The sequence below is a fragment of the Saccharopolyspora karakumensis genome, from assembly GCF_004349225.1.
Taxonomy (GTDB): Bacteria; Actinomycetota; Actinomycetes; order Mycobacteriales; family Pseudonocardiaceae; genus Saccharopolyspora; species Saccharopolyspora endophytica.
In genome coordinates, this window is sequence record NZ_SMLA01000042.1 from 1 (window position 1) to 56793 (window position 56793).

General features: G+C 70.2%; 55 protein-coding genes. 38 read left to right on the forward strand and 17 right to left on the reverse strand.

Features of this window, described 5'->3' with window-relative positions; translation table 11 throughout:
- The first annotated feature begins 96 nt into the window (after window positions 1-96).
- The 12 genes from def to E1202_RS22675 all read left to right on the forward strand — a co-directional run bounded on the left by def (window position 97) and on the right by E1202_RS22675 (window position 10468).
- The gene (gene def, locus E1202_RS22620; protein WP_132622537.1) at window positions 97-642 is read left to right on the forward strand and encodes a peptide deformylase; all 546 of its coding nucleotides are present in this window, start codon (window positions 97-99) and stop codon (window positions 640-642) included.
- 2 nt (window positions 643-644) lie between these two features.
- Entirely contained in the window at window positions 645-1568 is a 924-nt protein-coding gene (gene fmt, locus E1202_RS22625) for a methionyl-tRNA formyltransferase (RefSeq protein WP_132685148.1), read from the forward strand.
- The gene (locus E1202_RS22630) at window positions 1565-2974 is read left to right on the forward strand and encodes an RsmB/NOP family class I SAM-dependent RNA methyltransferase (protein WP_132685149.1); all 1410 of its coding nucleotides are present in this window, start codon (window positions 1565-1567) and stop codon (window positions 2972-2974) included. The genes fmt and E1202_RS22630 overlap by 4 nt, the downstream gene beginning before the upstream one ends.
- A 139-nt stretch (window positions 2975-3113) precedes the next feature.
- Window positions 3114-3566 carry a nucleoside deaminase gene (locus tag E1202_RS22635; protein WP_132685150.1) on the forward strand — a complete coding sequence of 151 codons (453 nt, stop codon included), beginning with the start codon at window positions 3114-3116 and terminating at the stop codon, window positions 3564-3566.
- 105 nt (window positions 3567-3671) lie between these two features.
- Window positions 3672-4079 carry an OsmC family protein gene (locus E1202_RS22640; RefSeq protein ID WP_132679548.1) on the forward strand — a complete coding sequence of 136 codons (408 nt, stop codon included), beginning with the start codon at window positions 3672-3674 and terminating at the stop codon, window positions 4077-4079.
- Window positions 4080-4197: 118 nt separating this feature from the next.
- Complete coding sequence (locus E1202_RS22645; protein ID WP_132685151.1) at window positions 4198-5583, forward strand: amino acid permease; 1386 nt, start codon at window positions 4198-4200, stop codon at window positions 5581-5583.
- Between the two features lie 114 nt (window positions 5584-5697).
- Window positions 5698-6378 carry a ribulose-phosphate 3-epimerase gene (gene rpe, locus E1202_RS22650; protein WP_132685187.1) on the forward strand — a complete coding sequence of 227 codons (681 nt, stop codon included), beginning with the start codon at window positions 5698-5700 and terminating at the stop codon, window positions 6376-6378.
- Between the two features lie 34 nt (window positions 6379-6412).
- Window positions 6413-7432 (forward strand): bifunctional diaminohydroxyphosphoribosylaminopyrimidine deaminase/5-amino-6-(5-phosphoribosylamino)uracil reductase RibD, encoded by a 1020-nt coding sequence (gene ribD / locus E1202_RS22655; RefSeq protein WP_132685152.1) that lies wholly within the window; start codon window positions 6413-6415, stop codon window positions 7430-7432.
- Window positions 7433-7469: 37 nt separating this feature from the next.
- Complete coding sequence (locus E1202_RS22660; RefSeq protein ID WP_132685153.1) at window positions 7470-8129, forward strand: riboflavin synthase; 660 nt, start codon at window positions 7470-7472, stop codon at window positions 8127-8129.
- A complete protein-coding gene (locus tag E1202_RS22665; RefSeq protein ID WP_132685154.1) occupies window positions 8126-9424 on the forward strand; it encodes a bifunctional 3,4-dihydroxy-2-butanone-4-phosphate synthase/GTP cyclohydrolase II in 1299 nt (432 codons plus the stop codon). The genes E1202_RS22660 and E1202_RS22665 overlap by 4 nt, the downstream gene beginning before the upstream one ends.
- 109 nt (window positions 9425-9533) lie before the next feature.
- The gene (gene ribH / locus E1202_RS22670) at window positions 9534-10034 is read left to right on the forward strand and encodes a 6,7-dimethyl-8-ribityllumazine synthase (protein ID WP_132685155.1); all 501 of its coding nucleotides are present in this window, start codon (window positions 9534-9536) and stop codon (window positions 10032-10034) included.
- Complete coding sequence (locus E1202_RS22675; protein ID WP_132685156.1) at window positions 10031-10468, forward strand: PH domain-containing protein; 438 nt, start codon at window positions 10031-10033, stop codon at window positions 10466-10468. Before ribH ends, E1202_RS22675 begins: the two co-directional genes overlap by 4 nt.
- Before the next feature lie 297 nt (window positions 10469-10765).
- Here the strand turns inward: E1202_RS22675 and E1202_RS22680 are convergent, their stop codons facing one another.
- The 3 genes from E1202_RS22680 to E1202_RS22690 all read right to left on the reverse strand — a co-directional run bounded on the left by E1202_RS22680 (window position 10766) and on the right by E1202_RS22690 (window position 13196).
- The gene (locus tag E1202_RS22680) at window positions 10766-11140 is read right to left on the reverse strand and encodes an FKBP-type peptidyl-prolyl cis-trans isomerase (RefSeq protein WP_132679555.1); all 375 of its coding nucleotides are present in this window, start codon (window positions 11138-11140) and stop codon (window positions 10766-10768) included.
- 138 nt (window positions 11141-11278) lie between these two features.
- Window positions 11279-12448: an MFS transporter gene (locus E1202_RS22685; protein WP_132685157.1), complete on the reverse strand. Its 1170-nt coding sequence runs from the start codon at window positions 12446-12448 to the stop codon at window positions 11279-11281.
- Entirely contained in the window at window positions 12441-13196 is a 756-nt protein-coding gene (locus E1202_RS22690) for a DeoR/GlpR family DNA-binding transcription regulator (protein ID WP_132685158.1), read from the reverse strand. Before E1202_RS22690 ends, E1202_RS22685 begins: the two co-directional genes overlap by 8 nt.
- Window positions 13197-13373: 177 nt before the next feature.
- Here E1202_RS22690 and E1202_RS22695 point away from each other — a divergent pair, with 177 nt between their 5' ends.
- Together E1202_RS22695 and E1202_RS22700 are read left to right on the forward strand one after the other, a co-directional pair.
- Window positions 13374-14396 carry a beta/alpha barrel domain-containing protein gene (locus E1202_RS22695; RefSeq protein WP_235878885.1) on the forward strand — a complete coding sequence of 341 codons (1023 nt, stop codon included), beginning with the start codon at window positions 13374-13376 and terminating at the stop codon, window positions 14394-14396.
- Between the two features lie 76 nt (window positions 14397-14472).
- The gene (locus tag E1202_RS22700) at window positions 14473-15552 is read left to right on the forward strand and encodes a glycoside hydrolase family 172 protein (RefSeq protein ID WP_132685159.1); all 1080 of its coding nucleotides are present in this window, start codon (window positions 14473-14475) and stop codon (window positions 15550-15552) included.
- 109 nt (window positions 15553-15661) lie between these two features.
- Here E1202_RS22700 and E1202_RS22705 read toward each other — a convergent pair whose 3' ends face one another.
- Window positions 15662-16630: an MBL fold metallo-hydrolase gene (locus tag E1202_RS22705; protein ID WP_132685160.1), complete on the reverse strand. Its 969-nt coding sequence runs from the start codon at window positions 16628-16630 to the stop codon at window positions 15662-15664.
- A 118-nt stretch (window positions 16631-16748) separates the two neighbouring features.
- On the opposite strand from E1202_RS22705, the gene uvrC reads away from it, so the two are divergent.
- The 14 genes from uvrC to E1202_RS22775 all read left to right on the forward strand — a co-directional run bounded on the left by uvrC (window position 16749) and on the right by E1202_RS22775 (window position 31303).
- Entirely contained in the window at window positions 16749-18719 is a 1971-nt protein-coding gene (gene uvrC / locus E1202_RS22710; protein WP_132685161.1) for an excinuclease ABC subunit UvrC, read from the forward strand.
- Window positions 18712-19590, forward strand: a complete 879-nt coding sequence (gene rapZ, locus E1202_RS22715; RefSeq protein WP_132678106.1) for an RNase adapter RapZ — start codon at window positions 18712-18714, stop codon at window positions 19588-19590. The genes uvrC and rapZ overlap by 8 nt, the downstream gene beginning before the upstream one ends.
- Entirely contained in the window at window positions 19587-20564 is a 978-nt protein-coding gene (locus E1202_RS22720; protein WP_132685162.1) for a gluconeogenesis factor YvcK family protein, read from the forward strand. Before rapZ ends, E1202_RS22720 begins: the two co-directional genes overlap by 4 nt.
- Window positions 20555-21541, forward strand: coding sequence for a DNA-binding protein WhiA (whiA, locus tag E1202_RS22725; protein WP_132622499.1), 987 nt, complete (start codon window positions 20555-20557; stop codon window positions 21539-21541). Before E1202_RS22720 ends, whiA begins: the two co-directional genes overlap by 10 nt.
- Before the next feature lie 539 nt (window positions 21542-22080).
- Window positions 22081-23091 carry a type I glyceraldehyde-3-phosphate dehydrogenase gene (gene gap, locus E1202_RS22730; protein WP_132685163.1) on the forward strand — a complete coding sequence of 337 codons (1011 nt, stop codon included), beginning with the start codon at window positions 22081-22083 and terminating at the stop codon, window positions 23089-23091.
- A gap of 300 nt (window positions 23092-23391) precedes the next feature.
- On the forward strand, window positions 23392-24594 hold the full coding sequence (locus E1202_RS22735) for a phosphoglycerate kinase (RefSeq protein ID WP_132685164.1): 1203 nt from the start codon (window positions 23392-23394) through the stop codon (window positions 24592-24594).
- Window positions 24594-25379 carry a triose-phosphate isomerase gene (gene tpiA / locus E1202_RS22740; RefSeq protein ID WP_132685165.1) on the forward strand — a complete coding sequence of 262 codons (786 nt, stop codon included), beginning with the start codon at window positions 24594-24596 and terminating at the stop codon, window positions 25377-25379. The genes E1202_RS22735 and tpiA overlap by 1 nt, the downstream gene beginning before the upstream one ends.
- Before the next feature lie 212 nt (window positions 25380-25591).
- Window positions 25592-25825 (forward strand): preprotein translocase subunit SecG, encoded by a 234-nt coding sequence (gene secG, locus E1202_RS22745; RefSeq protein ID WP_010310736.1) that lies wholly within the window; start codon window positions 25592-25594, stop codon window positions 25823-25825.
- A 55-nt stretch (window positions 25826-25880) separates the two neighbouring features.
- Window positions 25881-26225: an RNA polymerase-binding protein RbpA gene (locus tag E1202_RS22750; RefSeq protein WP_132685166.1), complete on the forward strand. Its 345-nt coding sequence runs from the start codon at window positions 25881-25883 to the stop codon at window positions 26223-26225.
- A gap of 354 nt (window positions 26226-26579) precedes the next feature.
- Window positions 26580-27053, forward strand: coding sequence for a ribonuclease E activity regulator RraA (gene rraA, locus E1202_RS22755; RefSeq protein WP_132685167.1), 474 nt, complete (start codon window positions 26580-26582; stop codon window positions 27051-27053).
- A 35-nt stretch (window positions 27054-27088) separates the two neighbouring features.
- On the forward strand, window positions 27089-28441 hold the full coding sequence (locus tag E1202_RS22760; RefSeq protein WP_328591011.1) for a TrkH family potassium uptake protein: 1353 nt from the start codon (window positions 27089-27091) through the stop codon (window positions 28439-28441).
- Window positions 28434-29099: a potassium channel family protein gene (locus E1202_RS22765; RefSeq protein ID WP_235878890.1), complete on the forward strand. Its 666-nt coding sequence runs from the start codon at window positions 28434-28436 to the stop codon at window positions 29097-29099. Before E1202_RS22760 ends, E1202_RS22765 begins: the two co-directional genes overlap by 8 nt.
- An 81-nt stretch (window positions 29100-29180) precedes the next feature.
- Window positions 29181-30632 carry an FAD-dependent tricarballylate dehydrogenase TcuA gene (tcuA, locus tag E1202_RS22770; protein ID WP_132685168.1) on the forward strand — a complete coding sequence of 484 codons (1452 nt, stop codon included), beginning with the start codon at window positions 29181-29183 and terminating at the stop codon, window positions 30630-30632.
- 20 nt (window positions 30633-30652) lie between these two features.
- Window positions 30653-31303: a GntR family transcriptional regulator gene (locus tag E1202_RS22775; protein ID WP_207918877.1), complete on the forward strand. Its 651-nt coding sequence runs from the start codon at window positions 30653-30655 to the stop codon at window positions 31301-31303.
- Between the two features lie 111 nt (window positions 31304-31414).
- Here E1202_RS22775 and E1202_RS22780 read toward each other — a convergent pair whose 3' ends face one another.
- From E1202_RS22780 to tkt, 7 genes are all read right to left on the reverse strand, one after another.
- On the reverse strand, window positions 31415-32599 hold the full coding sequence (locus tag E1202_RS22780; protein WP_132685169.1) for a glycoside hydrolase family 10 protein: 1185 nt from the start codon (window positions 32597-32599) through the stop codon (window positions 31415-31417).
- Window positions 32600-32736: 137 nt separating this feature from the next.
- Window positions 32737-33486, reverse strand: coding sequence for a 6-phosphogluconolactonase (pgl, locus tag E1202_RS22785; RefSeq protein WP_132685170.1), 750 nt, complete (start codon window positions 33484-33486; stop codon window positions 32737-32739).
- Window positions 33483-34445: a glucose-6-phosphate dehydrogenase assembly protein OpcA gene (gene opcA / locus E1202_RS22790; RefSeq protein ID WP_132685171.1), complete on the reverse strand. Its 963-nt coding sequence runs from the start codon at window positions 34443-34445 to the stop codon at window positions 33483-33485. The genes pgl and opcA overlap by 4 nt, the downstream gene beginning before the upstream one ends.
- Window positions 34442-35974 carry a glucose-6-phosphate dehydrogenase gene (gene zwf / locus E1202_RS22795; RefSeq protein ID WP_132685172.1) on the reverse strand — a complete coding sequence of 511 codons (1533 nt, stop codon included), beginning with the start codon at window positions 35972-35974 and terminating at the stop codon, window positions 34442-34444. Before zwf ends, opcA begins: the two co-directional genes overlap by 4 nt.
- Window positions 35971-37602, reverse strand: coding sequence for a glucose-6-phosphate isomerase (locus E1202_RS22800; protein ID WP_132685173.1), 1632 nt, complete (start codon window positions 37600-37602; stop codon window positions 35971-35973). The genes zwf and E1202_RS22800 overlap by 4 nt, the downstream gene beginning before the upstream one ends.
- Before the next feature lie 114 nt (window positions 37603-37716).
- Window positions 37717-38823 carry a transaldolase gene (gene tal / locus E1202_RS22805; RefSeq protein ID WP_132685174.1) on the reverse strand — a complete coding sequence of 369 codons (1107 nt, stop codon included), beginning with the start codon at window positions 38821-38823 and terminating at the stop codon, window positions 37717-37719.
- Window positions 38824-38837: 14 nt separating this feature from the next.
- On the reverse strand, window positions 38838-40934 hold the full coding sequence (tkt, locus tag E1202_RS22810; protein WP_207918878.1) for a transketolase: 2097 nt from the start codon (window positions 40932-40934) through the stop codon (window positions 38838-38840).
- Window positions 40935-41387: 453 nt separating this feature from the next.
- Here tkt and E1202_RS22815 point away from each other — a divergent pair, with 453 nt between their 5' ends.
- Complete coding sequence (locus E1202_RS22815) at window positions 41388-42320, forward strand: heme o synthase (protein ID WP_132685176.1); 933 nt, start codon at window positions 41388-41390, stop codon at window positions 42318-42320.
- A gap of 94 nt (window positions 42321-42414) precedes the next feature.
- Here E1202_RS22815 and E1202_RS22820 read toward each other — a convergent pair whose 3' ends face one another.
- Window positions 42415-43383, reverse strand: coding sequence for a quinone oxidoreductase family protein (locus E1202_RS22820; protein ID WP_132685177.1), 969 nt, complete (start codon window positions 43381-43383; stop codon window positions 42415-42417).
- Between the two features lie 183 nt (window positions 43384-43566).
- Here E1202_RS22820 and E1202_RS22825 point away from each other — a divergent pair, with 183 nt between their 5' ends.
- Window positions 43567-43884: a hypothetical protein gene (locus E1202_RS22825; protein WP_132685178.1), complete on the forward strand. Its 318-nt coding sequence runs from the start codon at window positions 43567-43569 to the stop codon at window positions 43882-43884.
- 99 nt (window positions 43885-43983) lie between these two features.
- Window positions 43984-44487: a GbsR/MarR family transcriptional regulator gene (locus E1202_RS22830; protein ID WP_235878892.1), complete on the forward strand. Its 504-nt coding sequence runs from the start codon at window positions 43984-43986 to the stop codon at window positions 44485-44487.
- Between the two features lie 189 nt (window positions 44488-44676).
- On the opposite strand, the gene E1202_RS22835 is transcribed toward E1202_RS22830, so the two are convergent.
- From E1202_RS22835 to mptB, 5 genes are all read right to left on the reverse strand, one after another.
- A complete protein-coding gene (locus E1202_RS22835; RefSeq protein WP_207918879.1) occupies window positions 44677-45627 on the reverse strand; it encodes a COX15/CtaA family protein in 951 nt (316 codons plus the stop codon).
- Between the two features lie 62 nt (window positions 45628-45689).
- On the reverse strand, window positions 45690-46535 hold the full coding sequence (locus E1202_RS22840) for an SCO6745 family protein (protein ID WP_132685179.1): 846 nt from the start codon (window positions 46533-46535) through the stop codon (window positions 45690-45692).
- A gap of 111 nt (window positions 46536-46646) precedes the next feature.
- Window positions 46647-47363 (reverse strand): ABC transporter permease, encoded by a 717-nt coding sequence (locus E1202_RS22845; protein WP_132685193.1) that lies wholly within the window; start codon window positions 47361-47363, stop codon window positions 46647-46649.
- Window positions 47364-47437: 74 nt separating this feature from the next.
- Window positions 47438-48370: an ABC transporter ATP-binding protein gene (locus E1202_RS22850; protein WP_132685180.1), complete on the reverse strand. Its 933-nt coding sequence runs from the start codon at window positions 48368-48370 to the stop codon at window positions 47438-47440.
- 11 nt (window positions 48371-48381) lie between these two features.
- Window positions 48382-49959 (reverse strand): polyprenol phosphomannose-dependent alpha 1,6 mannosyltransferase MptB, encoded by a 1578-nt coding sequence (gene mptB / locus E1202_RS22855; RefSeq protein WP_132685181.1) that lies wholly within the window; start codon window positions 49957-49959, stop codon window positions 48382-48384.
- 85 nt (window positions 49960-50044) lie between these two features.
- Between mptB and E1202_RS22860 the strand changes: the two genes are divergently transcribed.
- Genes E1202_RS22860 through E1202_RS22890 form a run of 7 tightly spaced genes read left to right on the forward strand, consistent with a single transcriptional unit; the run spans window position 50045 to window position 56524 of the window.
- Window positions 50045-50863: a helix-turn-helix transcriptional regulator gene (locus tag E1202_RS22860; RefSeq protein ID WP_132685182.1), complete on the forward strand. Its 819-nt coding sequence runs from the start codon at window positions 50045-50047 to the stop codon at window positions 50861-50863.
- Window positions 50860-52317 carry a Fe-S cluster assembly protein SufB gene (gene sufB, locus E1202_RS22865; RefSeq protein ID WP_132678068.1) on the forward strand — a complete coding sequence of 486 codons (1458 nt, stop codon included), beginning with the start codon at window positions 50860-50862 and terminating at the stop codon, window positions 52315-52317. The genes E1202_RS22860 and sufB overlap by 4 nt, the downstream gene beginning before the upstream one ends.
- A gap of 1 nt (window position 52318) precedes the next feature.
- Window positions 52319-53503 carry a Fe-S cluster assembly protein SufD gene (gene sufD / locus E1202_RS22870; RefSeq protein ID WP_132685183.1) on the forward strand — a complete coding sequence of 395 codons (1185 nt, stop codon included), beginning with the start codon at window positions 52319-52321 and terminating at the stop codon, window positions 53501-53503.
- 54 nt (window positions 53504-53557) lie between these two features.
- The gene (gene sufC, locus E1202_RS22875; RefSeq protein ID WP_132685184.1) at window positions 53558-54331 is read left to right on the forward strand and encodes a Fe-S cluster assembly ATPase SufC; all 774 of its coding nucleotides are present in this window, start codon (window positions 53558-53560) and stop codon (window positions 54329-54331) included.
- On the forward strand, window positions 54328-55626 hold the full coding sequence (locus E1202_RS22880) for a cysteine desulfurase (protein ID WP_132685185.1): 1299 nt from the start codon (window positions 54328-54330) through the stop codon (window positions 55624-55626). The genes sufC and E1202_RS22880 overlap by 4 nt, the downstream gene beginning before the upstream one ends.
- A gap of 21 nt (window positions 55627-55647) precedes the next feature.
- Window positions 55648-56088 carry a Fe-S cluster assembly sulfur transfer protein SufU gene (gene sufU, locus E1202_RS22885; RefSeq protein WP_132678062.1) on the forward strand — a complete coding sequence of 147 codons (441 nt, stop codon included), beginning with the start codon at window positions 55648-55650 and terminating at the stop codon, window positions 56086-56088.
- A gap of 31 nt (window positions 56089-56119) precedes the next feature.
- Window positions 56120-56524, forward strand: a complete 405-nt coding sequence (locus E1202_RS22890) for a metal-sulfur cluster assembly factor (protein WP_132685186.1) — start codon at window positions 56120-56122, stop codon at window positions 56522-56524.
- Window positions 56525-56793 lie beyond the last annotated feature (269 nt).

The following is a 56793-nucleotide window of genomic DNA, read 5'->3' on the forward strand; positions in this document are numbered from 1 at the left end:
GTTCGGGCGGTGCGGGGGCGGGGTGCGGCGGTCGGTCGAGGCGCGCGTCCGGCGACTAGACTCGTCAGGTCGTAGTCGACGTTTCAGGGAGACCAGGTGACCGTCCAGCCGATCAGACTCTTCGGCGACCCCGTTCTGCGCACCAAGGCCGACGAGGTGGTCGACTTCGACAAGGAGCTGCGCACCCTCATCAAGGACCTCTGGGACACCATGGAGGACCAGGGCGGCGCCGGCCTGGCCGCTCCGCAGCTGGGCGTGAGCCTGCGCGTGTTCACCTACCACTGCGACGGCTTCGCCGGGCACCTCATCAACCCCACCTGGACCGCCGTCGGCGATGACGGCCAGCTCGGGCCCGAGGGCTGCCTGTCGATCCCCGGGATGTCCTGGGACTGCCTGCGCTCCCAGCACGTGGTCGCGCGCGGCTGGAACGCCCACGGCGAGCCGATCGAGGTCGAGGGCACCGACCTGCTGGCGCGCTGCATCCAGCACGAGACCGACCACCTCGACGGCGTGCTGTTCCTCGACCGCCTCGACGAGGAGACCCGCAAGGCGGCGATGCGCGAGATCCGCCAGGCGTCCTGGTTCGACGGCGACGTCCCGGTCATGAAGCAGAACCCGCACCCGCTGTTCGGAGGCCGCTGACGATGCGCGTCGTCTTCGCCGGAACCCCCGCGCCCGCCGTGCCCGCGCTGCAGGCGCTGATCGACTCCGACCGGCACGAGGTCGCCGCTGTCGTCACCCGCCCGGACGCTCCCGCCGGCCGCGGCCGCAAGCTGGTGCGCTCGCCCGTCGGGGCGCTCGCCGACGAGCACGGCATCGACGTGCTCACCCCGGCGAAGGCCTCCGAACCGGAGTTCCTGGCGCGACTGCGCGAGATCGGCCCGGACTGCTGCCCGGTCGTCGCCTACGGCGCGCTGCTGCGCGAGGAGGCGCTGTCGATCCCCGAGCACGGGTGGGTCAACCTGCACTTCTCGCTGCTGCCCGCGTGGCGCGGTGCCGCGCCGGTGCAGGCCGCGATCCGGCACGGCGACGAGATCACCGGCGCCAGCACCTTCCGCATCGTCCGCGAGCTCGACGCCGGACCCGTCTTCGGCGTGGTCACCGAGCAGATCCGCGGTACCGACACCTCCGGTGAACTGCTGGGACGGCTCTCGATCTCGGGCGCGGGCCTGCTGGCGGCCACCCTCGACGGCGTCGAGGACGGCAGCGTTCGCGCCGAGGACCAGCCCACCGACGGCGTCAGCTACGCGCCGAAGGTCACCGTCGACGACGCCAAGGTCGACTTCACCGCACCGGCCGCCGCCGTCGACCGGCTCGTCCGCGCCGTCACCCCCGATCCCGGGGCGTGGGCGCTGCTGGGGGAGGAGCGTTTCAAGCTCGGCCCCGTCACCGTCACCGACGAGCAGCTCCCGCCGAACGAGATCAGGGCCGAGAAGCGACGGGTGCTGGTCGGCACCGCAACCACCGCGGTCGCGCTCGGCGAGGTGCAGGCGGCGGGCAAGAAGCGCATGGCCGCCACCGACTGGGCCCGCGGAACACGCATCGAGCAAGGAGAAAAGCTCCAGTGACTGAACGCCGCCGACGGCCCTCCCGCCCGTCGAAGGCCCGCCCGCCGCAGCGCAAGCCCAACCCGCGACCGGTGGAGGTCGACCCGGTGCGGTTGGTGGCGGTGGAGACGCTGCGCGCGGTCCGCGAGCGCGACGCCTACGCGAACCTGGCGCTGCCGCCGCTGCTCAAGCAGCGCCGCATCTCCGGACGCGACGCGGCGCTGGCCACCGAGCTCACCTACGGCGCCTGCCGCGCGAAGGGCCTGCTGGACGCGGTGATCGCCGAGTGCAGCACCCGCCCGCTGTCCGAGATGGACCCGAAGCTGCTGGACGCGCTGCGCGTCGGGGTGTACCAGCTCCTGCGCACCCGGATCCCCGCGCACGCCGCTGTGGCGTCCACTGTGGACATCGTCCGGTTCGAGAACGGTTCCAAGGTGTCCGGTTTCGCCAACGCGGTGCTGCGGCGCGCGACCGAGCTGGACGAGCAGGGGTGGGTCGACAAGCTCGCCCCGAACCAGGACGAGGACCCCGTCGGCTACCTGGCGATGAAGCACGCGCACCCGAAGTGGATCGCGCGGGCCTTCGCCGACGCCCTCGGGCTCGACGAGCTCGAAGACGCCCTGGCCGCCGACGACGCCCGCCCGGCCGTGCACCTGACCGCGCGGCCGGGCGAGATCAGCGCCGACGAGCTCGCCGCCATCACCGGCGGCGACCCCGCGCCCTACTCGCCCTACGGCGTGCGGCTGGAGGCCGGTGCCGGCGACCCGGGCGACCTCGAACCGGTGCAGGAGGGCTTCGCCGCCGTCCAGGACGAGGGCAGCCAGCTCGCCAGCCTCGCCGTCACCCGCCCCGAGATCGAGGGCTCCGACCTGCGCTGGCTCGACCTGTGCGCCGGCCCCGGCGGCAAGGCCGCGCTGCTGGGCGCGCTGGTCACCCTCGACGGCGGCACCCTCGACGCGGTCGAGCAGGCGCCGCACCGCGCCGAGCTGGTGCGCAAGGCCACCGACGGCCTGTCGGTCACCGTGCACACCGGCGACGGGCGCGATCCCGGGCTGGAGCCCGGTTTCGACCGCGTGCTGGTCGACGCGCCCTGCACCGGGCTGGGCGCGCTGCGGCGACGCCCGGAGGCGCGCTGGCGGCGTCAGCCCGGCGACGTCGGCGAGCTGACCAAGCTGCAGCGCGAACTGCTGATCTCCGCGATCGGTCTCACCCGGCCCGGCGGCGTCGTCGGCTACGTCGTGTGCTCGCCGCACCTGCCCGAGACCGAAGGCGTGGTCGCCGACGTCGTGCGGCGCACGGGCGTCACCCAGCTCGACGCGCGCGAGCACTTCCCGGACGTGCCCGACCTCGGGGACGGGCCCGGCGTGCAGCTGTGGCCGCACAAGCACGGCACCGATGCCATGTTCTGCGCCCTGTTCCAGGTCTGAGACTGTGAGGTGACGAGGACGCCGCGACGCCGTGCTTGGCATACATCAGGAGTGGCGCCCGGAGTCCAGACGGCGTGCCAGGTTCCGCAACTCGCGCCGCTACGCACAACGAGTTCACCGAGCAGTTTCTGACGAAGGAGTGTCCGCAGTGGACTACCGGGAGTGGTTGCGGGTCGCCGTCGAGGAGGCCGAAGCGAGCCTGGCCTCCGGTGGGATCCCCATCGGAGCCGCGCTGATCGGCGCCGGCGGGGAGGTGCTCGGGCGCGGGCACAACCGGCGCGTGCAGGACGACGACCCGTCGGTGCACGGTGAGACGGCCGCCTTCCGCAACGCCGGTCGGCAGCGCTCCTACAGCGGCACCACGATGGTCACCACGCTCTCGCCCTGCTGGTACTGCAGCGGCCTGATCAGGCAGTTCGGCATCGGTCGCGTCGTCATCGGCGAGGCACGCAACTTCCACGGCGGCCACGACTGGCTCGCCGAGCACGGCGTGGACGTGGTGGTCCTCGACGACGACGCCTGCACCCGCATGATGGCCGACTTCATCGACGCCCACCCGCGGCTGTGGAACGAGGACATCGGCGAGGAGTGAGAGCGTCGTCTCAGGCGGAACATCGTCGGGCGTCGTCCGGTTGACCGGGGCAGGCGGGCTCGATGAAGGTTGGGCGGCCCCGCAATCCGACGACAGGTGGTTCGAATGTCCTCCACTCCGGTTGAAGTGACCCGCACCGGCGAGCACACGTTCACCGCGACCAACTCGCGCGGTGCTGAGGTCGCCGTGGGCCGCGACGGTGCGCCCGGCGCGTTCACCCCCGGTGAGCTGCTGCTCGCCGCCGTGGCCGCGTGCTCGGTGGTGACCAGCGAGAACCTGTTCGTGCGGCGGATCGGAGAGGACGCCCAGCTGGTCGCGCGGGCCGACCGGACCAAGAACCCCGAGGACGAGCACAAGTTCGCCGAGATCCAGGTCGCGCTGGAAGCCGAGCTCGACGGCGTCGAGAACCGCGACAAGCTCCTGGACGCCGTCCAGCGCGCCATCGAGAAGTACTGCACCGTCAGCCGCTCGGTGGAGGAGTCCACCCCGATCAACCTGACGCTCCCGCGCTGATGAGGGTTCCGGGGGAGTCGTAGGCAACGCTTCGGCAACCTCGGGGCCGGAGATCGGCAGCGCGTCGTAAGGTGCTCGGACGTCCGAACAGGTCGGCGACGAGCAGGAGGCAGTTCAGGTGGTAGACGACACCGCACCGGCCCAGGTGTCCGGGTTGCGCCGGGCCCTCTCCGGGCGCCAGGTCGGCATGATCGCCATCGGTGGCGCCATCGGGACTGGGCTGTTCCTCGGATCCGGCCTGGCGATCTCCATCGCCGGACCCGCGGTGATCATCGCCTACGCCGTGGCCGCCTTCGCCGCGCTCGCCCTGGCCTACGCGCTGGCCGAGATGATCGTGGTGCACCCCGAAGCCGGTGGTTTCGGCGCGGTCATCCGCGAGTACCTCGGTGGCCTGCCGGGCTTCATCTCGCGCTGGATCTACTGGGCCGCGCAGGTGGTCAACATCGGCAGCGAGGTCATCGCCGCCGGCCTCTACCTGCAGTTCTGGTACCCGCAAGTGCCGCTGTGGATCCCGGTCGTGGGCTTCTCCGTGGTGATGCTGGCGATCAACCTCGCCGCCGTGCGCTTCTTCGGCGAGTTCGAGTACTGGTTCGCCATGATCAAGGTCGTCACCATCGTCGTGTTCGTGGTGCTCGGCATCGTCTACATCGTCTTCGGCCTCCCCGGGCAGGCGCCCGCCGGAGTCGGGGCGCTGACCGAGCACGGCGGTTTCCTGCCCAACGGGCTCGGCGCGGTGTGGCTCGCGCTCACCGTGGTCACCTTCTCCTACCTGGGCACCGAGGCGGTGTCGATGACCGCCGCCGAGTCCCGCGACCCCGCCCGCGACGTCCCGCGCGCCGCGCGCAGCACCGTGCTGCGGCTCGCGCTGTTCTACGTGATGGGCATGCTCGTGGTCGTCTCGATCCTGCCCTGGGACCAGATCTCCTCGTCCGAGGACGTCACGCAGAGCCCGTTCGTGCGGCTGTTCAGCATGGTCGGCGTCCCCGCGGCGGCCGGGATCATGAACTTCGTGGTGCTCACCGCGGCGCTGTCGGCGATGAACACCAACCTGTACCTGACCGCCCGCATGACGCACTCGCTCGCGCTCGACGGCTACGCCCCCCGGTGGTTCGCCGGGGTCAGCGCCAACGGCGTCCCGCGCCGCGCGCTGGTGCTCTCGGCGGCGGGCCTGGCGCTGGCCGCCGCGCTGGCGGTGTTCACCGAGGAGAGCGCGTTCCCGCTGCTCATCGGCCTTGCGCTGTTCGCGGCGCTGGTGGTGTGGTTGATGATCTTCGCCGCGCACCTGGTGTTCCGCCGTCGTCGCGCCGCCCAGGGCCTGGACCCCTCGCCGGTCCGGCTGCCGGGCGCCCCGGTCACCACCGTGCTGGCGATGCTGTTCGTCGCGGCCGTGCTGCTCACGACCCCGTTCACCGAGCAGTTCAACACCGCGTGGAAGGCGGGTGTGCCGTTCGTGGTCGTCCTGTGCATCGCCTACTACGCGATCAACCGCAAGAAGGCTGCTTGACCGAGAAAGGTGGGTCCCGGCGACCACTCGTGACGGGAATGCCGCCATCGGAGGAGGGCGTGAGCTCGGCTCGGCCGCGTGGGAATTAAACTCGCGCATGTGTCGAACCAGCCGATGATCGCGCCTTCCATCCTCTCCGCAGACTTCGCCCGGCTCGCCGAAGAGATCTCCGCCGTGGGCGGAGAACCCGGCAAGCGGGCCGACTGGCTCCACGTCGACGTGATGGACGCGCACTTCGTCCCGAACCTCACGCTGGGCCTGCCCGTCGTGGAGTCGATCCTCAAGACCACCGACATCCCGATCGACTGCCACCTGATGATCGACGACCCGGACCGCTGGGCGCCGGGCTACGCCGAGGCCGGCGCGCACAACGTCACCGTGCACGTCGAGGCCGCCCACGACCCGATCAACCTCGCCAAGGACCTGCGCGCCGCGGGCGCCAAGGCCGGTCTGGCGATCAAGCCGGGCACGAACTTCGACGACTACGTCGAGGTCCTCAAGCACTACGACACCCTGCTGGTGATGTCGGTGGAGCCGGGCTTCGGCGGCCAGAAGTTCATGGCCGAGGTCCTGGACAAGGCCCGCAAGGCCCGCGAGCTGGTCGACACCGGGCACCTGAAGCTGCTCGTCGAGATCGACGGCGGCATCAACGCCGAGACCATCGAGCAGGCCGCCGAAGCCGGCGTCGACTGCTTCGTGGCGGGCTCCGCCGTCTACAACGCCGAAGACCCCGCCCAGGCCATCGAGGCGCTGCGCGCCACCGCCACCCCGGCGTTCACCCACGCCAGGGCCTGATCACCACCGCCGCGCATCGCCCGAGGAGCACGTCATGGCCGCTGAGGTCGAAGTCCGGGCGATGCGCGCCGCGATCGCGGCCAGCGAGCGGGTTCGCGGCACCACCAGCCCGAACCCGCCGGTCGGCTGCGTGATCCTCGACGCGCGCGGCGAGGTCGCCGGCGTCGGCGCGACCAGCCCGCCCGGCGGCCCGCACGCCGAGGTCAACGCCCTGCGCGAGGCCGGAAACCGCGCCGAGGGCGGCACCGCCGTGGTCACCCTCGAACCCTGCGCGCACACCGGCCGCACCCCGCCGTGCGCCGACGCGCTGCAGGCCGCCGGGGTGGTCCGCGTGGTGCACGCCGCCGCCGACCCGAACCCCTCGGCCTCCGGCGGAGCCGAGGTGCTGCGGGCCGCCGGGATCGACGTCCACAGTGGTCTGCTCGCCGACGAGGTCGCGAAAGGTCCGCTGCGGGCCTGGTTGCACTTCGTCCACACCGGACGGCCCCATGTAACCTGGAAGTACGCGGCCACATTGGACGGACGTTCGGCGGCCGCGGACGGCACCAGCAAGTGGATCAGCTCGGCCCAGTCCCGGGCCGAGGTGCACCGGGTGCGCGCGGCGATGGACGCCATCATCGCGGGCACCGGCACGATCCTCGCCGACGACGCGCAGCTCACCGCCCGCGATCCGGACGGGAACCTGCTGGACCGGCAACCGCTGCGGGTGGTCATCGGCGACCGCGAGATCCCACCAGGGGCGCGGGTCCTCGACGACGCCGCCGAGACCCTCCGGCTGCCCGGTGGCGATCCCGCCGCGGCGCTGGCCGAACTTGCCGGGCGCGGAGTGGTCGACGTGCTGCTGGAGGGCGGGCCGACCCTGGCGGGTGCCTTCTGGGAAGCCGGCCTGGTCGACCGCGTGCTGGCCTACGTCGCACCGGCCCTGCTGGGAGCCGGGCCCGCCGCGCTGGGAAGTGCGGGCGTGGGAAGCATCTCGCAGGCATGGCGGTTGCGGATCGAAGAGACGACGATGAGTGGCCCGGACGTCCGGATCAGCGCGGTCCCCCAGGACTGAGTCCGGTGCGAGCCGCAAGGGCAGGCAGGAGGCAGCAGTGTTCACCGGGATCGTCGAGGAACTCGGCACCATCGAGACCGTGGAGCCCCTTGAGGACGGCTCGCGGCTGACCATCAGTGGTCCGGTGGTCACCCAGGACGCCAAGCACGGCGATTCGATCGCGGTCAACGGCGTCTGTCTCACCGTGGTCACCACCGAGGGCGGCGCGTTCACCGTCGACGTGGTCTCCGAGACGCTGCGCCGCTCCTCGCTCAAGCACATCGCCGCAGGTGAGCGGGTCAACCTCGAACGCGCCATGGCGCTGGGGGAGCGCCTGGGCGGGCACATCGTGCAAGGTCACGTGGACGGCACCGCCGTGCTGCGCGACACCGACGAGGCCACCGGGCTGACCTCCTTCGACCTGCCCGGGCACCTCGCGCACTACCTGGTGGAGAAGGGGTCGATCACCGTCGACGGCGTGTCCCTGACCGTCACCGCGATCGCCGACGGCGAGCCCGCGCGGTTCTCCGTCGCGCTGATCCCCACCACCAAGGAGCTGACCACCCTCGGCCGACGCGCCGCAGGTGACGAAGTGAACATCGAGGTGGATGTGCTGGCCAAGCACCTGGAACGGCTCTCCGCAGCTCAGCTGGCCGGGCACGACCATGGTGCACCCGCGGTGACGGGGGACAATGGCGGCATCAGGGAGGCGCGATGAACCCCGAGGACGAGGTTTCGGAAACGGTGAGCACGAAGAAGTTCGACACCATCGAGCGGGCGTTGGCCGATATCGCGGCCGGCAAGCCGGTGATCGTCGTGGACGACGAGGACCGCGAGAACGAGGGCGACCTGATCTTCGCCGCCGAGAAGGCGACGCCGGAGCTGGTGGCCTTCATGGTCCGCTACACGTCGGGCTACATCTGCGTCGGCATGCCCGCCGAGGACTGCGACCGCCTCGACCTGCCGCCGATGTACCACTCCAACCAGGACCGCAAGGGCACCGCCTACGCGGTCACGGTGGACGCGGCCGAGGGCGTGACCACCGGCATCTCCGCGGCCGACCGCGCCAAGACGCTGCGCGTGCTCGCCGACGCCGAAGCCACCCCGAAGGACCTCACGCGCCCCGGTCACGTGGTGCCGCTGCGCGCCCTCGAGGGCGGCGTGCTGAGGCGTCCCGGGCACACCGAGGCGTCGGTGGACCTGTCGCGGCTGGCCGGGCTGCGTCCGGCGGGCGCGCTGTGCGAGATCGTCAGCCAGAAGTCCGAGGGCGACATGGCGCGCCGCGATGAGCTGGAGGTCTTCGCCGACGAGCACGACCTCGCGCTGATCACCATCGCCGACTTGATCACCTACCGCCGGCGCTTCGAGAAGCAGGTGGTGCGCGTCGCCGAGGCCCGCATCCCCACCGTGCACGGCACGTTCCGGACCGTCGGCTACGACAGCACGCTCGACGGCATCGAGCACCTGGCGATGGTCTACGGCGACATCGGCGACGGCGAGAACATCCTGGTCCGGGTGCACTCCGAGTGCCTGACCGGAGACGTCATCGGTTCGCTGCGCTGCGACTGCGGTCCGCAGCTGGACGCGGCGATGGAGAAGGTCGCCGCGGCCGGGCGCGGCGTGGTGCTCTACATGCGCGGTCACGAGGGACGCGGCATCGGGCTGATCCACAAGCTGCAGGCGTACCAGCTGCAGGACGACGGCGCCGACACCGTCGACGCCAACGTCGCGCTGGACCTGCCGGTGGACAGCCGCGACTACGGCCAGGGCGCGCAGATCCTGTGCGACCTGGGCATCAAGTCGATGCGGCTGCTGACCAACAACCCCGCCAAGCGGATCGGTCTGGAGGGCTACGGCCTGCGGATCGTCGACCGCGTGCCGCTGCCGATCCGCCCGAACCCGGAGAACATCCGCTACCTGCGGACCAAGCGCGACCGCATGGGCCACGTATTGGACAATCTGGACGACGGCGAGGACTCCTCGATCAGCGGGGACACCGGCGTGACGGCGTGAGCTTCGCCAGAGCAGCAGCAGTTCTCGAGAACCGCACCTCAGGCGACCGCGCAGCAACCCGGCCGCGCTGAGAAGCGCGGAGAGGCGGAACAGTGAGGCGGAACAGGCAATGAGTGGGGAAGGAAGGCCGCGGATCAGCGTGCCCGAGGCGGGCGAGCTGACGGTGGCCATCGCGGCGATCCGCTGGCACGAGCGGCTGGTGGACCAGATGCTCGACCGCGCGGTGGAGGCGGCCGGGCAAGCCGGCATCGCCGAGCCGACCGTGGTCCGCGTGCCGGGCTCGGTGGAGCTGCCGGTGGTGTGCCAGCAGCTCGCGCACTCGCACGACGCCGTGGTCGCGCTGGGTGTGGTCATCCGCGGCGGCACCCCGCACTTCGAGTACGTGTGCGACTCGGTCACCCAGGGCCTGACCCGGGTGTCGCTGGACGAGTCCACGGCGGTCGGCAACGGCGTGCTGACCTGCGACACCCTGGAGCAGGCCGAGGCCCGCGCCGGGTTCGCCGACTCGGTCGAGGACAAGGGCTTCGAAGCCACCGCGGCGGCGCTGGAGACCGCGCTGGTGCTGCGCGAACTGCGCGGTGGCGTGGACGGTGACAGGGGGTTCCTGTGAGCGCCGAAGCCGTGGTGGTCCGCCCCCGCAAGGTGCGCCGGGTGGCGATCCCGATCGCGATCCTGCTGATCGTGGTGTTCGCGCTGGTGGGAACGCTGCTGCGCAACACCCCGACCGGTGTCGTGTTCAACCTCTCCGACCAGATCGCCATGGGCGTGCTCGGCCTGCTGCTGGCCTCCGGCGTGATGCTGCTGACCCGGCCCCGGCTGCGCGCCGACGCCGAGGGCCTGGAGGTCCGCAACATCATCGGAACCCAGCGCATCCAGTGGCAGCTGGTGCAGGGCGTCACCTTCCCCGACGGAGCCCCGTGGGCGCGGGTGGAACTGCCCGAGGACGAGTACGTCCCGATCATGGCCGTCCAGGCCACCGACGGCGATCACGCGGTCGCGGCCATGCGCGACCTGCGAGAACTCCGCCGAACGATCGACGCCTGACCCAGACCCCTGAGAACCCCGGTGATCCCAAGACCACCGGGGTTTTTCACGTCCACCCCTCCGGTCCCGATGCCGGGGACCCGGGTTACCGCCGCGATCAGGGATCCGATTACGGCCGCATTCGGGTGCCCGATCACTGCCGTAATCCGGGTGCCTGGGTTCTCGGGTGTGAAAAACCCCGGTGATCGTGTGGTGATCACCGGGGTTTTCACGTCCTCGTCCGGTTCTGCCGGAGGACGCGGATTACCGCCGCAATCGGGTGCCTGAACACCGGCGCAATCCGGGTGGGTGGGGGCCTCAGCCTGCGGAGACGAGGTCGCAGACGAAGATGAGGGTCTCGTTGGGGGCGATGACGCCCGGGACGCCGCGCGGGCCGTAGCCCATGTGCGGCGGGATGGACAGGCGACGGCGGCCGCCGACCTTCATGCCCTGCAGACCCTTGTCCCAGCCCTCGATGACCATGCCGGACCCCAGCTGGAGCTCCAGCGGCGTGCCGCGGTTCCAGCTGGCGTCGAACTCCTGGCCGGTGCTGTGCGAAATGCCCACGTAGTGCGCGGCCACCTTGTCGCCGACCTTGGCCTCCGCGCCGTCGCCGACGATGAGGTCCTCGATCACCAGGTCTGCCGGCGGCTCGCCGGTGGGGGCCTCGACGACGGGCTTCTCGTTGCTCACGAAAGTGCTCCTAGACGATCGGAAACGTTCACCGACCATTGTGGTCGCACCCGACGCCCAGGGCACGCCGCCCCACCCGTCGCCCTGCGCGGACCGGATTTCCATGGAAGTCAGACCCGGATTTCCACTGGAATCCGGTCACCCCTCGGCGGGGCGGGGGCGGACGATCGGGGCTGCGAGGGCCACGACGAGGGCCAACGCGGCCGGGATGAGCAGGGCGGTGGTGAGGTCGGTCCAGTGGGTGATGACGCCGATGACGACCGGGCCCGCCAGCAGACCGCCGTAGCCGAGGGTGCTGACCTGGGCGAGGTCGCGGCCCGCCCGGGCCGGGTCGCGGGAACCGGCGGCGCTGAAGACCTGCGGGATGATGCAGGACAGGCCGATGCCGAACAGCGCGAAGCCGATGATCGCCGCCACCGGGTTGTGCGCGAGCAGTCCCGCGCCCATGCCGACACCGGCGATCAGGCCGCAGGTGCGGACCAGGACGACCGGGCCGAAGCGGGCCACCAGGTGGTCGCCGAGGAAGCGGCAGATCGCCATCATCGTGGAGAACACCGCGTAGCCGATCGCGGCGATCGCCGGGCTCGTCCGCAGCTCGTCGTGCAGGTACAGCGGTGACCAGTCGGCCATCGAACCCTCACCCAGCGAGCAGCTGAACGCCAGGACGCCCAGCAGCAGGATCGCCGGCGACATGCCACGAGCACGGCTCCGCTCGGCCGCCTCGTGCGGTTCGGCGGGCAGCAGCCGCCGGTGCGAGGTCGTCACCAGCAGCGCCAGCGCGATCGCCGCCAGCGTGAAGTGCAGCGGCACGGGCAGGCTCAGCTGCGCGGCCACCGCCCCGACACCGGAGCCGATCAGGCCGCCGACGCTGAACAGCGCGTGGAAGGTGATCACGATGGGCCGCGAGTAGCGTCGCTGCACCTGCATCGCGTGCGCGTTCATGGCCACGTCCACCACGCCGTGCCCGGCGCCGAACAGCACCAGGCCGCCCACCAGCACCGGCAGCGAACCCGCGTAACCCGGCACCAGCAGGCTCGCGGCCATCGCCAGCCCGGCGGGTCCGAGCACGCGGGCGCTGCCGTAGCGGTCGGCGAGGTGTCCGACGACCTGCATGGCCAGCACCGAACCGACGGCGATCGCGAACAGCGCCACCGTCACCTGGCCGTCGTCGAGCCCCAGGTCCTGCTTGATCGCCGGGATGCGCGAGGTCCAGGTGCCCAGCGCCGCGCCCGTGGCCACGAAGTAGCCGATCACTCCCCAGCGAGCGCGGCGGTCGGAAGCGGCGGGAGCGGTGAGCGTTTCAGACAACGCGGACCTCCACTCCGGCCGCTTCCAGCTCCCCGAGCATGTCGGTGGGCGCGCTGCGATCGGTCACCACCACGTCCAGGCTCGTCACCGGGCACACGAAACCCAGCCCGGTGCGGGCGAACTTGGCGCCGTGGCACACCGCGATGACGCGTTGCGCCGCGTCCGCTGCCGCGTTCTTGATCGGAACCTCCTCCAGGTCGTGCGCGGTCAAGCCGCGCTCCGCCGACAGGCCGCACACCCCGAGCACGGTGGTGTCGACCCGCAGCGCGCGCAGCGATGTCTCGGTCAGGTGGCCGACGAAGGACAGCTCACCCGGTTTCGCCCGGCCGCCCGGCAGCAGCAGATCGACCTCGGCGGCGTTGGCAAGGGCGTTGGCCGCGTGCATGTCCAGCGGGATCGCGGTGACCCGGCGCTCGGCCAGCCGCCGCGCGACCTCCCTGGTCGTGGAGCCGCTGTCGAGGATGACCGACTCGCCGTCGGCGATCAGCGACTCCACCTCGGCGGCCAGCCTGCGCTTGACCTCCACCGAGTCGCGCTCGCGCAGCGAGAACGGAGCGGACTGGCCGCGCAGGAAGCTCACCGCGCCGCCGCGCACGCGCCGCAGCACGCCTTCCTCGGCGAGCTGGTCGAGGTCGCGGCGGATGGTCATCTCCGAGCAGCTGGTGGCCGCCGCCAGTTCGGCGACCGTCACCCGTTCGGCCTGGCGAAGCCGTTCGATGATGATCTGACTTCGTTCTGAACTCTCCACCTGTTCAATCGAACATGATCTGCGTTCGAAACGCAAACGCCCTCGGAGAACTGTGTGCGAGCCCGCATGGGGACATCGCCGGTCGTGGGGGACAATGGGCGGTGGTCGGTCGGCGGCGCACGGGCCGCGGCCGTTCGTCGGTCCACGAGGCCGACCGGGGTGCCGCAGGAGGAGATCGTGAGCTTGGCCCAGGAGCGCAACCTTCGGTTGGTGCGAGACGACAGCACCGAACCCGGTGTGCGGCTCGGTGACATCAGGCTGCGCAACCGCCTGGTCACCTCGTCCAGCCTGCTCGGCTACGGCGTGGCCAACGCCAAGGTCATGGCCTACGGCATGAGCCCCATCTCGAACTTCGTGCCGCTGGAGCGCTTCGGCGCCGTCACCACCCGCACGGTCACCGTCGAACCGCGCGAAGGCCACTTCACCACCAAGGACGACTGGGAGCTGCGGGAGCTGCCCGGGCTGCTCAAGCGCTACGGGCAGGCCCTCCGGCAGGTCGACGGCGGCTGGCTCAACGCCTTCGGCTGGTGCAACGTCGGCATCGACGCCTACCTGCGCGACTACTACCCGCGCACCCGCGCGCAGAACACGATCATGTCCGTCGGCGGATTCTCCACCGAGGAGTTCGTGACCCTGGTCGACAAGGTCAACGCCGCCGTGCCGGTCGGCGAGATCGCGGCGCTGGAGTTCAACGTCTCCTGCCACAACGTCAACTTCGACTTCAACGAGATCATCGAATCGGTGCTGGCCGAGGCCGTGCCGCGCAGCAACCACCCGGTGATCCTCAAGCTCTCGCCCGACTACGACTACATCGGCCACGCCCGCCTCGCCGCCAAGCACGGCGTGTCCGCGCTGACCGCGATCAACACGGTCAAGGGCCTGCGCCTCGACCCGGAGACCGGCACCCCGCTGCTCAAGAACGGCTTCGGCGGGCTGTCCGGCCGCGCGATCAAGCCGATCGGCCTGCGGGTGGTCAAGGAGCTGCGCGACGCCGAGGTGACGCTGCCGATCATCGCCACCGGCGGGATCCGCAGCTTCGACGACTGCCGCGAGTACTTCTGGGCCGGTGCCGACGCCGTCAGCCTCGGCAGCGCCAGCTGGTTCGCCAGCTACCCGGGATACGCCCTCTCGCCGATCTACGGCGCCCGCATCCGGAACCTGTTGCGACGCATCGAGAACTACACGCCACCGGCTCGGTGAAACGAGACCGGCCAGGCCGCCCGAGGTGGTAGACAGTGATGATCGACACTGTCGTCTGCCAACTGGGGAGGCCGTTGTGGCCGGTTACGGGGATTTCGGGAGCAGTCTGAGGGACCTGCCGCGGCTGCGCGCCACGCGCCGCGGCAGGGTGTCGAGCTGGGACACCTCCGGCGGCAACCAGGACAACGTGCGCGTCATGCCCGGCGAGACGCGGCTGCTCGCCGACATCACCGGGCCCGGGGTGATCACCCACATCTGGTGCACCGTCGCGCTCGACCACGTCGGTGAACCCGTCGAGCTGGAAGCCGACTACCTGCGGCGGCTCGTCCTGCGCATCACCTGGGACGACCAGCCGCACCCGGCCGTGCTGGTGCCTCTGGGCGACTTCTTCGGCGTCGGGCACGCCCACAGCGTCAACTTCAGCTCCGCGCCGCTGCAGATGAGCCCGCAGGACGGCAAGGGCTTCAACTGCTGGTTCGCGATGCCCTTCGCCGGCCGCGCCCGCGTCGAGCTGATCAGCGAGATGAGCGTCAAGCCCGTGACGTTCTACTTCTACGTCGACTACGAGAGCTACGGCGAAGCCGACCCCGAACTGGCCTACTTCCACGCCCAGTGGCGGCGGCAGAACCCCACCGAAGGCGTCCCGCAGGGCGACCAGACCAACGAGGAGTTCCTCTTCGGCGGCCACAACACCGACGGCGCGGGCAACTTCGTGATGCTGGGGGCCGAAGGGCGCGGGCACTACGTCGGCACCGTCCTCAACGTGCACAACCTGCGCGAGACCACCGAGTGGAACTGGTACGGCGAGGGCGACGACATGTTCTTCATCGACGGAGAACCGTGGCCGCCGCGCCTGCACGGCACCGGGACCGAGGACTACTTCAACACCGCGTGGTGCCCGAACCAGGAGTTCCACGGGCCCTACCACGGGATCACGATGCCCGGCGGCGAGAACTGGAGCGGCCAGGTCTCCTACTACCGCTTCCACATCGAGGACCCGATCGTCTTCGACCGCTCCATCAAGGCCACCATCGAGCACGGTCACGCCAACAAGCGCTCCGACGACGTCTCCTCGACGGCCTACTGGTACCAGACCCTCCCGGCGCTGCCGGTCACCCTCGCCCCGGTGGAGGAGCGCATCCCGCGCCCCCTCTGACCGCCACCCGACCAGGGAAGTTCTCTGCGAGTTCCGCGCGACGTTCGAGTCCGAAACGGGGGCTCGAACGTCGCGCGGAACTGGAATGGCCGCCCTGCCCGGGTGGCCCCTAGACGTGGGTCGGCAGGGGGCCGCCGTGGTAGGTGACGGTGTCGGCGAACGCCTCGGCGAGGTCCATGTCGCGGTCGTCGGCCTCGGCGTAGGCGCGGTGGAGGTTGAGCACGATGCGCTCCGCGTCCGGCCAGTTCGCGAATTCGCCGAGGTCGCAGTGCTTCGCGGCCTCCAGCGGGCTGAGGCCGTCGGTGCGGCCCTTGCGCGCGGTGTCCAGGACGAAGCGGTAGTAGCGCGCGTGGTCCTCCAGGACGCGGGGGAGCGCGGAGCCGGGAAACGTCGGTCCGTGGCCCGGAACCACCGCGGTGGGGCGGAAACCGGCCAGCCACTCCAGGGATTTCAGCGCGCCCTCCACCGAACCCATGAACACCAGCGGCGTCACGCCGTGGAACAGCAGGTCGCCGCTGAACAGCACGGCGGCGTCCGGTACCCACGCGACCACGTCCCCGGGCGTGTGGGCGGCGAAACCCGGGTGGTGCAGCTCCACGGCGCGCTCGCCGACGTGCAGGGTCAGCGAGTCCCGCAGCACCACAGAGGGTGCGCGGTGCTCGGTGATCTCCCACTGCGGCACGGGTTCCCAGACCGGTGGCGTCGCGGTGAGCAGGGTGTCGGCGAGGATGCCGTCGCGCGTCGCCGAGTGTCCGATGAGGACGGTGGAATCCGGCAGCAGCGCGTTGCCGTGGGTGTGGTCGCCGTGCAGGTGCGTGTTGACCGCGAAGCGGATCGGCGCCTCGCCGCCCGCTGCGCGGACCGCGTCCAGGAACCGCCGGGTGCGCTCCGCGGTCGCGCAGGTGTCCACCAGCGCGATCCCGTCATCGGTGATCACCGCACCGGCGTTGTTGATCCACCACGAGCCGTCCGGCTGCACCCAGGCGTGCACGCCCGGTCCCACCTCGGCGAGCGCGGCGCGGTCAGGGGCGGATCGATCGGGGCCGTGGTCGGGACGACTGGTGTGGGTGTAGCTCACTGTGACCTCCCGGCGGTGCGTGCGAAGATCGCGGACCACCCAGTGTGCCCGCTACCGCACTCGGTGTGGTGACCGGCCGCCGACGCGGTTCGTCGGGGCTCGCACGTAGGCTGGTGGCGTGGCCGACCCGTCCACCTACCGACCAGCACCAGGCACGATCCCGGACGCCCCGGGCGTCTACCGCTTCCACGACGCCACCGGGCGCGTGATCTACGTCGGCAAGGCGAAGAGCTTGCGCAGCAGGCTCTCCTCGTACTTCGCCGACCTCGCCGGGTTGCATCCGCGCACCCGGCAGATGGTCACGACCGCCACCGGCGTGCAGTGGACCGTGGTGGGCACCGAGGTGGAGGCCCTGCAGCTGGAGTACTCCTGGATCAAGGAGTACGACCCGAAGTTCAACGTCCGCTACCGCGACGACAAGTCCTACCCGGTGCTGGCGGTGACGCTGCACGAGGAGTACCCGCGGCTGCACGTCTACCGCGGCCCGCGCAAGCGCGGCGTGCGCTACTTCGGTCCCTACGCCCACGCGTGGGCCATTCGCGAGACCCTCGACCTGCTGCTGCGGGTGTTCCCGGCGCGCACCTGCTCGTCCGGGGTGTTCAAGCGGCACTCGCAGATCGGCCGCCCGTGCCTGCTCGGCTACATCGGCAAGTGCTCGGCGCCGTGCGTGGACCGGGTCAGCGCCGAGGAGCACCGCGGGATCGTCGAGGACTTCTGCGACTTCCTGGCCGGTCAGACCGACCAGCTGATGCGCAAGCTCGACAAGCAGATGCAGGCGGCCTCGGCGGAGCTGGAGTTCGAGCGCGCCGCCCGGCTGCGCGACGACCTCGAAGCGCTGCGCCGCGCGATGGAGAAGCAGGCGGTGGTGCTCGGCGACGGCACCGACGCCGACGTGGTGGCCTTCGCCGAGGACGAGCTCGCCGCGGCCGTGCAGGTCTTCCACATCCGCGGCGGCCGCGTGCGCGGTCAGCGCGGTTGGGTGATCGACAAGCTGGAGCAGACCGACACCGCCGCGCTCACCTCGCAGTTCCTCACCCAGTTCTACGGCGAGCAGGCCGCGCTGGCCGATCAGGCCGACGCCGGTGGCAGTCCGGTGCCGCGCGAGGTGCTGGTGCCCGACCTGCCCGAGGACGCCGAGACCATCGCCGGCTGGCTGGGCGAGCTGCGCGGCAGCCGCGTCAGCCTGCGCGTCCCGCAGCGCGGTGATAAGCGTGCGCTCATGGAAACGGTGGAGCGCAACGCCAAGGAGGCGTTCCAGCAGTACAAGCTGCGCCGCGCCGGCGACCTCACCGCGCGCTCGGCGGCGCTGCAGGAGCTGCAGGAATCGCTCGCGCTGGACACCGCGCCGCTGCGCATCGAGTGCATCGACGTCAGCCACGTGCAGGGCAGCGACGTGGTGGCCTCGCTGGTGGTCTTCGAGGACGGCGTGCCGCGCAAGTCCGAGTACCGCCGGTTCGAGGTCCGCGAAGGCGCCGAAGGCGGCGACGTCGGCTCGATCGACGAGGTCGTGCGCCGCCGCTTCGCCCGCTACCTCAGCGACACCGCGAAGGAGGAGGCGAGGGAGGACGGAGCCGACGCCCCGTCCGGGATCGACCCGGACACCGGTCGGCCCAAGAAGTTCGCCTACCCGCCGAACTTGCTGGTCATCGACGGAGGCGGGCCGCAGGCCAACGCCGCCGCCGACGCGCTGACCGAGATGGGCATCACCGACGTCGCGGTGATCGGCCTGGCCAAGCGCCTCGAAGAGGTGTGGCTGCCCGCCGACCCCGATCCGGTGATCCTGGCGCGCAACAGCGAAGCGCTGTACCTGTTGCAGCGGGTGCGCGACGAGGCGCACCGCTTCGCCATCAGCTACCACCGGTCCAAGCGCGGCAAGCGGATGACGAGCTCCACATTGGACGCCATCCCAGGTCTGGGTGAGACTCGTCGCGCGGCGCTGCTCAAGCACTTCGGCTCGGTGAAGAAGCTTCGCCAGGCATCGGTCGAGGACATCGTGGCGGTACCCGGGATCGGCCGCAGCACCGCGGAAACCGTTCACGCGGCGCTGGCCGAAGGGACAGCCGGAAAACAAGGGGAACAAAGTGAGTGACGAGCATTCGGGCATCGAGGTCGCGGTCGTCAGCGGCCTGTCCGGAGCCGGCCGCAGCACCGCGGCCAAGTGCCTGGAGGACCTCGGCTGGTTCGTGGTGGACAACCTGCCGCCGGAGCTGATCGCCACCATGGTCGAGCTGGGCGCCCGCTCCAGCGGTCAGATCACCCGCGTCGCGGTGGTGATGGACGTGCGCAGCCGCGCCTTCACCGAAGACCTCGGCTCGGTGATCAAGGACCTCGACGCCCGCGGGTACAAGCCGAAGGTGCTGTTCCTGGAGGCCACCGACGAGGTGCTGATCCGCCGCTTCGAGCAGGTGCGGCGCGGTCACCCGATGCAGGCCGACGGCCGGCTGGCCGACGGCATCGCCGCCGAGCGCTCGCTGCTGTCGCGGCTGCGCTCGGAAGCGGACCTGGTGCTCGACACCACCGGTCTGTCGGTGCACCAGCTGCGCAGCAAGATCGAGGACGCCTTCGGCACCGAGGCCAGCACCCGCACCCGCGTGACCGTGCTGTCCTTCGGATACAAGTACGGCCTGCCGATGGACGCCGACCTGGTCATGGACTGCCGCTTCCTGCCCAACCCGTTCTGGATCCCCGAGCTGCGCGAGTTCAACGGCCTCGACGAGGAGGTGCGCAACTACGTGCTCGGCCAGGAGGGCGCCGAGGAGTTCATGGACAGCTACCAGCAGCTGCTGCGGCTGGTCGGCGCCGGCTACCACCGGGAGGGCAAGCGCTACCTGACGCTGGCGCTGGGCTGCACCGGCGGCAAGCACCGCAGCGTCGCGCTGGTCGAGGAACTGGCGCGCAGGCTCGCCGAGGACGACGGGATGATGGTCAAGACGGTCCACCGGGACCTGGGGCGCGAGTGACGGGCGAAGACCGGCCACTCCGCGCGGTCGCCCTGGGCGGCGGGCACGGGCTGCAGGCGTCGTTGGCGGCGCTGCGCCGGATCACCCCCGACGTCACGGCCGTGGTCACGGTCGCCGACGACGGCGGTTCCTCGGGCAGGCTGCGCCGCGAGCTCGGCCTGTTGCCGCCAGGTGACCTGCGCAAAGCCCTCGCGGCGCTGGCCGACGGCGGGGAGCAGGGGCAGCTGTGGTCGCAGGTGTTCCAGCACCGCTTCGGCGGTTCGGGAGCGTTGGCCGGGCACGCGGTCGGCAACCTGCTGCTCGCCGGTCTGCTGGAGGTGCTGCAGGACCCGGTCGAGGTGCTCGACCACGCCTGCGAGCTCCTCGGCGTGCGGGGGCGAGTGCTCCCGATGTCCACGCGGCCGCTGGACATGATCGGCGACGTCGTCGGTTTGGACTCCGATCCGGAGGCCGTGCGCACCATTCGAGGCCAGGTCGCTCTCGCCAGTACACCCGGTCGGGTGAAACAAGTGCGATTGCACGCGAACGGTGATGGTCCCCCGACGGCGTGCCCGCAGGCCGTGGAAGCCGTCACCCGCGCCGATCTGGTGCTGCTCGGGCCCGGCTCCTGGTTCACCAGCGTCCTGCCACATCTGCTGGTCCCGGAGCTGCACGAGGCTCTGGTGACCACGTCCGCGCGGCGTTTCGTGGTGCTCAACCTCATCCCTCAGCCGGGTGAGACGGCGGGCTTCTCGCCCGAACAACACCTGGACGTACTCTCGCAACACGCGCCCCGGCTGAAGGTCGACGCCGTGCTGGCCGATGCGGACTCGGTGCCCACTCCGGACCGGTTGCGCTCGGCGGCCTCGGACCTGGGCGCCTGGACCTTGCTGGACAAGATCGCCGCGCCCGCCGTGCCGGGACGGCACGACCCGCAGGCGCTCGCGGCGAGCCTGCGGGCCGCACTGGAGAGGAGGACGGACCAGTGGCGATGACCGCGGCGGTCAAGGACGAGTTGAGCCGGTTGTCGGTGAGCAAGACGTGCTGCCGACGAGCGGAGGTCTCGTCGTTGCTGCGCTTCGCCGGCGGACTGCACATCGTCGCCGGCCGGGTGGTGGTCGAGGCCGAACTCGACAGCGGATCCACCGCGCGCAGGCTCCGCAAGGAGGTCCACGAGCTGTTCGGACACCACTCCGACGTGCACGTGATCACCTCCGGCGGCCTGCGCAAGGGAACTCGCTACGTGGTGCGCGTGGTCAAGGACGGCGAAGGCCTCGCCCGGCAGACCGGGCTGCTCGACCCGCGCGGACGTCCGGTGCGCGGGCTGCCCGCGCACGTGGTCTCCGGCGGCTCCTGCGACTCCGAAGCCGCGTGGCGCGGCGCCTTCCTCGCGCACGGCTCGCTCACCGAGCCCGGCAGGTCCTCCTCCCTGGAGGTCACCTGCCCCGGACCGGAAGCCGCGCTGGCGCTGGTCGGCTCGGCCCGGCGGATCGGGGTGTCGGCCAAGTCGCGCGAGGTGCGCGGCGCGGACCGCGTCGTGGTCCGCGACGGCGACGCCATCGGAGCCCTGCTGACCAGGCTCGGCGCGCACTCCAGCGTGCTGTCCTGGGAAGAGCGGCGGATGCGGCGCGAGGTGCGCGCCACCGCCAACCGGCTGGCCAACTTCGACGACGCGAACCTGCGCCGGTCGGCCCGCGCGGCGGTCGCCTCGGCCGCCCGCGTCGAACGGGCCCTCGACCTGCTCGGCCCCAACGCGCCCGACCACCTCACGGTCGCCGGTCGGCTGCGACTGGCCCACCGCCAGGCGTCGCTGGAGGAGCTCGGCCAGCTCGCCGACCCGCCGATGACCAAGGACGCCGTCGCAGGCCGCATCCGGCGGCTGCTGGCGATGGCCGACAAGCGCGCCCGCGAACTCGGCGTTCCGGACACGGAGTCAGCAGTAACAGCAGAAATGCTCGAAGCCGAGGCTTGATCTTCTCCGGCTCGTTCTGCTCAGCGGTGCGAGTGGCGGAACCTGAGCGGCTCTCTGGACTGCGGGTGCCACTCCTGATGTATGTCCAATACACCGCGGAGTGGCCGTCCTCGCCAGAGAGCCGCTCAGAACCCGCGGCGGTGCCGGTTGCTCGGGTGGGGTGGTGAGAAAGCGGCTTCGCCGCTTGCCTGACGGTGCGGGTTGGTCGGGTGGGGTGCTGAGGAAGCGGCTTCGCCGCTTGCCTGACGTGCGGTGCGTCGGTTTCGTGGTCGGGCTGGCTTCGTCGCTCTCGCCGAACCGGTGCAGAGATTCCGATCACCGGTGGCGCGTTCTCGTCATCGCCCGGGGTGGGCTTCTGAACTGCAAAGATGCCGCCCGCTCGGGGTTCGGCGGGTATGCTCGGGCTCGCTCACCCGAACGCGCCGTGACAGCCCGCGACCGCCCACGCGCGGGGGCTGCCGAGGCAGATAGGGTGAACCCGAGACCATCAACTCACCCGCCGAAGTCATCGGCCGGGTCAGTCACGAGGAGAGATCGGCGTGACCGTTCGCGTAGGTATCAACGGCTTCGGTCGGATCGGGCGGAACTTCTGGCGTGCGGCGACCGCCAGCGATCACGACATCGAGATCGTGGCCGCCAACGACCTGGGCGACGTCGCGACCATGGCGCACCTGCTCAAGTACGACAGCATCCTTGGTCGCCTCGACCAGGAGGTGAAGGTCACCGGTGAGGGCATCGAGGTGGGCGGCAAGCTCATCAAGATCCTCGCCGAGCGTGACCCGGGCAAGCTGCCGTGGGGCGACCTGGGTGTGGACGTCGTCGTCGAGTCCACCGGCTTCTTCACCAACGCCGCCGACGCTCGCAAGCACGTCGACGAGGGCGGCGCGAAGAAGGTCATCATCTCCGCCCCGGCCAAGGGCGAGGACCTGACCGTGGTGCTGGGTGCCAACGACGAGAAGTACGACGGCACGCAGACCATCATCTCCAACGCCTCCTGCACCACCAACTGCCTCGCGCCGATGGTGAAGGTCCTCAACGACACCTTCGGCATCGAGCAGGGCCTGATGACCACGGTCCACGCCTACACCGCGGACCAGAACCTGCAGGACGGCCCGCACAAGGACCTGCGCCGCGCCCGTGGCGCCGCGGTCAACGTGGTGCCGACCAGCACCGGCGCCGCCAAGGCCATCGGCCTGGTCATCCCGGAGCTCAACGGCAAGCTCGACGGCTACGCCATGCGCGTCCCGGTGCCGACCGGTTCGGTCACCGACCTGACCGCCACCGTGCAGAAGGACGCCACCACCGAGTCGGTCAACGAGGCGTTCAAGGCCGCCGCTGCCGAGGGTCGCTTCAAGGGCATCCTCAAGTACAACGAGGACCCGATCGTCTCCTCCGACATCGTCACCGACCCGCACTCGACGATCTTCGACGCGCCGCTGACCAAGGTCATCGGCAACCAGGTCAAGATCGTCGGCTGGTACGACAACGAGTGGGGCTACTCCAACCGCCTCGCCGACCTCGTCAACCTGGTCGGTTCGAAGCTTTCCTGAATCACCACTCGTTCTGCGCAGCGGTGCGGGTAGCGGAACCTGAGCGGCTTCGTGGACTGCGGGTGCCACTCCTGATGTATGTCCAATGCACGGCGGAGTGGCCGCCCTCGCCACGAAGTCGCTGGCGAACCCGCGGCGGTGCGAGTTGCTCAGGTGGGGTAAGGAGAAAGCGGCTCCGCCGCTTGCCCGGTGAGCACTCCTGTCTCCCGGTACTGGAGCTGACGCCCTGTGAAACCCGCACGAGCCGTTCGATCAAACCGAGCTCGTGCGGGTTTTCCCGTCTTTTGTAGGAGTGAGAGCGTGAAGAACCTCGACGATCTGCTGTCCGAGGGCGTGCGGGGTCGTCGCGTCCTGGTGCGCGCCGACCTCAACGTGCCGCTGGACGGCGACACGATCACCGACGACGGCCGCGTGCGAGCCTCGTTGCCGACCGTCACCAAGCTCACCGAAGCCGGTGCGCAGGTCGTGCTCACCGCGCACCTCGGCCGTCCCAAGGGCGAGCCCGACCCGCGGTTCTCGCTGGCGCCGGTCGCCCGCCGCCTCGGCGAGCTGCTGGGCTCCGACGTCGCGCTGGCCGGTGACCTGGTCGGCGAGTCCGCCGAGTCCACCGTCGCCGGTCTCGCCGACGGCGGCGTCGCGCTGCTGGAGAACGTGCGCTTCGACGCCCGCGAGACCAGCAAGGACGACGCCGAGCGCGAGTCGCTGGCCGCCGACCTCGCCGCGCTGGTCGGCGACGGCGCCGCCTTCGTCTCCGACGGCTTCGGCGTCGTGCACCGCAAGCAGGCCTCGGTCTTCGACGTCGCCAAGAAGCTGCCCGCCTACGCCGGCGGCCTCGTGCTGGCCGAGGTGGAGGTGTTGCGCACCCTCACCGGCGACGCCAAGCGCCCCTACGCGGTGGTGCTCGGCGGTTCCAAGGTCTCCGACAAGCTCGGCGTGATCAAGGCGCTGCTGCCCAAGGTCGACAAGCTGCTCATCGGCGGCGGCATGGCCTACACCTTCCTGGCCGCCCAGGGCTACGGCGTGGGCTCCTCGCTGCTGCAGGAAGACCAGATCGACAACACCAAGAAGCTGCTCGCCGACGCCGCCGACAAGATCGTGCTGCCGGTCGACATCGTGGCCGGAGACCGCTTCGCCGCCGACGCCGAGAAGCAGACCGTCGACGCCGACGCCATCCCGGACGGCTGGATGGGCCTGGACATCGGCCCCCGCAGCGTCGAGCAGTTCGCCGAGGTCCTGCGCGGTGCGGGCACCGTGTTCTGGAACGGCCCGGCAGGCGTGTTCGAGTTCCCGGCCTTCGCCGAAGGCACCCGCGGGATCGCGCAGGCCATCGTCGACTCCGACTCCTTCAGCGTCGTCGGCGGCGGCGACTCGGCCGCGGCCGTGCGCACCCTCGGCCTGCCCGAGGACGGCTTCTCGCACATCTCCACCGGCGGTGGCGCGTCGCTGGAGTACCTGGAGGGCAAGGAGCTCCCGGGTGTTCAGGTCCTGGAAGGTGAAGCCTGATGGCTCGTCAGCCCCTCATCGCCGGCAACTGGAAGATGAACCTCAACCACCTCGAGGCCATCGCCCTGGTGCAGAAGCTCGCCTTCGCGCTGCCGGAGAAGTACTTCGCCAAGGTCGAGGTGGCGGTCATCCCGCCGTTCACCGACATCCGCAGCGTCCAGACGCTCATCGACGGCGACAAGCTGCTCATCAAGCACGGCGCGCAGGACGTCTCCGAGCACGAATCCGGTGCCTACACCGGTGAGGTCTCGGGACCGATGCTGGCCAAGCTCGGGTGCAGCTACGTGGTGGTCGGGCACTCCGAGCGCCGCGAGTACCACGCCGAGACCGACGAGCTCGTCAACAAGAAGGTCCGCCAGGTCCTCAAGAACGAGATGTCGCCGATCCTCTGCGTCGGTGAAGCCCTCGACGTGCGCGAGGCCGGCGGCCACGTGGAGCACTGCACCACGCAGCTCATCAACGGGCTCAAGGGCCTCAAGGCCGAGCAGGTCCGCCAGGTCGTCGTCGCCTACGAGCCCGTCTGGGCCATCGGCACCGGCAAGGTGGCCACCGCCGCCGACGCCCAGGAGGTCTGCGGCGCGCTGCGGCAGGCGCTCAGCGACAAGTACGGCAAGGAGATCTCCGACGAGATCCGCGTGCTCTACGGCGGCTCGGTGAAGTCCAGCAACATCGGTGAGCTGGTCGGGCAGAGCGACGTCGACGGCGCGCTGGTCGGCGGCGCGAGCCTCAACGCCGACGAGTTCGCCAAGCTCTCCGCCATGGCCGCGGGCGGACCGCTGCCGTGACCTGCGCGAGAGGGCGCCCCGGTCAAGCGCCGGGGCGCCCTCTCGTCGTTTCGGGTGAATTCCACTTCACGATTTCCGGTGTCCGGTTGTCGCCCGCCGAAGAATCACACGTCGGCGTGTGGGACCCTCGGTGCGTAAATGGGTGGACTGGTCAACTGGGGGTTGGCGGGCCGGTACTCTAGGTTGCGAACCGCTGTGCGAACGAGGACGATATGACTCTTTTCCTGCAGATCATGTTGATCGTGACGAGTGTCCTGCTGGTGCTGCTTGTCCTGCTGCACCGGGCCAAGGGGGGCGGACTCTCCTCGCTGTTCGGCGGCGGTATGCAGTCAAACCTGGCCGGCTCCAGCGTGGCGGAGAAGAACCTCGACCGAATGACGCTGTTCGTCATGGCGCTGTGGGTCATCTCCATCATCGGCGTCGGCCTGTTGATCAAGATCGGTTGATCGACCGGCTCGTTGACGGTCGAGCAACCCCGGGCCGCTTGGTGGGTGAGGATGGATGACTGGCGGTAATGCCATTCGCGGCACTCGTGTGGGCTCGGGCCCCACGGTAGGCGAGTCTGAGCGGGGGGAAGCCGCTCCGCGGAAGCGGATCGACTACTGGTGCGCCAACGCGCACCACAGCACGCCGTCGTTCGCGCTCGACGCCGAAGTGCCGGAGGAGTGGGACTGCCCGCGCTGCGGACTGCCCGCAGGCCGGGACGAGCAGAACCCCCCGGCGGCGAAGCGCAACGAGCCCTACAAGAGCCACCTCGCGTACGTCAAGGAGCGGCGCAGCGATGAGGATGGGATGAAGATCCTCGACGAAGCGCTCGCAAAGCTCCGGGCGCGCAAGGGGCGGTAGAGGTATTCGCAATGGAGAGCCGGGTTCGGGATTTGGTTCCTGAGCCCGGTTTTTCTCTTGTTCAGGTCTACTGCCACTACTCTGTGGTCTTCGTGCGTGGCGGTGCCAGAAGCGGAACCTCAGACGCCTTCTGGCTCCGGGATCCGAGGCTTATGTATGCCATACACGACACGTCGGCTGTCCTCCCCAGAAGACGTCTGAGAACCCGCGGCGGTGCGAGTTGCTTGCTTGGGGTGGTGAGAAAGCACCTTCGGTGCTTGCCTGACGGTGGTTGGGGTTGGGGTTGGGGCTGGCTGGGTTTGTTACTGGCGGGTAGGGTTCTTGTGGTCTGCGAGCTTTTTCTCGGGAGGATTCATGGCAACGGCGACGGCTGATCTGGCGGATCGGGAGGGGCCGGAGGTGCGCAGCTGCGACGTGCAGTTCCGCAACTACGGTGGCGTGGTGGCCTTCGAGGGGCGCGTTCGCACCGTCACCTGCTTCCAGGACAACGCGCTGCTGAAGAAGACCCTCTCCGAGCCCGGCGACGGAGCTGTGCTGGTCATCGACGGCGCGGGCTCGATCCACACCGCCCTTGTCGGCGACCTCATCGCCGAGCTCGGCCGGTCCAACGGCTGGAGCGGCATCATCGTCAACGGGGCGATCCGCGACTCCGCGGTCATCGGCGGCATGGAGTTCGGCGTCAAGGCGCTGGGCACCAACCCGCGCAAGTCCACCAAGACCGGTGACGGCGTCCTCGACGAGGTCGTCGAGCTCGGCGGCGTGAAGTTCGTGCCGGGCGAGTACGTCTACGCCGACAGCGACGGCGTCGTGGTGGTCGAAGAACCCTGATCACCAGCTCGAAGTAGGGTGCTCGCGTGAGCGTCATCCCTGCTTTCGAGCGCGGGTTCGCCGCCGTCGTGCGGCGTCCAGCGGTGCCGATCGTGCTGGGCTTCGCAGCCCTGATCGCGGTCGGCACCGTCGCGTTGATGATGCCGTTCTCGACCGAGTCCGGTGAGCCCACCGACCTGCTTCCCGCGCTGTTCACCGCCACCTCGGCGGTCTGCGTGACCGGGCTGATCGTGCTGGACACCCCGGTCCACTTCTCCACCGCCGGAGAAGTGGTCATCATCGTGCTGATCCAGCTCGGCGGCCTGGGCATCATGACCGTCGCCTCGCTGCTCAGCCTGCTGATGTTCCGCCGCTTCGGACTGCGGATGCGGCTGACCGCGCAGGCCGAGACCAAGTCGCTCGGGCTGGGTGACGTGCGGCGAACGATCTTCCGGGTAATCAGCCTCAGCCTGCTGTTCGAGCTGGTCGTGGCGGCGCTGCTGACCGCGCGGCTGATCACCGGCTACGAGTTGGGCCCGGGGCGTGCGATCTACGAGGGCGTCTTCCACGCGGTCTCGGCCTTCAACAACGCCGGGTTCGCGCTGCGCAGCGACAACCTGATGTCCTTCGCGACCGACCCGTTCTTCCTCCTGCCGATCTGCCTCGCGGTGATCGCCGGCGGTCTCGGCTTCCCGGTGTGGGTGGAGATCTTCCGACATCTGCGGGTGTCGCGCCGCTGGACGATGCACGCCAAGGTCACCCTGCTGGCGACCGCGCTGCTGCTGGTCGTGGGCTCGGTCGGGATCACCGCCGCCGAGTGGACCAACCCCGGCACCCTCGGGCCCATGCCCTGGCCGGGCAAGCTGGTGGCCGGTTTCGCCAGCGGGGTCATGCCGCGCACCGCCGGTTTCAACATCCTCGACGTCGCGGCCTTCCAGCCTGGGACGCTGCTGCTGCAGGACATCCTGATGTTCATCGGCGGCGGCAGCGCGGGCACGGCCGGTGGCATCAAGGTCACCACGTTCGCGCTGCTGGCGTACGTGATCCTCGCCGAGATCCGGGGCGAGCCCACCGTGCACGTGATGGGCAGGCAGCTGCCGGGAGCGGTGCAGCGCCAGGCGCTGACGATCGTGCTGCTCGGCGTCGGTCTCGTGATGCTGACCGTGCTGATCCTGCTGGCGATCAGTCCGTTCGGGCTGGACCAGGTCCTGTTCGAGGCGGTGTCGGCCTTCGCCACGGTCGGCCTGTCGACCGGCATCACCGCACAGCTGCCGCCCTTCGGGCAGATACTGCTGGTGCTGCTCATGTTCATCGGCAGGCTCGGTCCGATCACCCTGGCCTCCGCGCTCGCGCTCCGCGAACGCGGGCGCCGCTACGAACTACCGGAGGAGCGACCCATCGTTGGCTAAGAACGACGACACCAACCAGATCGTGGTCATCGGCCTCGGCCGGTTCGGCAGCTCGCTGGCCACCGAACTCGCGCGGCGCGGCTCGGAGGTGCTGGCGCTGGACTCGCGGCCGAACGTGGTGCAGCGCCACGCCGACGAGCTCACCCACACCGCCGTCGCCGACAGCACCGACCCCGAGAGCCTGCGCCAGCTCGGCGTGCACCAGTTCAAGCGGGCCGTGGTCGCCATCGGCACCGAGCTGGAAGCCAGCATCCTCACCACCTCGCTGCTGGCGGACTTCGGCATCCCGCACATCTGGGCCAAGGCCACCAGCCGCCAGCACGGACGCATCCTGGAGCGCGTGGGCGCGCACCACGTGGTGCTGCCCGAGCACGAGATGGGGGAGCGGGTCGCGCACCTGGTCAACGGCCGGATGCTCGACTACATCGAGCTCGCCGAGCACTACGCGCTGATCAAGACCCACGCGCCCGCCGAAGCCGTCGGCAACACCCTGGGCGAGCTGAAGCTGCGGTCCAAGTACGGCGTGACGGTCGTCGGCATCAAGCGGCCGGGGGAGGACTTCACCTACGCCACGGCCGACACCACCGTCGGCCAGCAGGACACCCTGATCGTCGCGGGAACCACGACCCAGGTCGAGGCCTTCGCCGAGCGCACCTGAGGGCCCAGCGCTCCCACGTCGTTCCCAAACGGCCCTCGGTTCAGTATTCTTCTGTATACAGTCGTGTGCAGGAGGTGTGCGGTGGACTTCGACGTCGTGGTGGTCGGCGGTGGCAACGCGGGGTTCTCGGCGGCGCACTCCGCCGTCGAGCGGGGTGCCCGGGTGTTGCTGCTGGAGAAGGCCCCGGAGCCCGAGGCCGGGGGCAACTCCTTCTACACGGCCGGAGCGTTCCGGTTCACCTTCGACGACATCGACGAGGTCGCCGACCTGCTCGAACCCGATGAGCGGCACGCCGACTCGGTCGTGCCCGCCTACCCGCCGAGCGCGTTCCACGCCGACATGGACCGGGTGACCGCCGGGCGCTGCGACCCGGTGCTCACCGAGGTCCTGGTCTCGCGGTCGACCGACACCGTCCGGTGGCTGGCGGGCAAGGGCCTGACCTGGCGGCTGATGTACGAGCGGCAGGCGTACCTCTCCGGCGGCAAGTGGGTCTTCTCCGGCGGCCTCTACGTCGGCACCGTTGACGGTGGCAAGGGCTTGATCGCCCAGCACACCGCCGCCGCGCGGCAGGAGGGCGTCGAGATCCGCTACGGCGCCGAGGTCACCGCGCTGCACCTCGACGACCGCGCCGTCACCTACCGGGCCGGGGGAAGCGAGCACCGGGTGTCGGCCCGGGCGATCGTGCTGGCGGCCGGGGGCTTCGAGGCCTCCGCCGAACGCAGGGCCCGCCACCTCGGCCCGGAGTGGGCAGCCGCCTACGTGCGCGGCACGCCGACCAACACCGGCGACGTCCTCGACCTCGCGCTGGCCGCCGGCGCCGCGCCGCACGGCGACTGGACGACCTGCCACAGCACCGCGTGGGACGCCGACGCCGACCCCGACGGCGGGAACCGCGAGCTGACCAACCAGCTGACCCGGCAGAGCTATCCGATCGGGATCGTGGTCAACCGGGCGGGGGAGCGCTTCGTCGACGAGGGCGCCGACTTCCGCAACTACACCTACGCCAAGTACGGCAGGGAGATCCTGCGCCAGCCCGGCGGGCGGGCCTTCCAGCTCTTCGACGCCACAACTCGCCCGCTGCTGCGCGCGGAGGAGTACGACTCGCACCCGATCGCGGCCGCGCAGGCCGACACGCTGCCCGAACTCGCCGAGGCGCTGGGCATCGACGCCGACCGGCTGGCCCGGACCGCGCGGGAGTTCAACGAGTCCATCGTGGACGCCGAGTTCGACCCCGCGGTCAAGGACGGCCGGGCCGCGCACGTCGAACCGCCCAAGTCGAACTGGGCGCTCGCCCTCGACACCCCGCCCTACTTCGGTTTCGCGGTCGGGTGCGGCATCACCTTCACCTTCGGCGGTCTGCACGTCGACGCCGACGCCCGCGTGCTCGACGCCTCCGGCTCGCCGATCGCGGGGCTGTTCGCCTGCGGGGAGATGGTCGGCGGTCTGTTCTCCGGGAACTACCCGGGAGGCAGCGGACTGACCTCGGGCGCGGTGTTCGGCAGGCTCGCCGGGGCGGGGGCCGCGACGGCCTGAGTATCCTGGCCTCCTGCCAGGTGAACCCAGCGATGAAGGAGATGGCGGCCCTGTCCGAGGTGTACGAGCGGCTGCGCGGCGAGATCGTGGACGGCACCTTCGACGCCGGTGCCAACCTGGTGGAGCTCGCGCTCGCCGAGCGGTACGGCACCAGTCGCACGCCGATCCGCGAAGCCCTCCGCAGGCTCCAGCAGGACGGTCTCGTCGAACGCGGTGACCGCGGCATGCGCGTCCGCTCCCGCAGTCCCGAGGAGATCCTGGAGATCTACGAGGTCCGCATCGCCCTGGAGGCCACCGCGGCTTCGGCCGCCGCGACCCGCCACAGCGACTTCGACCTCATCCGCATCGACAAGGCCCAGTCCGCCATGGACGCCGTCTCCCAGGAGGACCCGGCGGCGATGGCGTCGACCAATCGCGCCGTGCACGAGGCGATCTGGACCGCGAGCCACAACGGCACGGTCGTGGACCTGCTGACCAGGCTCAACAACCACCTCACCCGCTACCCGGCCACGACCCTGGAGATCCCCGGCCGCTGGGCCGAAGCCCTCGCCGAACACCACGACCTGATCCGGGCCATCGAATCCCGAGACGCGGACCGCGCGGGCACCCTGGCCAGAACCCACATGACCAAGGCCCGGGATCTCCGCCTCCAGCTCTACCGCGAAGCCTGACCCGTCCCGGGTTCCACGAACTCCGCCGTCATCCGCTACCGGATTTACCGCAGTTTTCCGGTGCCCGAATACCGCCGCAATCCGGTACCTGATTGCGGCGGTGTTCCGGGTTCAGGGGGTGTAGTGGTCGTGGACCACTCGGGCCATGGCTTCTTCGGCGACCGTGGCGAGGGACTTGGCGCTGAAGTAGATGTCGCCCTCGACGTGGGGCTGGCCCGCGTTGAAGGTGAGGTGGTGGGTGAGTTCGGCCGGGTCGGTCCAGTTCGGTTGGCCGACCTTGTAGGCGGCTTGGCCGATGTAGAGCTTCACGTCGGTGCCCTCGACCGTCCGGGACCACCAGGGGACGACCTTGGCGTAGTCGGCGGCCGGGTGGCCGAACTGCCAGTAGACCTGCGGAGCGATGTAGTCCACCCAGCCTTCGCGGACCCAGCGGCGGGTGTCGGCGAAGATCGACGAGTAGGACTCCATGCCGTTGGTGTCGGAACCGGCGGGGTCGCTGCTCGCGTTGCGCCAGATGCCGAACGGGCTGACGCCGAACTCCGCGTCCGGCCGGACCGCGTGCACCCGCTCGTCCAGCCCAGAGACCAGGTCGTTGACGTTGTCGCGGCGCCAGTCGTCGATGTTGTCGAACCCCTTGCCGTGCGCGGCGAAGGTCCGCTCGTCCGGGATCCGCCGGCCGTCGACGGGGTAGGGGTAGAAGTAGTCGTCGAGGTGCACGCCGTCGACGTCGTAGCGCGACACCGCGTCCATGATCGCGTCGGTGACGAACCGCCGGACCTGCGGCACGCCAGGGTCGTAGTACAGCTTGCCGCCGTAGGAGAACGTCCACTCCGGATGGATCCGGGCCGGGTGCGTGGGAACCAGCGAGTTCGGATCGTCGGTCATGCTGACCCGGTACGGGTTGAACCAGGCGTGGAACTCCAGGCCGCGCTGGTGCGCCTCGTCGACGAGGAACCGCATCGGGTCGTATCCGGGATCCCGGCCCTGCTGCCCGGTCAGCCAGTGCGACCACGGCTCCAGCGGCGAGGGCCAGAACGCGTCCGCCGTCGGCCGGACCTGCACGAACACCGCGTTCATCCGGTTGGCCACGGCCCGGTCCAGCATCGCCCGGTACTCGGACCTCTGCTGCTCGGCCGACAACCCCTGGCGGCTCGGCCAGTCGGTGTTGGCGACGCTGGCGATCCACACGCCGCGCATCGCGGTGCTCGACGGCGCGGCGACCCCGGCCGTGCCCAGCAATCCCACCAGGACCGCTGCCAAACCCATTGCCGTGCCGAGCAAACCGAGCTTCCGCATCGGATCCCCTTCGCCGCGATCATCGACCGCGCCACAGCGTATTGCCCCACCGGGCCCGCCGCACAGGTCATCACCGATCGGGGCTAACGAAAACGCGCCCCCTTCAGCGAGAAGGAGGCGCGTTCACGTTCTCTGCGTCAGCCCAGCTGGGCCGCAGCGTCGGTGTCGAGCAGCCAGAGCGTGCGATCGCGGCCGACGGCTCCCGCAGCGGGGATGTCGACCGGCTTCGCACCGGCCAGAGCGGACGCCACCGGTTCGGCCTTGGCCTTGCCCGTGGTCATCAGCCAGACCTCGGACGCGGCGCCGATCGCGGGCAGCGTCAGCGAGATCCGGGTGGGCGGCGGCTTCGGGCAGTCGTGCACGCCCACCACCGTCCGGGACTCCTCTCGCACGTACGGCGTGCCCGGGAACAGCGAGGCGGTGTGGCCCTCCTCGCCGACTCCCAGCATCAGCACGTCGAACCGCGGCACGGCAGCGCCCTCGGGTGCCAGCCCGGCGAGCAGCTCGGCGTAGTGCGCCGCGGCGGCGTCCGCGTCGGAGCCGAACTCGCCGTCCGACGGCGCCATCGGGCGCACCCGGGCCGGGTCGACGCCGACGTGGTCCAGCAGCGCCTGCCGGGCCTGCGTCTCGTTGCGCTCGCCGTCGCCGTCGGGCAGGAACCGCTCGTCGCCCCAGAAGACGTCCACAGCGGACCAGTCCACCGCGCCCAGCGCGGGGGAGAGGCGCACCTGCTCCAGCACGCCGATGCCGGTGCGGCCACCGGTGAGCACCACCGACGCCGAGCCGCGAGCGGCCTGCGCGTCGGTGATCGCGGTGATCAGCCGGGCCGCCACCGCGGCGGCGAGCACGTCGCCGCCGGAGTGGACCAGGGCCTCGGGACGGCTCACTGCTCGTCCCCTTCCTCGTCGGAGGACTCCGCGTCGTCACCGCGCACGATGCCCTTGAGCCCACCCAGGGTGACCTCGTAGATCTCGTCCGGGTCGAGGCGGCGCAGCTCCTCGCTCAGGCAGTCCTGGACCTCGCGGCGCTGCAACGAGATCCGCCGGTCCGGCTGCCCCGGCTGGGTCAGCGTGCCGACCTTGCCGTCCGGGCGGACGATCTCGATGTTGCCGGAGGGACGCTCCAGCAGGGCCGAGTAGATGCCCGAACCGGCCCGCGCGCTCTCCAACCGCCGCACCGGGATCTCCAGGTAGGCCGACAGCCAGCCCGCCAGCAGATCCGTCGAGGGCGAGTCGGAGGCACCGGTGACGGTGGCCGAGGTGACGCGCTCGTGCGGCGGCAGGTCCATCGCCGCCGACAGCATCGCCCGCCAGGACGTCAGACGCGTCCAGGCCAGGTCGGTGTCACCGTCCACGTAGGACTTGATCCGCTTCTGCAGTGCCTCGATCGGGTCTCCCTCGGCCGCCGCGTCGGTGATGCGGCGGTGCGACAGCGCACCCAGCGGGTCCTTCGCCGGAGTCTCCGGAGCGTCGGTCGGCCACCAGGTCACCACCGGGGCGTCCGGCAGCAGCAGCGGCACGACCGAACCCGCGCCCTCGTCGGCCAGCGGGCCGTACAGGCGCAGCACGAGGACCTCGGAGGCGCCGGCGTCACCGCCCACGCGGATCTGCGCGTCCAGCCGCGGAGCCGCCTGGCGGGCACCGCTGGCGACCACGATCACGCGGCACGGGTGCTCCCGGCTCGCGTCGTTGGCGGCCTGGATCGCCTTCTCCACCTCGGTGCCGTCGCCGGTGGCGATCACCAGCGTCAGCACCCGGCCGAGCGCCACCGCGCCACCGGACTCGCGCAGCTCCACCAGCTTCTTGTTGACCTGCGAGGTGGTTGTCGACGGCAGGTCGATGATCACGGTCGCCTCCAGACGCGTCCGGTGCGGTCCAGCATCTCGTCCGCGGAGGACGGACCCCAGGTCCCGGCCTTGTACGGCTCGGGCTTGCCGCGGGACTCCCAGTGCCGCAGCACCGGGTCCAGGATGTTCCAGGACATTTCGACTTCTTCGTTCACCGGGAACAGCGAGGGCTCGCCCAGCAGCACGTCCAGGATCAGCCGCTCGTAGGCCTCCGGCGAGGACTCGGTGAAGGCGTGGCCGTAACCGAAGTCCATCGTGACGTCCCGGACCTCCATGGAAGTGCCCGGAACCTTCGCGCCGAAGCGCATCGTCACGCCCTCGTCCGGCTGCACCCGGATCACCAGGGCGTTCTGCCCCAGCTCCTCGGTCATCGTGGAGTCGAACGGCAGGTGCGGTGCTCGCTTGAACACCACGGCGATCTCGGTGACCCGGCGGCCCAGCCGCTTGCCCGAGCGCAGGTAGAAGGGCACGCCCGCCCAGCGGCGGCTCTCCACCTCCAGGGTGATCGCCGCGTAGGTCTCGGTGATCGAGTCGGACGCGAAACCGCCCTCCTCGTGCAGACCCGGCACCAGCGAACCGCCCTGCCAACCACCGGTGTACTGACCGCGCGCGGTGGTGTGGTCGAAGGGGCCCACCGGCTTGGTCGCCGAGAGCACCTTGATCTTCTCCGCGCGCAGGTCGTCCGGCGAGAAGGAGACCGGCTCCTCCATCGCCGTGAGCGCCATCAGCTGCAGCAGGTGGTTCTGGATGACGTCCCGGGCCGCGCCGATGCCGTCGTAGTAGCCCGCGCGACCGCCCAGACCGATGTCCTCGGCCATGGTGATCTGCACGTGGTCGACGTAGTGGGCGTTCCAGATCGGCTCGAACAGCTGGTTCGCGAAGCGCAGCGCCAGGATGTTCTGCACCGTCTCCTTGCCGAGGTAGTGGTCGATGCGGAACACCGACTCCTCGGGGAAGACGTCGTTGACGATCCGGTTCAGCTCCTTGGCGCTGTCGGAGTCGTGCCCGAACGGCTTCTCGATGACCACCCGGCGCCAGCTCTCGTCGGTCGGGTCGGTCAGACCGGACCGGGACAGCTGCTTGAGCACCGTCGGGAACGCCGACGGCGGCACCGACAGGTAGAAGGCGTGGTTGCCGCCGGTGCCCCGGTCGGCGTCGAGCTCCTTGACCGTGTCGGCGAGGTTGTCGAACGCCGCGTCGTCGTCGAAGGAACCCGGCACGAACCGGATGCCCTCCGCCAGCCGGTCCCAGACCGTCTGGTGGAACGGGGTCCGGGCGTTCTCCTTGACCGCCTCGTAGACGACCTGCATGAAGTCCTGGTCGGCCCAGTCGCGGCGGGCGAAGCCGGTCAGCGCGAAGCCCGGCGGCAGCAGGCCGCGGTTGGCCAGGTCGTAGATCGCCGGCATCAGCTTCTTGCGGGACAGGTCACCGGTGACGCCGAAGATCGTCAGGCCGCAGGGCCCGGCGATCCGCGGAAGCCTCTTGTCCCGGGGATCCCGCAGCGGGTTCGTCCATTCGCTGCCGTTCACGCTCGTCCTCCCTGGTGGAGGTCCTGCACGGCCTTGACGAGCTCGACGAGCCCGGCCGCGCGGTCGGTGAGGTGCAGGCGCAGCACCGGACGGCCGTGGTCGGCCAGCACCTGCCCGTCGCCCAGCGCCTGGGCGCGCTGCAGACCGGCCAGCGTGTACGGCCGCTCCGGCACCTCCAGGTCGCCCTCGGAGTCGCCGGTGATCTGCAGGAACAGGCCGTTCTGGTGACCGCCCTTGTGGTACTGGCCGGTGGAGTGCAGGAAGCGCGGACCCCAGCCGAAGGTGGTCTGCAGCCCGGTCCGCCGCGCCAGCTCGGTGCGCAGCACCGCCGCGGAGGCGTCGTCGAGGCGGTCCAGGTAGGCCTGGATCGCCAGGTAACCGCCGGTCGGGGCGGTGGTCAGGAACGCGCGCAGCGCCTCGGTCACGTTGCCGACGCCCGCCGAGGCCCAGTCACCGGAGGGGTGCACCTCGATGGAGCCGTCGACGACCGCCGGGGTCGCGGCCGGACCACCGGCCGGGCCGTCCAGCAGCGCACGTGCGGCCTTCTTCGCGGCCTCCACGTCGGGCTGGTCGAAGGGGTTGATGCCCAGCAGCCGTCCCGCGAGCGCGGTGGCGAACTCCCACAGCAGCAGCAGCCCGCCCAGCGGGCCGTCGGTGCTGATCCGCGCGGTGTCGACACCCGGTCCCACGGCCACGGTGGTGGCGTCGGCACCGGCGTCGACGAAGCCGGGCGCGTCGGGGCTCTCCACCACGACCGGCAGCACGCCGGTGCCGTTCTTGCCGGTGGACTCGGCGATCAGCTGCTCCACCCAGTCGCCGAAACCGGCGATGCCGGAACCGGTGTCGGCGAAGACCAGCTTCTCGGCGCCCCGTTCGTGGGCCGCGCCGATGGCGGCGGCGAGGACGACGGCCGGGTTCTCGGGCGAGTCCAGGCTGACCGCCTTGAACGCGCTCGCGGCGTCGTCGAGCAGCGCGGCGATGTCGGCGCCCGCCAGACCGGCCGGGACGAGACCGAACGCGGTCAGCGCCGAGTAGCGGCCGCCCACGTTCGGGTCGGCCGTGAAGACCTTGCGGTAGCCGGCCTCGCGGGCGGCGGTCTCCATCGGGGAACCGGGGTCGGTGACCACGATGATGCGGGTCACAGGATCGATTCCGTTTTGCGAGAAGGCCTTCTCGAAGATCCGGCGGTGCGAGTCGGTCTCGACGGTCGTGCCCGACTTGGAGGAGACGACCAGCACGGTCCGGTCCAGATCACCCGCCAGCGCGTCGGCGACCTGGCTGGGGTCGGTGGTGTCGAGCACCGTCAGCGGGACACCGGCGGTGCCGGTGATCACCTCGGGTGCCAGCGAGGACCCGCCCATGCCGGCCAGCACGACTCGGTCCAGCCCTTCGGCGTGCAGCTCGGCGCGCAGCGCGTCGATCTCGGCGAGCAGCGGACGGGAGCTCTCGGCGAGAGTGGTCCAGGAGAGGCGGATGGACGCCTCGGGCTCGGCGTCGGTGCCCCACAGCGTGGCGTCCTGGGCGGCGAGCTTGCCGGCAACCGCGTCGGCGGTCAGCCGCTCGACCAGTGGGCGAGCCTCGGCCGCCAGCGCCGTGTCGGCAATTTCGACAGAAACATCGGTTGCCATGAAGATCCTTCAGGGCTCGAAAGAGTTTTTAGTTCGTAGGGGATTTTCGCCGATCCGGGCCGGTGCGACAGGACGCCGCACCGGCCCGGACCGGCTCAACGCACGTGGCGTTACTTACTTGGCCTGCTCCAGCTGAGCGGCGACCGTGTCGAGGAGTTCGGTCCAGGACTTCTCGAACTTGTCGACGCCGTCGGTCTCCAGGTGCTTGAAGACGTCGTCGAGGTCGATGCCGGCGGCGGCGAGGTCGTCGAAGACCTTCTGCGAGGCCTGCGCGGTGCCGCTGACCAGGTCACCGCGCACGTCGGCGTGGTCGGCGGTGGCCTGCAGCGTCGACTCCGGCATGGTGTTGACCGTGTTCGGCGCGGCGAGCTCGTCGACGTAGCGGGTGTCGGAGTAGGACTTGTCCTTCACCCCGGTCGAGGCCCACAGCGGGCGCTGCGCCCGAGCGCCCTCGGCCTGCAGGGCCTTCCACCGCTCGGAGGAGAAGTCCTCCTGGTAGGCGGCGTAGGCCAGGCGGGCGTTGGCGATCGCGGCCTGCCCGCGCAGCGGGTGGTTCTCCTGCATCGCGTCCAGCCGCTTGTCGATCTCGGTGTCCACGCGGGAGACGAAGAACGACGCCACCGACTCGATCGACGCGAGGTCGTGGCCGTTGGCCTTGGCCTGCTCCAGACCGGCGAGGTAGGCGTCCATGACGGCCTTGTAGCGCTCGACGGAGAAGATCAGGGTCACGTTGACGCTGATGCCCTCGGCGATGACCTTCGTGATGGCCGGCAGGCCCGCCAGCGTGGCCGGGATCTTGACCATCAGGTTCGGCCGGTCCACGGCCTTCCACAGGTCGATCGCCTCGGCGACGGTCTTGTCGGTGTCGTGCGCCAGCCGCGGGTCGACCTCCAGGGAGACCCGGCCGTCCACACCACCCGTCTGCTCGTAGACGTTGCGGAAGATGTCCGCCGCGTCCCGCACGTCCGCGGTGGTCAGCTCGCGGATGGTGTCGTCCACGCTGGCACCGCGCGCGGCCAGGTCCTTGACCTTGTCGGCGTAGTCGGCGGCGTTGGACAGCGCGTTGGCGAAGATCGTCGGGTTGCTCGTGACCCCGACGACCGCCTGCTCGGTGATCAGCTGGGCCAGGTTGCCCGAGCTGATGCGCTGGCGGGACAGGTCGTCCAGCCAGATCGACACTCCGGCCTCGGTCAGGGCCTTGAGGTTCGCGTTGGTCGTCACAGAAATTCCTCCGCTCACGCCTGCTGGGCGTTGCTCAGGCTGCGTCGAGCAGCTGCGACAACGGCTTCGGTGGTGATGCCGAACTGCTCGTAAAGGGTCTTGTAGTCGGCCGAAGCGCCGAAGTGCTCCAGCGAAACCGACTCACCGGCGTCCTTGACGAACCGGTACCACGGCATGGCGATGCCGGCCTCGACCGAGACGCGGGCCTTCACCGAGCTCGGCAGCACCGACTCGCGGTACGCCTCGTCCTGGGCGTCGAACCACTCGACGCACGGGAACGACACGACGCGGGTGGCCACGCCCTCGGCTTCCAGGGCCTGGCGGGCCTCGACGGCCAGCTGGACCTCGGAACCGGTGGCCATCAGGATCAGCTCCGGGTTGCCGTTGGCGGCGTCGGCCAGGACGTAACCGCCCTTGGCGACGCCGTCGGCGGTCACGCCCTCCAGCGTCGGAACGCCCTGGCGGGTCAGCGCCAGGCCGGCCGGGCCGCTGGGGTTCTCCAGGATGGTCTTCCACGCGGCGGCGGTCTCGTTGGCGTCCGCCGGGCGGACCAGCGAGAAGCCGGGGATCGCGCGCAGCGAGGCGACGTGCTCGATCGGCTGGTGCGTCGGGCCGTCCTCGCCCAGGCCGATGGAGTCGTGCGTCCAGACGAAGATCGACGGGACCTTCATCAGGGCCGCCAGGCGTACCGCCGGACGCATGTAGTCGCTGAACACCAGGAAGGTGCCGCCGTACGGGCGGGTGCCGCCGTGCAGCGCGATGCCGTTGAGGATCGCGCCCATGGCGTGCTCGCGGATGCCGAAGTGCAGCGTCCGGCCGTAGGGGTCGGCCGACCACGCGTCGGTGGAGATCGACTCCGGACCGAACGAGGGCTGGCCCTTCATGCTGGTGTTGTTGCTCTCGGCGAGGTCCGCCGAACCGCCCCAGAGCTCGGGCAGCACGTCGGCCAGCGCGTTGAGGACCTCACCGGAGGCCTTGCGGGTGGCGACGCCCTTGCCGTCGGCCTCCCAGCTCGGCAGCTTCTCCTGCCAACCGGCCGGGAGTTCGCGGGTGGCCAGCCGGTCCAGCAGCGCCTTGCGCTCCGGGTTGGCCGAAGCCCACTTGTCGAAGGCGACCTGCCACTCGGCGTGCGCCTGCTTGCCCCGCTCGACGACCTCGCGGGCGTGCGACAGGACCTCGTCGGTGACCTCGAAGGACTGCTCCGGGTCGAAGCTCAGCGCCTTCTTGATCTCGGCGACCTCGTCGCCGCCCAGCGCGGCACCGTGGGCCTTGCCGGTGTTCATCTTGGTCGGAGCCGGGTAGCCGATGACCGTGCGCAGCACGATCAGGGTCGGGCGAGCGGTCTCGGCCTTGGCCGACTCGATGGCCTCCAGCAGACCCTGCACGTCCTCACCGCCGTGGACGGTGAGCACCTGCCAGCCGTAGGACTCGTAGCGCTTGGCGGTGTCCTCGGTCAGCGCGATGCCGGTGTTGTCCTCGATGGAGATCTCGTTCGCGTCGTAGATCACCGTGAGGTTGCCCAGCTGCTGCACGCCGGCCAGCGAGGACGCCTCGGAGGTCACGCCCTCCTCGATGTCGCCGTCGGAGGCGATCACGTAGATGTGGTGGTCGAACGGGCTCTCGCCCGCGCCGGCCTCCGGGTCGAACAGACCGCGCTCGCGGCGCGCGGCCATCGCCATGCCGACCGCGGTCGACAGGCCCTGACCCAGCGGGCCGGTGGTGGTCTCCACACCCTTGGTGTGCCCGTACTCGGGGTGACCCGGGGTCAGCGAACCCCACGTGCGCAGCTGCTTGAGGTCCTCGAGCTCCAGGCCGTAGCCGGAGAGGAACAGCTGCACGTACAGCGTCAGGCTCGAGTGCCCGGCCGACAGCACGAAGCGGTCGCGGCCGATCCACTCGGGGTCGGTGGGGTCGTGCCGCATGACGCGCTGGAACAGGGCGTAGGCGGCGGGCGCGAGGCTCATCGCCGTGCCCGGGTGTCCACTTCCGCAGTTCTCCACCGCGTCGGCGGCGAGCACGCGCGCGGTGTCGACGGCGCGCTGATCCAGCTCGGTCCAGTCGTTGGGCAGTCGCTTGGTCGTCAAGCGGGCAAGGTCGTCGGTGACGGACACGGACGCAGCTCCAGTTTTCCTTCGGCGGTATTTCCCTCAACGCGGCGAACGGTCCACTGGACCGATTCGAACCGCAGTTATCCCTCGTCCGTCGGGCAGCCTAGTCTCTCCGGATCAGGCGCCCGGCGGCCCGTTGAGAAACGGTGCAGACCCCCTGCTGACCAGCCTCGACCTGCGAGGACCGTTCCTCAGACGATGGGGGTGCCGGCGATTCGTCGACCAGCGTGCATGAGAACCGGTCTTCGCGCTGCTGAACCGCCGGAACGCGGCTGATCGCCGAACGGGTCCAGTTTAGCCCGTGACCCGTGTGAACAGGCGCACTCGCACCCGCGCGGGACGCGCTTCTGTAGCGCGACTACTATTGCCTAACGGTTCGGTTCCGTTCTTCGGGAACCGGTGGGAGCCTGACTCGGCAAGTGCGGGGAGTGTCATGTCGTCGGTGAGCGCAGCGTCGTGACCACCGCCGCGCACCTCTCCGGTCAGCCTGCCCGCAAGGCCGCTGACCTGCTCAAAGCCTATCTGGGGCTGACCAAGCCGCGGGTCATCGAGCTGCTGCTGGTCACCACCATCCCGGCCATGCTGCTGGCCGTGCGCGGCATCCCGTCGCCCTTCCTGGTGCTGGCCACGCTCGTCGGCGGAACCATGGCCGCCGGCAGCGCCAACGCGCTCAACTGCGTGGTCGACTCCGACATCGACCAGGTGATGAAACGCACGCGGGCTCGGCCGCTGGTGCGGCACACGGTCTCCAACCGGCACGCGCTGATCTTCGGCATCGCGCTGGGCGCGGGCTCGTTCGCGGTGCTGTGGGCGGCCACGAACCTGCTGGCAGGCGTTCTCGCCGTGGGCACGATCCTGTTCTACGTCTTCATCTACACGATGGTCCTCAAGCGGCGGACCGCGCAGAACATCGTGTGGGGCGGCGCCGCCGGTTGCATGCCGGTGGTGATCGGCTGGGCCGGGGTGACCGGCCGCATCGACTGGCCCGCGCTGGTGATGTTCGGCGTCGTGTTCTTCTGGACGCCGCCGCACACGTGGTCGCTGGCGATGAAGTACAAGGACGACTACGAGCGCGCCGGTGTGCCGATGCTGCCGGTGGTGGCGCGTCCGACCGCGGTGTCCCGGCAGATCGTGCTGTTCACCTGGCTCATGGTCATCTGGACGCTGCTGCTGGTCCCGGCGACCGGCTGGCTCTACACCGCCTTCGCCGCGGTCGCCGGCGCGTGGTTCATCGTGCTGGCCCACCGCCTGCACGCGGCCACCAAGCGCGGCGTGCCCACCAAGCCCATGCGCCTGTTCCACATGTCCAACACGTACCTGATGATCGTGTTCGTGGCCCTCGCGGTGGACTCGGCGCTGAGCCTCCCGGTCCTCGGCTGGCCCTGGTAGGCCGCCTCACCTGCGCAGCGGCATTCGAACTTCGCGCGGAGTTCGAGCCCGAGAGTTCGGGTTCGAACTCCGCGCGAAACTCGAGAAGGGCTGGTCAGGGCACGATGAGGAGCTTGCCGGTGGTCCGGCGGCCCTCGAGGTCCTCGTGCGCCTTGCGGGCGTCGGCCAGCGGGTAGGTTCCGCCGACGCGGATGGTGATCGTGCCGCTCGCGATCCAGTTGAAGACGTCGCCCGCGCGCCAGTCGAGCTCCTCGCGGGTGAGCAGGTGGTGGCCCAGCGACGGCCGGGTCAGGAACAGCGAGCCACCGGAGTTCAGGCGCTGGGGGTCGACCGGCGGCACCGGGCCGCTGGAGGCGCCGAAGAGCACCAGCGTCCCGCGCGGGCGCAGGCTCGCCATGCTCGCCTCGAAGGTGGACTTGCCGACCCCGTCGTAGACCACGTCCACGCCGCGCCCGTCGGTGAGGTCGCTGACCTCGGCGGCCACGTCGGCTTCGGTGTAGCGGATGATCTCGTCCGCACCGGCCCCGCGCGCCAGCCGCTCCTTCTCGTCGGTGGACACGGTGCCGATGACGTTCGCGCCCTTGGACTTGATCAGCTGGGTCAGCAGCAGCCCCATGCCGCCGGCCGCCGCGTGGACCAGCACCGTCTCCCCGGTCTTGACCTCGTGGGTCGAGTTGACCAGGTAGTGCGCGGTCATGCCCTGCAGCATCGCGGCAGCGGCGACGTCGGAGGCCACGCCGTTGGGGACCTTGACCGCCGAGCTCGCCGGGACCAGCGCCTTCTCGGCGTAGCTGCCGGGCGCCATCGCCCACGCGACCCGCTCGCCGACGGCGAACCCGTCGACGTCCGGGCCCACCGCGACGATCTCGCCCGCGCCTTCCGAGCCCGGGGTGAACGGCAGCTGCATCGAGTACAGGCCGCTGCGCTGGTAGGTGTCGATGAAGTTGACCCCGGCGGCGGCGACGTCGACCAGCAGCTGACCGGGGCCGGGCTCGGGCGCCTCGACCTCACCGAGTTCGAGGACCTCGGGACCGCCGTTGGTCGCCACCCGAATCGCGCGCATCTGTCTTCTCCTTCGCAGGGCTAGCTTCATGGCCGTCAGGAGCAACGCGACGGCCGCCGTCGATCATCCCGCCCACGACCACCGCCTCCCATCTTCGGGTGCGAGCCGCGGAAGCGCCCGAGATCGAGTGTCGTGCGCAACGACCGGTTCTGCCCCGGGGTGGAACCTGTTTAGGATCCCGGCATGACAGCCGAGAAGGACACCGAGCAGAGCACCGCGCCGACCCCGAAGGCCCTGTCCGTGGCCAAGGCGTTCGTCGCCGACCACGGTGGGTCGGCTCGCGCGGTGGTGGAGAACATCGGCCGTGCCGGCGCCCGGGTGGTGCTGATCGGCGAGGACGGCCGCCTCGGCGACGTCATGGTCACCAGCCCCGCCGTCGGCGAGGCCCTGGTGGAGGCCGTCGACGGTCTCACCGCCCACGAGTGGGACTCCGAGACCACCGCGGCCCTGAAGATCGGCGCCGCCCACCGCCGCAAGATGTCCGGGCGGAACGCCGGCTGACCTGGTACTTCCGGACACGCCGCCGCTACCGGCTGGTCGAGTCGTTCGCTGTGGTTTATGTTTTCAGCGGATACTGAACTCGATCTAGAGGGAGGCGGCGTGTCCGAGGCCGACGAATACCTGCAGCGCACCGACCGGCCCGCCATGTCGGAGTGGATCGAGCAGATGGCGGCCCACTTCGAAGCGACCGAGGGCATGCCGCTCATCGCCGGCCGCATCCTGGCGTTCCTGCTGATCTGCGACCCGCCGGAGCGCACCGCCAACGAGCTCTCCCACGCCCTGGCCGCCAGCACCGGATCGATCAGCACCAACGTCCGCCTGCTGATGCGCCTCGGCGTGATCTCCAAGACCACCCGCCAAGGTCGGGAAGCCGCCCTCTACCAGGTCGAGGAGGACCGCTGGCCGGCGCTCGTGCGCCAGCGCATGGAGCGGGTCACCGACCTCGAAGAGCTCACCGCCACCGGCCTGCGCATGTTCAGCGGCCAGGGCGAACGAGCCCGCCGCCTGCGCACCGTCAACGAGTTCTACAAGTGGCTCTCCGGGGAGATGCCGGAGCTCTGGCGGCGCTGGGAAAGAGAGGGCAAGCCCAAGCTGAAGTTCTAGGCGATGGTGGGGGTCGCTCTGCTTGGCGGTGCGGGTAGCGGAACCTGAGCGCTTCCGCGGACTCCGTGCGCCACTCCCGATGTATGCCAATACACGGTGTCGCGGCGTACTCGCCGCGAAACCGCTCAGAACCCGCGGCGGTGCCGGCTGCCAGGGTGGTGAAAGAGGATGCGGCTCCGCCGCATGCTCCTAGACCGCCACGGAGTGCTGGGGTTCGGCGACCTCGGGGTGGGGGAGGGGGCCTCGGTTGCGGGATTCGGTCCAGAGGATCGCCGTCGTGATGATCACGCAGGTGGCGGCGGCGACGTGCAGCACGACCAGGACCTCCGGAACGCCCAGGAAGTACTGGACCGAGCCGATCGCGCCCTGGACGAGGACCATCGCGCACGCCGCGACGTAGGCCTTGATCAGCGCCTTGGTGGGCCGCGCCGAGCGCAACCACACGCCGAAGACCGCCAGCAGCAGCACGTAGGCCATCACCAGCAGGCCGTGCAGCTGCACCAGGGTGGCCACGGCGAAGCCCAGGCGAGGCGTGTCCGGATCACCCGCGTGCGGACCGGCGGCGGTCACCAGCGTTCCGGCCACCAGCACCGCGGCGGTGACCACGACCAACGCCACCAGAAGGCGGCGCATCGGCCTGGTGACCACGGCCAGCGGGGCCCGATCGCCCTCGGTGGTGGCCTTGACCAGCATCGCGGCCAGCCAGATCAGGACCGCCGAGGCCATGAAGTGCACCGAGACGCTCCACCAGGCCAGGTTCACCAGCACCGTCAGGCCGCCGATGATCGCCTGCGCGACCACGCCCAGCGGCATGATCAGCGCCAGCAGCACCAGGCGCTTGCGGTGGGGGCGGCAGCGCCAGGCGGCCACCAGGCAGGCCAGGGCGATGAAGCCGACGACACCGGTCAGCAGCCGGTTGCCGAACTCGATCACCTGGTGCAGGACGGCGACCTCCGCGTGCGGCATCGGGACCATGCTGCCCGGGAAGCACTGCGGCCAGGTCGGACATCCCAGTCCGGAGCCCGTCACGCGGACGGTCGCACCGGTCACCGAGATCAGTGCCTGCGTCACCAGCACGGCGATCGCGAGGATCCGCACGGTGCGCGGTGACGGGCGGGAGATCCAAGTAGGTAGCGCCACAACCGAATGGTATTCCGCGCCTCGGATCGACCCGCCCGCAGGTCACGCCTGTGAAAGCTCGATCACTTGAACAGCCCGGCAGGCAGGGCTCCTGCTTCGACGAGGGCCTTGCTGAGCTTGCCGCCCTTCTCGACCAGGATCGCGGTGCGCTCCTCGCCGAGGTGCTGCCACGGGGCCAGGGCCATCTCGTCGGTGCGGAGCTCGATGGACTCGCGGAACTGCTTGCCCTCCTCGGTGAGCTCGCCGTCGGCGTCGATCAGCCCGCGCTCCCGCAGCTGCTCGCCGGCCTCGGCCCACTCCTGCTCCGACCACTCGCGCAGCGTGCGGGCGGCCTCCGGGGTGAACCCGCCGCGCGTGGTGCTGTGCAGCACCAGCGACTGGATGCCGGAGATGCCCGCCTGCTGCAGAGCGGCGATGTGGCCGTCGCCGCGGAACTCGCGCAGCAGCGTGATCGCGTGCCACAGCTTCAGGTGCGGGGTCTCCGGCCAGTCCAGGTCGGCGTGCGCGGCGTAGAGCGGCTTGCCGTCCGGGAGGCATGCCTCGGATGCGATGCGCGCCAGCTCCGCGCACTCCACGACGTCCTCGGACGCCAGCACCTCGTCGCCGAGCAGCCGGTGGTACGCCGCGTCCACGGCGTCCAGGCGGGCGTCGAGCACCTCGGCGGGGGAGACGATGTCCCAGGCGGCCGGGATCGACTTGGCGACCGAGACCGGGTTGAAGTTGTAGAAGGTCGCGGCCACCACACCGGCGCCGACCGGACCCATCGCGGCGGAACGTCCCGCGTAGTAGCTCATCCGGCCGGGCTTGAGGCCGAGCTTGGTGAAGCGGTCTTCGGCCTCCGGGGCGAAGTAGATCATCGCGTGGAGCAGTTCGAGGGATGCCTTGGCATACCGAGCGATCTTCGTCATGCCCGCCACTTTAGAAGGAACAGCGGGCCTTTCCGCCCAGCGGTGCCGGTGGCGAACTCCGGCTCCCCGAGCGTCGGGTGCGCGGCGCCGCGGGCGCCCCTCCGGGTCGCCTCAGGTCAGCCGGGTCGTGCGGAGCGCCGTCGCTCCGCAGGCGAGGCCCCAGGCGAGCAGGACCAGGATCGGCTGCGCGCCTGGCAGGGCGCTGTGGACCAGGACGGCGTCGAGCGCCTCGGCGAGCGCGCCCGAGGGCAGGAACCCGGCGATGACGGACAGCGGACCGGGCAGGTCGTCGGCGGGCAGCGCCAGGCCCCCGGCCAGCAGCAGCACGAACCAGATCGCGTTGGCCAGCGCCAGCACGATCTCCGGGCGCAGCGCACCGCCGACCAGCACACCGGCCGCGCCGAAGGCGAGCGTGCCCAGCACCAGCAGCCCGATGCCGGGCAGCAGCCCGGTCAGGGCCGGTGACCAGCCCAGGAACGGCGCGGTCGCGCTCAGCACCACGGCCTGCAGCGCCACGACCAGCAGCGTGGCCAGCACCCGGCCGGAGATGAGCGTCCAGCGCGGCAGGGCCGTCGCCGAGAGCCGCTTGAGCACGCCGTAGCGGCGGTCGAAGCCCAGCGCGATGGCCTGGCCGGTGAACGCCGTGGACATCACCGCCAACGCCAGGATCCTCGGCATCACCGAGTTGACCCGGGGTTCGGGCAGGTCGCCGATGTGGATCGTGCTCATGCCGATGAGCAGGGCGATCGGGATGAGCAGCGTCAGCAGGGCCTGCTCGCCGTGCCGGACGATCAGCAGCGTCTCGATGCGGGTCTGGGCGGCCAGCATCCGCAGCGGCCTGCCGCGGCCGGGGGAGGGGGCGAAGGTTCCGGCGGGGAACCGGTCACCGAGTTCGGCGGCGGTCACGATCGAAGCTCCCGTCCGGTCAGGTCCAGGAAGACGTCCTCCAGGCTGCGGCGGGTCACCCGCAGCTCCTGGGCCAGCACGCTGTGCTGGGCGCACCAGGCGGTCACCGTGGAGACCACCTGCGGGTTGATCTCGCCGCGCACCACGTAGTCGCCGGGCCGCAGCTCCTCGGCGTTGTAGCCCTCGGGCAGCGCGGCCAGCAGCAGGTCCAGGTCCAGCGCCGTCTGCGAGCGGAACCGCAGCTCCTGCTTGCCGTCGGCGGGTGCGGTGAGCTCTTCGGCGGTGCCGTCGGCGACCGCGCGGCCGTGATCGACGATCACCACCCGGTCGGCCAGCGCTTCGGCCTCGTCCATCAGGTGCGTGGTCAGCAGCACGCTCACGCCGTCCCGGCGCAGCGCCGCGACCAGGTCCCACACCATGCGGCGGGCCTGCGGGTCCAGCCCGGCGGTCGGCTCGTCGAGGAACACCAGCTCCGGCCTGCCGATGAGCGCGCAGGCCAGGGACAGGCGCTGCTGCTGGCCACCGGAGAGCCGCTTGTAGGAGGTCCGGCGCACCGATTCCAGCCCGAGCACCTCCAGCAGCCAGGCCGGATCGATCGGGTCGGCGGTGCACGCGGCGACGAGGTGCAGCATCTCCTCGGTGCGCACGCCCGGGTAGGCGCCGCCGCCCTGCGGCATCACGCCGATGCGGGGGCGCAGCTGCTCGCCCTGGGTGCGCGGGTCGAGGCCCAGGACGCGGACCTCGCCGCGATCGGGGCGCTGGAAGCCCTCGCAGATCTCCACCGTGGTGGTCTTGCCCGCGCCGTTGGGGCCCAGCAGCGCGAGCACGCTGCCGCGCGGCAGGCACAGGTCGAGGCCGGCGACCGCGGTGGTGTCCCCGAAGCGCTTCTCCAGCCCGCGCAGCAGGACGGCCGGACTCTCGTTGCTCACGGATTCACAGCCTATTGCGTGACGGGCCGAACACGGCCGAGGGTGGGCCAGAGGGCGGGCATGCGCTTCCTCACCAGCACGACCGTGATCGCGAAGGCGATGAGCGCGGCGATCACGGCGAGCGGGATCTGGTAGGCGCGCAGCACGAATCCGGCGCCGGTGGGCGGGATCAGCAGCGACACCGCAGCGCAGATCACCGTCGCGGTGACGCGGAACCGGGAGCTGTTGGTCGACAGCGCCAGCGGCACCACCGACCACAGCAGGTACCAGGGCCACAGCACCGGCACCGCCAGCGCCAGGGTGAGGAACGTCGCGCCCATGGCCACCAGCGGCTGGATGCGGCCGCGGAAGGACAGCCACAGCATCCACAGGCACACCCCGGCCACGATCACGTAGCCGATGATCTTGGTGATGGCCAGCATCGCGTCGGTCTGGTTGCCCAGTCCCAGCAGCGTGGACACCCCGCCGCCGGTCATGCCGAACGCGGTCAGCGGTGCCATGAAGGTCTTGACCCGGTTGGGCACGTCGAAGGTGTCGATCCAGCCCAGGCCCCAGCCGCTGCCCACGGTGATCACGGTCATGGTCGCGAGGAACACCGCACCGAGCAGGCCGCCGATGCGGAACAGGTCGCGCCATCGGCCGCCCTGCAGCAGCACCAGGCAGATGCCGAAGAAGCCGAGCGCGATCCAGCCCGGCGGTTTGATCGCCCCGGCGATGGTCAGCAGCACACCGGCGGCGACGGTCCCCGGGATCGTCTGGAAGCGCAGGCCCAGCTCGATGGCGGTCAGCATGATGCCGACCATCAGCGCCTCGTTGTGCATGCCGCTGATCACGTGGAACAGCACGATCGGGTTGGCCACGCTGAGCCACAGCGCGGCGGCCGGGTGCACGCCGCAGCGGCGGGCCAGGCGGGGGATCGCCCAGATCGCCATCGCCAGGCCGCACAGCATCACCACGCGCCACAGCAGCACGCCGAAGATCACGTTGTCGCCGATGATCCGCGAGATGACCTGCCCGAACATCAGGAACAGCGGCCCGTAGGGCGACGGGGTGTCGCGCCAGATGTTGGGCACGTTGCTGGTGAACGGGTGGTCCACGCCCAAGCCGATGGCCGGGCTGACCAGGTACGGGTTCAGGCCGCGCGCGGCCACCTCGCTCTGCGCGAGGTAGCTGTACATGTCGGTGCTGAACAGCGGTGGGCACAGCGCCAGCGGCAGGGCCCACATCGCGGCGGTGCGCGCCAGCTGGCCGACGGTGAGGATGCGTTCGCGTCCGGGCAGGCACAGCCGCCCCAGCCACAGCCAGGCGGCGACGATCATCAGCATCCCGAGCCAGCAGATGGCCATCGCCACCGTGGGCATCCGGGTGAGCAGGCCGAGCAGGCGGGCGCCGTAGAGCGGGTTGATCACCGGGTTGGCGCCTGCGCCGAACGCTCCGGCGGCCAGGATCAGGGATCCGGTGGTGCCGAAGCGACGGATGTGGTCGAGCTGCCTCCGTTCGGCATGGTCGATCGGCAACGTGCTGGTCCGTTCGGAGGAGTCCGACCCGGGGAGCAACGCCGCCTGGTTCGTCGTTTCGCCTGCAGCCACGAGGAGGAAGCCTAATCGCGTGAGTCAGGTCACGTGCCCGCCCCGCGCCCTGGTGCCTGCGATCGAAATAGGTAACATTCGTGTTGTGAAAAAGGTCGGGACGTCGAAGCCGACCGCAGCCGCCACCGAGACGGGGCCTGCGGGCCATCTCGGCACGGCTGCGCAAGGCGACGGCCGGACCCGTCACACGGTTGCGCGGTTGCTGCTGGAACGGGGGCCGATCACCGCTGCTGCGGTGGCCGAAGAACTCGGGGTCAGCCCCACCGCGGTGCGCCGGCACTTGGACGTGCTGGTCGCCGAGGGCGAGGCCTACACCCGGGAGTCCTCTCCGCGCGGCCGTCGGGGTCGTGGCCGACCGGCCAAGCTCTACCTGCTCACCGAGTCGGGCAGGGCGAGGTTCGGGCACGCCTACGACGACCTGGCGGTGGCGGCACTGCGGTTCATCGCCGAACACGAAGGGGAACAAGCGGTGCGCGAGTTCGCCGAGCGGAGGATGGCTGCCCTCGTGGCCCATCACCGCGACGCTCTCGTAGCCGCTCGGACCCCGGCCGAGCGCGCGGAGGTACTGGCCGACGCGCTCACCCGGGAGGGCTACGCTGCCTCGGCGCGCAGCGTCGGAAGCGGCGAGCAGCTCTGCCAACACCACTGCCCGGTGGCGCACGTGGCTGCGGACTTCCCGCAGCTGTGCGAAGCCGAGACGGCGGCGTTCGCCGAAGTACTCGGCACCCACGTGCAGCGGCTGGCCACGATCGCGAACGGTGATGCGGCCTGCACCACGCACGTACCAACCGCGCGGTTGACGGATCCGGGCCAGAGCCCGGACTCCGAACAGACCTCTGCCGGTTCGGTCCCGAAGGACCGGCAGAGCACCGCCCCGATTCCTGCTGGAGGGGAGTCCGTATGACTGCCGCTGCGGAGCAGCGCAATCCCACCACCGACGGTTCTGGTCAGCTCACCCAGGAAGAAACCCTGGCGACGCTGGGCAGCTACGAATACGGCTGGGCCGACAACGACGTCGCGGGCGCAACCGCCAAGCGAGGTCTGTCCGAGGACGTCGTCCGCGACATCTCGGACAAGAAGAGCGAGCCCGAGTGGATGCTCGAGACTCGCATGAAGGCCCTGAAGCTGTTCGACCGCAAGCCCATGCCGAACTGGGGCGCGGACCTGTCGGGCATCGACTTCGACAACATCAAGTACTTCGTGCGGTCCACCGAGCAGCAGGCCCAGACCTGGGAAGACCTGCCCGAGGACATCAAGAACACCTACGACAAGCTGGGCATCCCGGAAGCGGAGAAGCAGCGGCTGGTCGCCGGTGTCGCCGCGCAGTACGAGTCCGAGGTCGTCTACCACCAGATCCGCGAGGACCTGGAGGCCCAGGGCGTGCTGTTCCTGGACACCGACACGGCCCTGCGCGAGCACCCGGAGATCTTCAAGGAGTACTTCGGCTCGGTCATCCCGGCCGGCGACAACAAGTTCTCCGCGCTGAACACCGCCGTGTGGTCGGGTGGCTCCTTCATCTACGTGCCGCCGGGCGTGCACGTCGACATCCCGCTGCAGGCCTACTTCCGGATCAACACCGAGAACATGGGCCAGTTCGAGCGGACGCTGATCATCGTCGACGAGGGTGCCTACGTGCACTACGTCGAGGGCTGCACCGCTCCGATCTACTCCAGCGACTCGCTGCACTCGGCGGTCGTGGAGATCATCGTCAAGAAGGGCGGCCGCTGCCGCTACACGACGATCCAGAACTGGTCGAACAACGTCTACAACCTGGTGACCAAGCGCGCCAAGGCCGAAGAGGGCGCGACCATGGAGTGGGTCGACGGCAACCTCGGCTCCAAGGTCACCATGAAGTACCCCTCGGTGTTCCTGATGGGCGAGCACGCCAAGGGCGAGGTCCTGTCCGTCGCGTTCGCCGGCGAGGGCCAGCACCAGGACGCCGGCGCGAAGATGGAGCACCTGGCGCCGCACACCTCCTCGACGATCGTCTCCAAGTCGATCGCCCGCGGTGGTGGCCGCACGTCCTACCGAGGTCTGGTCAAGGTCGCCAAGCGCGCCCACCACTCCTCGTCGAACGTCAAGTGCGACGCGCTGCTGGTCGACACCATCAGCCGCTCCGACACCTACCCCTACGTCGACGTCCGCGTGGACGACGTGACCATGGGTCACGAGGCAACGGTGTCCAAGGTCAGCGATGACCAGCTGTTCTACCTGATGCAGCGCGGTCTGACCGAGGACGAGGCCATGGCGATGATCGTCCGCGGCTTCGTCGAGCCCATCGCGCGCGAGCTGCCGATGGAGTACGCACTGGAACTGAACCGACTGATCGAGCTGCAGATGGAAGGGGCCGTCGGCTGAGATGAGCACCACCAAGACCGACGACGCCGCTCAGCACGGCCTCGCCGAGCACTCCCACGGGGGGCCTGTCGTTCCGCAGGCCTCCCGCGGGGAGCGCTTCCGCTCCTACGACGTCGAGGCCTTCGAGGTCCCGGGCGGTCGCGAGGAGGACTGGCGGTTCACCCCGCTGAAGCGGCTCAAGGGCCTGCACGACGGCTCCGCCACCGCCACCGGCAACCTCAAGATCGAGGTCGCCGGTGAGGCGACGGTGGAGACCGTGGGTCGCGACGACGCGCGCATCGGCAAGGGCGGCGTGCCCGCCGACCGTGTCGCCGCGCAGGCCTGGAGCGCCTTCACCGAGGCCACCGTGGTCACCGTGCCCAAGGAGACCAAGCTCGACGGGCCGGTCACCGTCACGGTCGACGGCCCCGGCGCGGACCAGGTCGCCTTCGGCCACCTGCAGATCCACGCCGAGCAGTTCGCCGAAGCCGTGGTCGTCATCGACTACCGGGGCTCGGGCACGATCGGTGACAACGTCGAGTTCGTCGTCGCCGACGGCGCGCAGCTGCGGGTCGTGTCCATCCACGACTTCGCCGACGACGCCACGCAGGTCAGCTCCGAGCACGCCACCCTCGGCCGCGACTCGGTGTTCCGCCACTTCGCCGTCACCCTCGGCGGCGACCTGGTGCGCGTGAACACCACCGTCAACTACGCCGACAAGGGCGGCGACGCCGAGCTGCTGGGCATCTACTTCGCCGACGCGGGCCAGCACCTGGAACACCGCATGCTGGTCGACCACAGCGTGGCCAACTGCCGCAGCAACGTGCTCTACAAGGGCGCGCTGCAGGGCGATTCGGCGCACTCGGTGTGGATCGGCGACGTGCTCATCCAGGCCGCCGCCGAGGGCACCGACACCTACGAGCTCAACCGCAACCTGGTGCTGACCGAAGGTGCGCGGGCCGACTCGGTCCCGAACCTGGAGATCGAGACCGGCGAGATCGAGGGAGCCGGCCACGCCAGCGCCACCGGCCGGTTCGACGACGAGCAGCTGTTCTACCTGCAGGCCCGGGGCATCCCGCAGGACCAGGCCCGCCGCCTGGTCGTGCGCGGCTTCTTCGGCGAGCTGCTGCAGAAGATCAACGTGCCCGAGGTGCGGGAGCGCCTCGAGGCCGAGATCGAGGAAGAGCTCGCTGTCGTCGGCGCCTGAGCGCCACGATCGATTCCAGACTTTCGGCACCACACACCAGGAGAACGAGAAGAAATGGCCACCCTGGAGATCAAGGACCTGCACGGTTCGGTCCTCACCGAGGACGGCCCGAAGCCGATCCTCAAGGGCGTCAACCTGACCATCGACTCCGGTCAGATCCACGCCATCATGGGGCCCAACGGCTCCGGCAAGTCGACCCTGGCCTACGCGCTGGCCGGTCACCCCAAGTACCAGATCGACTCGGGCACGGTGCTGCTCGACGGCGAGGACGTCCTGGAGATGTCCGTCGACGAGCGCGCCCGCGCGGGCCTGTTCCTCGCGATGCAGTACCCGGTCGAGGTGCCGGGCGTGTCGATGTCGAACTTCCTGCGCACCGCCGCCACCGCCGTCCGCGGTGAGGCCCCGCAGATCCGGCACTGGGTCAAGGAGGTCAAGCAGGCGATGTCCGACCTGGACATCGACCCGTCCTTCTCCGAGCGCAGCGTCAACGAGGGCTTCTCCGGCGGTGAGAAGAAGCGCCACGAGATCCTGCAGCTGGACCTGCTCAACCCGAAGTTCGCGGTGCTCGACGAGACCGACTCCGGTCTGGACGTCGACGCCCTGCGCGTCGTCTCCGACGGCGTCAACCGCTTCAAGGGCAAGGGTGACAAGGGCGTTCTGCTGATCACCCACTACACCCGGATCCTCAAGCACATCACCCCGGACCGCGTGCACGTGTTCTCCGACGGCAAGGTCGTCGAGTCCGGCGGTGCCGAGCTCGCCGACGAGCTCGAGACCAACGGCTACGTGCGGTTCATCGGCAAGAAGGAGGCGGCCGCCCAGTCATGACCCAACAGCCTCTTCGCACCACTGGTGCGAGCACCCCACTGGACGTGGCATCGATCCGCGCGGACTTCCCGATCCTGGGTCGCACCATCCGCGACGGCAAGCGCATGGTCTACCTGGACTCCGGGGCGACCTCGCAGCGGCCGCGCCAGGTGCTCGACGCGGAGCGCTCCTTCCTGGAGACCTCCAACGCCGCCGTGCACCGCGGCGCGCACCAGCTGGCCGAGGAGGCCACGGACGCCTATGAAGGCGCGCGAGAACGCATCGCGAACTTCATCGGCGTCGGGGATGACGAGGTGGTGTTCACCAAGAACGCCACCGAGGGCGTGAACCTCGTCGCCTACGCCATGAGCAACGCCGCGACGGCCGGGGCGGAAGCCGAGCGCTTCCGCCTCGGCCCCGGCGACGAGGTCGTGGTGACCGAGATGGAGCACCACGCCAACCTGGTGCCGTGGCAGCAGCTGTGCGAGCGCACCGGCGCCACGCTGCGCTGGTTCGGGGTCACCGACGAAGGCCGGCTCGACACCACCGACGTCGCCTCGGTGATCTCCGAGCGGGCCAAGGTCGTGGCCTTCACCCACCAGTCCAACGTGCTGGGCACCGTCAACACCGGCGAGGACGTCATCCGCCGCGCCCACGAGGTCGGCGCGCTGGTCGTGCTCGACGCGTGCCAGTCGGTGCCGCACGCACCCGTGGACTTCAAGGCCATGGGCGTGGACTTCGCGGTGTTCTCCGGGCACAAGATGCTCGGCCCCTCCGGGGTCGGCGTGCTCTACGGGCGCCGCGAGCTGCTCGACGCGATGCCGCCGTTCATCAGCGGCGGCTCGATGATCGAGCTGGTCCACATGGAGCGCTCCACGTTCGCCCCGCCGCCGCAGCGGTTCGAGGCGGGCGTGCCGATGACCTCGCAGGTCGTCGGGCTCGGTGCGGCCGTGGACTACCTCAACGCGGTGGGCATGGACCGGGTGGCCGCGCACGAGCACGAGCTCACCGAGACCGCGCTGCGCGAGCTCAGCGCGATCGAGGGCGTGCGGATCATCGGACCCACCAGCACCGAGAACCGCGGTGGCGCCGTGTCCTTCGTGATCGACGGCGTGCACCCGCACGACGCCGGCCAGGTGCTCGACGACCAGGGCGTGGAGGTCCGGGTGGGCCACCACTGCGCCTGGCCGCTGCACCGCCGGATGGGAATTCCCGCGACCGTCCGGGCGTCGTTCTACCTGTACAACGAACTGGATGAGGTCAAGGCGTTGGTGGATGCGGTGCGCGAGTCGCAGCGCTTCTTCGGGGTTGCCTGACTTTCGACCGAGGATCGCGACATGCAGCTTGAGCAGATGTACCAGGAGATCATCCTGGACCACTACCGCAACCCGCACCGGCACGGGCTGCGGGAGCCGTTCGACGCCGAGTCCTTCCAGGTCAACCCGACCTGCGGGGACGAGGTGACGCTGCGGGTGCGGTTGACCGGCGAGGACGAGAACGCCATCGTCGAGGACGTCTCCTACGCGGGACAGGGCTGCTCGATCAGCCAGGCGGCGGTGTCGGTGCTGACCGACCTGGTCGTCGGCAGGCCGTTGAAGGAAGCCCTGGAAACCGAGGCCGCGTTCAGCGAGCTGATGCACGGCCGAGGCAAGATCGAACCGGACGAGGACGTGCTGGAAGACGGCATCGCCTTCGCCGGCGTGGCCAAGTACCCGATGCGCGTGAAGTGCGCCTTGCTCGGCTGGATGGCCTTCAAGGACGCGGTCTCCCGAGCGTGAGTTCGGTGCCAACAGACTTTCAGGAGGCAATGTGAGCGACGAGACCCAAGTGCAGGACGACGTGGCGCGCACTGCCGACGCCCTGCCTGAGCAAGCCGCCCCGGCGGCCGAGGTCGCCAAGCTGGAGGACGTCGAAGAGGCCCTCCGCGACGTGGTCGACCCCGAGCTGGGCATCAACGTCGTCGACCTCGGGCTGGTCTACGACGTCCGCGTCGAGCAGGACAACTCCGCGACCGTGGACATGACGCTGACCTCGGCGGCCTGCCCGCTGACCGACGTCATCGAGGACCAGGCCCGCGCCGCCCTGTGCGGCGGACCGGGTGGCGGCCTCGTCTCGGACTTCCGGATCAACTGGGTCTGGATGCCGCCGTGGGGACCGGAGAAGATCACCGAAGAGGGGCGCGAGCAGCTACGAGCCCTCGGCTTCACGGTCTGATCGTTCGTGAATCCCGTGGTCCGCTTGTTCGGCGGTGCGGGTGGCGCGACCTCAGCCGTCTTCTGGCTCCGGGATCCGCGACGTGTGTGACCAATGCACGGCGCTGCGGCTGTCCGCCCCAGAAGACGTCTGAGAACGCGCGGCGATGGCAGTTGCCCAGGTGGTGAAAGAGAAAGCGGCTGCGCCGCTTGCCTGACGTTGTGAGGCCCCCGGCATTCGTGCCGGGGGCCTCTTTCGCGCTCAGTACCCGTAGTGCATCTGCTCGGGGT

What these genes read in the sequence shown, in the direction of transcription:
- E1202_RS22820 (WP_132685177.1), bottom strand. Translation starts at nt 43,383, where the DNA reads ATGCGCGCGATTCGGGTGGCGACCAACGGCGGTCCCGAGGTCCTCGAA.
- tpiA (WP_132685165.1), top strand. Translation starts at nt 24,594, where the DNA reads ATGGCTCGTCAGCCCCTCATCGCCGGCAACTGGAAGATGAACCTCAAC.
- E1202_RS22665 (WP_132685154.1), top strand. Translation starts at nt 8,126, where the DNA reads ATGAACCCCGAGGACGAGGTTTCGGAAACGGTGAGCACGAAGAAGTTC.
- rraA (WP_132685167.1), top strand. Translation starts at nt 26,580, where the DNA reads ATGGCAACGGCGACGGCTGATCTGGCGGATCGGGAGGGGCCGGAGGTG.
- E1202_RS22880 (WP_132685185.1), top strand. Translation starts at nt 54,328, where the DNA reads ATGACCCAACAGCCTCTTCGCACCACTGGTGCGAGCACCCCACTGGAC.
- sufB (WP_132678068.1), top strand. Translation starts at nt 50,860, where the DNA reads ATGACTGCCGCTGCGGAGCAGCGCAATCCCACCACCGACGGTTCTGGT.
- sufC (WP_132685184.1), top strand. Translation starts at nt 53,558, where the DNA reads ATGGCCACCCTGGAGATCAAGGACCTGCACGGTTCGGTCCTCACCGAG.
- E1202_RS22780 (WP_132685169.1), bottom strand. Translation starts at nt 32,599, where the DNA reads ATGCGGAAGCTCGGTTTGCTCGGCACGGCAATGGGTTTGGCAGCGGTC.
- E1202_RS22800 (WP_132685173.1), bottom strand. Translation starts at nt 37,602, where the DNA reads ATGGCAACCGATGTTTCTGTCGAAATTGCCGACACGGCGCTGGCGGCC.
- fmt (WP_132685148.1), top strand. Translation starts at nt 645, where the DNA reads ATGCGCGTCGTCTTCGCCGGAACCCCCGCGCCCGCCGTGCCCGCGCTG.
- ribD (WP_132685152.1), top strand. Translation starts at nt 6,413, where the DNA reads ATGGCCGCTGAGGTCGAAGTCCGGGCGATGCGCGCCGCGATCGCGGCC.
- E1202_RS22640 (WP_132679548.1), top strand. Translation starts at nt 3,672, where the DNA reads ATGTCCTCCACTCCGGTTGAAGTGACCCGCACCGGCGAGCACACGTTC.
- E1202_RS22840 (WP_132685179.1), bottom strand. Translation starts at nt 46,535, where the DNA reads ATGACGAAGATCGCTCGGTATGCCAAGGCATCCCTCGAACTGCTCCAC.
- sufD (WP_132685183.1), top strand. Translation starts at nt 52,319, where the DNA reads ATGAGCACCACCAAGACCGACGACGCCGCTCAGCACGGCCTCGCCGAG.
- E1202_RS22750 (WP_132685166.1), top strand. Translation starts at nt 25,881, where the DNA reads ATGACTGGCGGTAATGCCATTCGCGGCACTCGTGTGGGCTCGGGCCCC.
- secG (WP_010310736.1), top strand. Translation starts at nt 25,592, where the DNA reads ATGACTCTTTTCCTGCAGATCATGTTGATCGTGACGAGTGTCCTGCTG.
- rpe (WP_132685187.1), top strand. Translation starts at nt 5,698, where the DNA reads ATGATCGCGCCTTCCATCCTCTCCGCAGACTTCGCCCGGCTCGCCGAA.
- sufU (WP_132678062.1), top strand. Translation starts at nt 55,648, where the DNA reads ATGCAGCTTGAGCAGATGTACCAGGAGATCATCCTGGACCACTACCGC.
- E1202_RS22825 (WP_132685178.1), top strand. Translation starts at nt 43,567, where the DNA reads ATGACAGCCGAGAAGGACACCGAGCAGAGCACCGCGCCGACCCCGAAG.
- E1202_RS22845 (WP_132685193.1), bottom strand. Translation starts at nt 47,363, where the DNA reads ATGCTGGCCGCCCAGACCCGCATCGAGACGCTGCTGATCGTCCGGCAC.
- ribH (WP_132685155.1), top strand. Translation starts at nt 9,534, where the DNA reads ATGAGTGGGGAAGGAAGGCCGCGGATCAGCGTGCCCGAGGCGGGCGAG.